General features: G+C 38.8%; 46 protein-coding genes, 1 rRNA gene and 1 pseudogene. 26 read left to right on the top strand and 22 right to left on the bottom strand.

Going from position 1 to position 46313, the window contains the following annotated elements:
• Window positions 1–77 precede the first annotated feature (77 nt).
• The 4 genes from CDG59_RS12580 (at window position 78) to CDG59_RS12565 (ending at window position 3439) form a co-directional block, all read left to right on the top strand.
• Window positions 78–1307, top strand: coding sequence for a COG3014 family protein (locus CDG59_RS12580; RefSeq protein ID WP_227519126.1), 1230 nt, complete (start codon window positions 78–80; stop codon window positions 1305–1307).
• 18 nt (window positions 1308–1325) lie between these two features.
• Complete coding sequence (locus CDG59_RS12575; RefSeq protein WP_005164336.1) at window positions 1326–1733, top strand: DUF1425 domain-containing protein; 408 nt, start codon at window positions 1326–1328, stop codon at window positions 1731–1733.
• A 28-nt stretch (window positions 1734–1761) separates the two neighbouring features.
• Window positions 1762–2364 carry a penicillin-binding protein activator LpoB gene (gene lpoB, locus CDG59_RS12570; RefSeq protein ID WP_005164332.1) on the top strand — a complete coding sequence of 201 codons (603 nt, stop codon included), beginning with the start codon at window positions 1762–1764 and terminating at the stop codon, window positions 2362–2364.
• A gap of 73 nt (window positions 2365–2437) precedes the next feature.
• On the top strand, window positions 2438–3439 hold the full coding sequence (locus tag CDG59_RS12565; protein WP_171295040.1) for a CsgG/HfaB family protein: 1002 nt from the start codon (window positions 2438–2440) through the stop codon (window positions 3437–3439).
• Between the two features lie 101 nt (window positions 3440–3540).
• On the opposite strand, the gene CDG59_RS12560 is transcribed toward CDG59_RS12565, so the two are convergent.
• The 4 genes from CDG59_RS12560 to cysM form a co-directional block, all read right to left on the bottom strand.
• Window positions 3541–5847, bottom strand: a complete 2307-nt coding sequence (locus CDG59_RS12560) for a RelA/SpoT family protein (protein ID WP_004664174.1) — start codon at window positions 5845–5847, stop codon at window positions 3541–3543.
• A gap of 31 nt (window positions 5848–5878) precedes the next feature.
• Window positions 5879–7288: a 23S rRNA (uracil(1939)-C(5))-methyltransferase RlmD gene (gene rlmD / locus CDG59_RS12555; RefSeq protein ID WP_087545603.1), complete on the bottom strand. Its 1410-nt coding sequence runs from the start codon at window positions 7286–7288 to the stop codon at window positions 5879–5881.
• Between the two features lie 9 nt (window positions 7289–7297).
• Window positions 7298–8119, bottom strand: coding sequence for a 3'-5' exonuclease (locus CDG59_RS12550; protein WP_087545602.1), 822 nt, complete (start codon window positions 8117–8119; stop codon window positions 7298–7300).
• An 89-nt stretch (window positions 8120–8208) separates the two neighbouring features.
• The gene (gene cysM / locus CDG59_RS12545) at window positions 8209–9132 is read right to left on the bottom strand and encodes a cysteine synthase CysM (protein WP_087545601.1); all 924 of its coding nucleotides are present in this window, start codon (window positions 9130–9132) and stop codon (window positions 8209–8211) included.
• 149 nt (window positions 9133–9281) lie between these two features.
• On the opposite strand from cysM, the gene CDG59_RS12540 reads away from it, so the two are divergent.
• From CDG59_RS12540 to rsfS, 5 genes are all read left to right on the top strand, one after another.
• The gene (locus tag CDG59_RS12540; protein WP_087545599.1) at window positions 9282–12092 is read left to right on the top strand and encodes an ATP-binding protein; all 2811 of its coding nucleotides are present in this window, start codon (window positions 9282–9284) and stop codon (window positions 12090–12092) included.
• Between the two features lie 76 nt (window positions 12093–12168).
• Window positions 12169–12957: a crotonase/enoyl-CoA hydratase family protein gene (locus tag CDG59_RS12535; protein ID WP_087545598.1), complete on the top strand. Its 789-nt coding sequence runs from the start codon at window positions 12169–12171 to the stop codon at window positions 12955–12957.
• A gap of 18 nt (window positions 12958–12975) precedes the next feature.
• Window positions 12976–13842, top strand: a complete 867-nt coding sequence (locus CDG59_RS12530; protein ID WP_087545596.1) for an NAD(P)-dependent oxidoreductase — start codon at window positions 12976–12978, stop codon at window positions 13840–13842.
• 23 nt (window positions 13843–13865) lie between these two features.
• Window positions 13866–14660 (top strand): hydroxypyruvate isomerase family protein, encoded by a 795-nt coding sequence (locus CDG59_RS12525; protein ID WP_087545595.1) that lies wholly within the window; start codon window positions 13866–13868, stop codon window positions 14658–14660.
• Window positions 14661–14741: 81 nt separating this feature from the next.
• Window positions 14742–15140: a ribosome silencing factor gene (gene rsfS / locus CDG59_RS12520; RefSeq protein ID WP_004664160.1), complete on the top strand. Its 399-nt coding sequence runs from the start codon at window positions 14742–14744 to the stop codon at window positions 15138–15140.
• 40 nt (window positions 15141–15180) lie between these two features.
• Here the strand turns inward: rsfS and CDG59_RS12515 are convergent, their stop codons facing one another.
• Window positions 15181–15795, bottom strand: coding sequence for a hypothetical protein (locus CDG59_RS12515; RefSeq protein WP_087545593.1), 615 nt, complete (start codon window positions 15793–15795; stop codon window positions 15181–15183).
• Window positions 15796–15807: 12 nt separating this feature from the next.
• A complete protein-coding gene (locus CDG59_RS12510; protein ID WP_087545592.1) occupies window positions 15808–17130 on the bottom strand; it encodes an ammonium transporter in 1323 nt (440 codons plus the stop codon).
• 261 nt (window positions 17131–17391) lie between these two features.
• Between CDG59_RS12510 and CDG59_RS12505 the strand changes: the two genes are divergently transcribed.
• Window positions 17392–18213, top strand: a complete 822-nt coding sequence (locus CDG59_RS12505; RefSeq protein WP_087545590.1) for an SDR family NAD(P)-dependent oxidoreductase — start codon at window positions 17392–17394, stop codon at window positions 18211–18213.
• A 60-nt stretch (window positions 18214–18273) separates the two neighbouring features.
• Here the strand turns inward: CDG59_RS12505 and CDG59_RS12500 are convergent, their stop codons facing one another.
• The 4 genes and pseudogenes from CDG59_RS12500 to soxR form a co-directional block, all read right to left on the bottom strand.
• Window positions 18274–19728 (bottom strand): NAD(P)(+) transhydrogenase (Re/Si-specific) subunit beta, encoded by a 1455-nt coding sequence (locus CDG59_RS12500; protein WP_087545589.1) that lies wholly within the window; start codon window positions 19726–19728, stop codon window positions 18274–18276.
• A gap of 3 nt (window positions 19729–19731) precedes the next feature.
• Complete coding sequence (locus CDG59_RS12495; protein ID WP_004881735.1) at window positions 19732–20055, bottom strand: proton-translocating transhydrogenase family protein; 324 nt, start codon at window positions 20053–20055, stop codon at window positions 19732–19734.
• An 11-nt stretch (window positions 20056–20066) separates the two neighbouring features.
• Window positions 20067–21194, bottom strand: a complete 1128-nt coding sequence (locus CDG59_RS12490) for a Re/Si-specific NAD(P)(+) transhydrogenase subunit alpha (protein WP_087536582.1) — start codon at window positions 21192–21194, stop codon at window positions 20067–20069.
• Between the two features lie 697 nt (window positions 21195–21891).
• A pseudogene (gene soxR / locus CDG59_RS12485) lies at window positions 21892–22366 on the bottom strand (redox-sensitive transcriptional activator SoxR).
• 71 nt (window positions 22367–22437) lie between these two features.
• Between soxR and CDG59_RS12480 the strand changes: the two are divergent.
• Both CDG59_RS12480 and CDG59_RS12475 read left to right on the top strand, forming a co-directional pair.
• On the top strand, window positions 22438–22857 hold the full coding sequence (locus CDG59_RS12480; protein WP_087545588.1) for a RidA family protein: 420 nt from the start codon (window positions 22438–22440) through the stop codon (window positions 22855–22857).
• Between the two features lie 20 nt (window positions 22858–22877).
• Window positions 22878–24077 (top strand): MFS transporter, encoded by a 1200-nt coding sequence (locus tag CDG59_RS12475; protein ID WP_087545586.1) that lies wholly within the window; start codon window positions 22878–22880, stop codon window positions 24075–24077.
• A gap of 139 nt (window positions 24078–24216) precedes the next feature.
• Here CDG59_RS12475 and orn read toward each other — a convergent pair whose 3' ends face one another.
• The gene (gene orn, locus CDG59_RS12470; protein WP_034601948.1) at window positions 24217–24771 is read right to left on the bottom strand and encodes an oligoribonuclease; all 555 of its coding nucleotides are present in this window, start codon (window positions 24769–24771) and stop codon (window positions 24217–24219) included.
• Window positions 24772–24895: 124 nt separating this feature from the next.
• Between orn and rsgA the strand changes: the two genes are divergently transcribed.
• From rsgA to secB, 4 genes are all read left to right on the top strand, one after another.
• Window positions 24896–25954, top strand: coding sequence for a ribosome small subunit-dependent GTPase A (gene rsgA / locus CDG59_RS12465; protein WP_087545585.1), 1059 nt, complete (start codon window positions 24896–24898; stop codon window positions 25952–25954).
• 94 nt (window positions 25955–26048) lie between these two features.
• Entirely contained in the window at window positions 26049–26465 is a 417-nt protein-coding gene (locus CDG59_RS12460; RefSeq protein ID WP_087536578.1) for a rhodanese-like domain-containing protein, read from the top strand.
• Between the two features lie 11 nt (window positions 26466–26476).
• Window positions 26477–26737, top strand: coding sequence for a glutaredoxin 3 (gene grxC / locus CDG59_RS12455; RefSeq protein WP_087545584.1), 261 nt, complete (start codon window positions 26477–26479; stop codon window positions 26735–26737).
• Window positions 26738–26766: 29 nt separating this feature from the next.
• Window positions 26767–27225: a protein-export chaperone SecB gene (secB, locus tag CDG59_RS12450; protein ID WP_087545582.1), complete on the top strand. Its 459-nt coding sequence runs from the start codon at window positions 26767–26769 to the stop codon at window positions 27223–27225.
• Window positions 27226–27285: 60 nt separating this feature from the next.
• On the opposite strand, the gene CDG59_RS12445 is transcribed toward secB, so the two are convergent.
• From CDG59_RS12445 to CDG59_RS12435, 3 genes are all read right to left on the bottom strand, one after another.
• Window positions 27286–27894, bottom strand: a complete 609-nt coding sequence (locus CDG59_RS12445; RefSeq protein ID WP_087545581.1) for an alpha-ketoglutarate-dependent dioxygenase AlkB family protein — start codon at window positions 27892–27894, stop codon at window positions 27286–27288.
• Window positions 27881–28723 carry a bifunctional transcriptional activator/DNA repair enzyme AdaA gene (locus CDG59_RS12440; RefSeq protein WP_087545580.1) on the bottom strand — a complete coding sequence of 281 codons (843 nt, stop codon included), beginning with the start codon at window positions 28721–28723 and terminating at the stop codon, window positions 27881–27883. Before CDG59_RS12440 ends, CDG59_RS12445 begins: the two co-directional genes overlap by 14 nt.
• Window positions 28724–28926: 203 nt before the next feature.
• Complete coding sequence (locus CDG59_RS12435) at window positions 28927–29304, bottom strand: cytochrome b562 (RefSeq protein ID WP_087545579.1); 378 nt, start codon at window positions 29302–29304, stop codon at window positions 28927–28929.
• 279 nt (window positions 29305–29583) lie between these two features.
• Between CDG59_RS12435 and CDG59_RS12430 the strand changes: the two genes are divergently transcribed.
• Window positions 29584–30072, top strand: a complete 489-nt coding sequence (locus tag CDG59_RS12430) for a DUF4184 family protein (RefSeq protein ID WP_087545577.1) — start codon at window positions 29584–29586, stop codon at window positions 30070–30072.
• A 19-nt stretch (window positions 30073–30091) separates the two neighbouring features.
• On the opposite strand, the gene coaBC is transcribed toward CDG59_RS12430, so the two are convergent.
• Window positions 30092–31348, bottom strand: coding sequence for a bifunctional phosphopantothenoylcysteine decarboxylase/phosphopantothenate--cysteine ligase CoaBC (gene coaBC / locus CDG59_RS12425; RefSeq protein WP_087545576.1), 1257 nt, complete (start codon window positions 31346–31348; stop codon window positions 30092–30094).
• A 110-nt stretch (window positions 31349–31458) separates the two neighbouring features.
• Between coaBC and radC the strand changes: the two genes are divergently transcribed.
• Window positions 31459–32172, top strand: coding sequence for a RadC family protein (gene radC / locus CDG59_RS12420; protein ID WP_087545575.1), 714 nt, complete (start codon window positions 31459–31461; stop codon window positions 32170–32172).
• 65 nt (window positions 32173–32237) lie between these two features.
• A complete protein-coding gene (locus CDG59_RS12415; RefSeq protein ID WP_087536571.1) occupies window positions 32238–33149 on the top strand; it encodes a bestrophin family protein in 912 nt (303 codons plus the stop codon).
• 212 nt (window positions 33150–33361) lie between these two features.
• On the opposite strand, the gene CDG59_RS12410 is transcribed toward CDG59_RS12415, so the two are convergent.
• Window positions 33362–34213, bottom strand: a complete 852-nt coding sequence (locus CDG59_RS12410; RefSeq protein WP_087545573.1) for a PHP domain-containing protein — start codon at window positions 34211–34213, stop codon at window positions 33362–33364.
• 45 nt (window positions 34214–34258) lie between these two features.
• On the opposite strand from CDG59_RS12410, the gene CDG59_RS12405 reads away from it, so the two are divergent.
• From CDG59_RS12405 to mnmC, 4 genes are read left to right on the top strand one after another with little or no spacing between them, the layout of a single operon-like run.
• Complete coding sequence (locus CDG59_RS12405; protein WP_087545572.1) at window positions 34259–34870, top strand: septation protein IspZ; 612 nt, start codon at window positions 34259–34261, stop codon at window positions 34868–34870.
• A 24-nt stretch (window positions 34871–34894) separates the two neighbouring features.
• Window positions 34895–35197 (top strand): YciI family protein, encoded by a 303-nt coding sequence (locus tag CDG59_RS12400; protein WP_005164260.1) that lies wholly within the window; start codon window positions 34895–34897, stop codon window positions 35195–35197.
• A 3-nt stretch (window positions 35198–35200) separates the two neighbouring features.
• A complete protein-coding gene (locus tag CDG59_RS12395) occupies window positions 35201–35653 on the top strand; it encodes a hypothetical protein (protein WP_087545571.1) in 453 nt (150 codons plus the stop codon).
• A gap of 17 nt (window positions 35654–35670) precedes the next feature.
• A complete protein-coding gene (gene mnmC, locus CDG59_RS12390; RefSeq protein WP_087545570.1) occupies window positions 35671–37581 on the top strand; it encodes an FAD-dependent 5-carboxymethylaminomethyl-2-thiouridine(34) oxidoreductase MnmC in 1911 nt (636 codons plus the stop codon).
• Window positions 37582–37650: 69 nt separating this feature from the next.
• Here the strand turns inward: mnmC and CDG59_RS12385 are convergent, their stop codons facing one another.
• On the bottom strand, window positions 37651–37965 hold the full coding sequence (locus tag CDG59_RS12385; RefSeq protein WP_087545569.1) for a rhodanese-like domain-containing protein: 315 nt from the start codon (window positions 37963–37965) through the stop codon (window positions 37651–37653).
• 90 nt (window positions 37966–38055) lie between these two features.
• Between CDG59_RS12385 and CDG59_RS12380 the strand changes: the two genes are divergently transcribed.
• Entirely contained in the window at window positions 38056–38544 is a 489-nt protein-coding gene (locus CDG59_RS12380) for a YajQ family cyclic di-GMP-binding protein (protein WP_087545567.1), read from the top strand.
• A 14-nt stretch (window positions 38545–38558) separates the two neighbouring features.
• Window positions 38559–39053, top strand: a complete 495-nt coding sequence (locus CDG59_RS12375; protein WP_087545566.1) for a DUF4442 domain-containing protein — start codon at window positions 38559–38561, stop codon at window positions 39051–39053.
• Window positions 39054–39101: 48 nt separating this feature from the next.
• On the opposite strand, the gene CDG59_RS12370 is transcribed toward CDG59_RS12375, so the two are convergent.
• From CDG59_RS12370 to CDG59_RS12360, 3 genes are read right to left on the bottom strand one after another with little or no spacing between them, the layout of a single operon-like run.
• Window positions 39102–39515: an acyl-CoA thioesterase gene (locus CDG59_RS12370; RefSeq protein ID WP_005164249.1), complete on the bottom strand. Its 414-nt coding sequence runs from the start codon at window positions 39513–39515 to the stop codon at window positions 39102–39104.
• A 1-nt stretch (window position 39516) separates the two neighbouring features.
• A complete protein-coding gene (gene trxC / locus CDG59_RS12365) occupies window positions 39517–39954 on the bottom strand; it encodes a thioredoxin TrxC (protein ID WP_087545564.1) in 438 nt (145 codons plus the stop codon).
• Window positions 39955–40851 carry an alpha/beta hydrolase gene (locus CDG59_RS12360; RefSeq protein WP_087545563.1) on the bottom strand — a complete coding sequence of 299 codons (897 nt, stop codon included), beginning with the start codon at window positions 40849–40851 and terminating at the stop codon, window positions 39955–39957.
• Between the two features lie 123 nt (window positions 40852–40974).
• Between CDG59_RS12360 and CDG59_RS12355 the strand changes: the two genes are divergently transcribed.
• The gene (locus CDG59_RS12355; protein WP_004664941.1) at window positions 40975–41310 is read left to right on the top strand and encodes a TIGR01244 family sulfur transferase; all 336 of its coding nucleotides are present in this window, start codon (window positions 40975–40977) and stop codon (window positions 41308–41310) included.
• Window positions 41311–41371: 61 nt separating this feature from the next.
• Here CDG59_RS12355 and CDG59_RS12350 read toward each other — a convergent pair whose 3' ends face one another.
• Window positions 41372–45781 carry a hypothetical protein gene (locus CDG59_RS12350; RefSeq protein WP_087545561.1) on the bottom strand — a complete coding sequence of 1470 codons (4410 nt, stop codon included), beginning with the start codon at window positions 45779–45781 and terminating at the stop codon, window positions 41372–41374.
• 403 nt (window positions 45782–46184) lie between these two features.
• A 5S ribosomal RNA gene (gene rrf, locus CDG59_RS12345) occupies window positions 46185–46299 on the bottom strand.
• Window positions 46300–46313 lie beyond the last annotated feature (14 nt).

The raw sequence follows: 46313 nt of genomic DNA, 5'->3' as shown, positions 1-46313 counted from the left end.
CTCTTGAATTAAATAATTTTGCTGATTAATTTAAGATCAAATAAATTGTACGTTTTTTGATTTATGACGGAAGTCTATTGACTCAACCGATATCGGCACCAACGCAAGAATTATTTGAAAAAAAAGCTAAAAGTAATGATGCAGCGTTGTATCTATTAGAAAAGGCGCGTTTAGAACAAGCAAACAAACAATATGAAGCCAGTAAGCAAACTTTTGAAAAAGCATTTGAACTATTAGATGCTCAAAATAATAAAGCAACAATTAGCGCCTCGAAATTAGGTTTTAAGGCACTTTCCCTCGTGAGTAATGATAGTGTAGCACCTTATAAGATTCCTGAATATGAACAGGTATTAGCACATGTTTACCAATCGATAAACTATCTAGCTTTAAATAATACTGAGGGCGCGGCTGTTGAAATGCGTGTAGCGCAACGTATTCAACGCGAAATTGAATTAGCTCATAGCAAAGAAGCAGAAAAAGCAGCAGCTAAAGGTCAAAATGTTAATTCTGCTCCAGCTGAATACGATGAAGCTTTAGCTGGACTAAATACAATTGCAGGTAAAGTAAAAAATACCTATCAAAATGCGTATGCATTTTATATGGCGGCAACATTATGGGAAGCCTTGGGTGAAAAAAATGATGCTTTAGTTGATTATAAAAAAGCATATGAACTACAGCCAAATGATTTTATTAAAAATGATGTAAAACGACTCGATAACGCCGCAAAGAAAGCAAATGGTCAATATCCAGTTGTTATTTTTCTGGAGCAAGGATTAGTTCCTCAAAAAATTTCTTCGACCTTAGCAATTCCAACACTAAATGGATTAGTGAATATCTCATTTGCAAGCTATGACCCTTCAACCTATGTTGCACCAAGTCAGGTTGATGTGGCTGTAAATGGGAAAACCGTTGCAAATACAGCATTACTTACTGATATTGGTGCGTTGGCTGTAAAAACACTAAAAGAAAAGATTGCCGCTAATCTCACAACTCAAATTGCACGTTCTACAGCGAAATACGCTGTACAAAAAGAACTGGGCAATCGTTTAGGCGTATTTGGACAACTTGCAGGCAATATCTATAACACTGCCACAGAAAAAGCAGATGTTCGTGCATGGAATACCCTCCCAAGCAATGCACAAGTCACTCGCCTTTTACTCCCTGTTGGTAGTCATACCATCCAACTTAAAAACAACTATGCAAATCAATCGATCAATATTGAAGTGAAAGCTAATCAGACGACCTTCATTCATGGTATCGAAACCAACCAACAAATTGTCGCTGATAGCTTCAGTATCGCTAAATAACAACTTGAGTAAAACATAATGAAACAACGCCTTTTACCCATAATTCTGTGTAGCTTTAGCCTTGGCTTAACTGCATGTACAGCACCAAATGCGATGCGTACACAAACAGACCCAAATACTGGTGCAAGCAATGTCAGAACCATGACAGGTAATCCTATTCTCGCAACCCGTATTGGTGTCAATCGAATCAATATGGTCAGTCTTGGAGATATTAAAAAAGCATCACTCGCCTTAAAAAATGGTTGGTTCTACGAACAATCTTTTGAATACAAAGTTGTTTGGTTTGATGCCAATGGAACAGAAATCAATCCAGAAGGTGCAACTTGGAAACCAATCACATTACAAGGGCGTGAAGTAAAAACCGTTCAGTCTGTCGCACCCAATCCAAGTGGTGTTGATGTACTTATTTACATGAAGAAAGACTAATCAACAGCTTATTTATAAGGGGTAAAACATGAAATTCCGTACTTTGGCTTTAGCAACCACAATTGGCAGCATGGCATTGTTCAGTGGCTGTGCCTCCCAGGCTGTATCTTATGGCGATGCACAGGCAACTGAAACCTTAACCAAAGATTTTGGCTCAACCGACCTTCAACAAATCGCAGCCAAGATGGTTGATGACATGCTGGCGTTTCCACCCGTGATTGAAATGACTCAGGCTCGCCGTCCAGTACTGTTTGTTGACCGTATCAAAAACAAGACCCAAGAGCATATTGATACTGAATCCATCACTGACACCATCCAGAACAAACTGATTAATTCTGGAAAATTCCGTTTCGTTGACATGACTTCTGTCGGTGCAATGGCAGACCAGTTGGCTTATCAACAGCAAAGTGGCATGGTAGACAAACGTACAGCAGTGAAAACAGGATCTCAAATTGCCGCTGAATACATGCTGAATGGTAACTTATCCAGCATCGTCAAAAATTCAGGCGGTAAGAGTGATGTGTACTACAAGTTCACTTTCAAATTACAAAACCTGAAAACAGGTATTGTTGAATGGACAGGTGAAAAAGAAATTCGTAAATCGGCTAAACGTGCTACTTTTGGTCTATAAACCATTCACAACAACAATAAACCCGATGCTCAGCACCTGCTGAACATCGGGTCATATAGAATGATAGAAAATGATGAAATCCTTACTTTGTGCAGCCCTGTTCTGTTTAACAACAATTCACTCAGCTAACGCCGCCCTACAAGAAGTCATGAAAGAAGCCACAGGTAGCGGCCCAACCCAACAACAGGCTATTGCAGAAGCCTTGCTGATTGCAGCCCAGTCTGTAAATGGCACCAGTGTTAGTTCACGCACTGACTTAGCGGAAGAAGTGAACATGGTGGTCAGCAACAACCATTGGAGCTACCAAGGAAAAACCTCGCCTGTATTCAGTGTTGAAACGCAGGGCACTAATGCGATTAATCGTTTTCAGGTGTTAAGTGTTTCGGGTTCGGGCAAGAACTACCGCGCCAAAGTGCGTGCTTATGTCAGCAAGTTTCAATCAAGTGTAGCGGATCAACACTTACGCCGTATTGCGGTTATGCCATTTCAATATAACTATTCAAAAACTCAACTCACAGATGGCAGTGATGCTGATGACTTTGTGACAGAAGTTGCTGATTTGGTCGGCACTCAACTGGCAAACTCACGTCAGTTAAGTTTGGTGAGTCGTGACTATATTGAGGAAATGGCAAGTGAAAATGCCTTTCTTCGTTGGGATGGTGCACCAGCAGAAATGGCAAGACTTGGGCAAAAAGTGGGTGCTGACTATATTTTAGTTGGACGTATCAATGAAGCAAAAACGACTCAAGGACGTTCATTTTATGGCGCTGTTCCAGCTGGGCAACAAGCAATCCGTCTAAATTGGCGAGTGATTGAAGTGAATACAGGAAAAGTTGCTGCTGCAGGAACTGTAAATCAACAGCAACGCCAATCTCTAGGAGAGCTTATTCATAATTCACAATCTACAACCTCATCAGACTTACTCGCACAACAAATAAGTAATGATGTCTTAAATGGCTTGTCTTTAATGCCGATCAGTAACTCTCGACAAAACTCGACACAAGTAGAGAGTTCAGAACCACTGTCGGATGCTGAACTCACACCAGGTTCGAGTGAAAAACCGATTCGTTGGTGATCGAATAATCTGTGTATATTCAATTTATGATTTTTTGTTGATGCAAAAAAAGAACACTTTAAATTCATTTAAAGTGTTCTTTTTTATAAATATAATGTCAATCAACTACCCTGAACTAAACGTCTTGCACTAATAATGCCTGGTTGCTGCTCTAAACGAGCTAAAAGACGAGACAGTTGTGCCAAACCTTTCACTTCAATCAGTAACTTCATATTGGCAATCCCATCTGCCTCAGAAATCGTATTGACCTGACGAATATTGATTTGGTCTGAGAAAATCACTTGCGTGAGGTCTTTAAGTAGACCACGGCGATCATAAGCCTCAACCACGATTTGCACACTCTGACCACGGGTCGGTTGCATTTCCCAATCGGCTTCAACAGCACGTTCAGGCTCTTGAGTCGTCATACGCAAATAATCTGGACAAGCAACCTTATGGATACTGACACCACGATTTAAAGTGATATAGCCCCCAATCGACTCACCATGTACAGGTTGACAACACTGTGCAATATGCAATTCCACATTATCCAAACCATCGATCAAAATCCCGTGTGCTGAGAGCGTATGGCTGGCACGTGGATTTAAGGCAGGCTTTAAGACCAGTTCAGGCTCATCTTGATCCAAGTGCATCTGACGATTGACTTGATTCATCAAGGCATGGAGGCTGATATCACCACTGACCAAAGCAACTAAAATATCATCGCCAGATTTCAGATTAAAGTGAGATGAATAGTCTTTAAGATCGATGCTTTTCGGGTGAATTGCTAAGCGTGCTAACTCTTTATTAAGTAATTCACGCCCCACCTCAACATTCTTACTACGATCTTGCTGTCTAAACCAATGCCGCAACTTGTCACGCGCACGAGCAGTTTTGATATAACCTAAAGAGTTCACCAACCAATCACGGTTCGGTTCACGATCTTTTTTGGTTAAAATTTCAACCTGTTCACCCGTTTTCAGCGTATAAGTTAATGGCACATAACGTTGATTGACACGTGCTGCATAACACTTATTACCTACCTCAGTATGTACATGGTAAGCAAAATCTAAAACCGTTGAACCTCGAGGCAATTCTTTAATATCACCATCACGACTAAACACATAGATTTTTTCAAAATTTTCAAAATCTTGAATTTGATCTATACCATTTGACTCTTCATCTTCACCATGTGGTGTGGTTTCGGTACGTTCTTGATAATGTTCCAATACCGCACGTAAAGAATGTAGACGATGATTAAATGAATGATCGGTATTTTTTGCACCTTCTTTATAATTAAAATGCGAACAAACGCCCAGTTCGGCTTCGTTGTGCATCTCGAAGGTACGAATTTGTACTTCTAAAGATTTATTTTCAGCAATCACTGCCGTGTGTAATGAGCGATAACCATTGGCTTTTGGATTGGTGACATAGTCATCAAATTGGTTCGGGATATGACGCCACAGCTGATGCACAATACCTAAAGCGTGATAACAGTCTGGTACACTTTTGACCAATACACGCACTGCACGAATATCATAAAGCTGATCAAAACTCAGATTTTTACTTTTCATTTTTCGATAAATCGAATAAATGTGCTTCACTCGTCCAGTGATTTCAGCCTGAATATGATGCATACCCAGTTCAGTCTTTAGCTTATCAATCACAAACTGAATATATTGCTCTCGCTCTAAACGTTTTTCATTCAGCAACGATGCAATTTCTTTATAACGCTCAGGCGCCAAATAACGGAAAGCGAGATCTTCTAATTCCCATTTTAGTTGTGCAATACCTAAGCGATGTGCAAGTGGTGAATAGATCGTTAAAATCTCACGTGCAACGCGTTCTTGGCGTTCTTTACTTGCAGTGGCTAATTCACGTAAAGCATAAGTACGTTCAGCCAATTTGATCAAAACAACGCGTACATCTTCTGTCACTGAAATCAGCATTTTATAAATGCCGTTTAAATGCTCACGCTGATTGTTATTAAAATGATCTTCTAAACGTTTATTTTTTTCAATCAATTCAGAGAGCTTACCCATCGCAAGCGTGCCTTGCACAAGACCAAGCACCTGTTCGCCGAATTGTTGTTGAATATCCTCTAAAGTAATTAAACCTTCGCGCACACTTCGATACAACACTGCCGCTGACAATGTGTCTTCATCAACATGTAAATGCGCCAAAATATCAGCCATGCCAATACCTGTACTAAAGGTATTGCTACGATGATGAACCGTGGTTTCTAATTCTTTTGCCAAGGTCAGCTCTGCAACTTTTTGAAGTTGCTTTAGCTCCGCCCCATCCAAAATATCACGCACTCGATCTAGCCAAGAGACCAGACCACTTTGCGCTTCAGCGGCATGTTCTACAGTCGTTTCCTCTGACAACTCATGGAGTCGCCCAGGTAACTGCTCACGTACTGTGACCATACCATTCTCCTCTGGATACGTAACTCATTCTCTAATCGTTTATCTCTTGGGTCTTTTCAAATTGCTCAATTTTTTCAAATAAGGCAATTGATTCAACATGCTCAGTATGGGTAAACATGTCCATGACTGCCGCTTTTTTAAGTTGATAACCATATTGTGCCAGTACACCCGCATCCCTTGCTAGCGTTGATGGATTACATGAAACATAAACGATTCTTTTTGCTCCAAAATTAGGTACATATTGCATAACCTCAAACGCACCTGATCGAGGAGGATCAATTAATAATGCATCAAATCCCTGTTTTGCCCAAGAATGATGCGAAAAGTCTTTTGTTAAATCTTGTGAAAAGAACAATGCCTGAGACAATTGATTTGCTTTCGCATTTTCAGTTGCCCGTTGTACCATCTCATCACTTGCTTCAACACCAATGACCTGACCTGTCTCACCAACACAACGTGCTAAAGGTAAGGAAAAATTACCTAGTCCACAAAATAGGTCGAGCACTCTCTCCCCTTTCTGTAAATCTAGCAATTCACATGCCAAGTGAATCATCTTTGCATTTACACCACTATTCACCTGAGTAAAGTCTAAAGGTGAAAATGCAAATTTAACCGCAAACTCATCCAGACTGTAGTGCAAACGCATCGGTGCTTGAGCATCATCAACACGATGTAAACTATCTGCGCCTTTAGGTTGTAAATACAACTGCCAATCCTTTAGTAACGCAAATTGACGTAATTGGTTGACATCCGACACATTTAATTCATCCAAGTGGCGAATCAATAATGCTGTCTCGGTATCACCTATTGCTAATTCTATATGACCAATGTGGGCTTTGCCTGTTAGACTTTCGAGTAGTTTTCTCAACTCTACTAAACTTTCGGACAAACGCTGATCAAGTACGTGACACTGCTGAATCGGTGTTAAATGATTACTGTGATGCTCACGAAAGCCCATCACCAAACGATTTTGTTTCGCAATATAGCGAACGCCGATTCGAGCACGACGACGATAATCTATTTTTTCAGAGCGGATTGGATCTAACCATTGCTCTGGTTGTAAACCAGCAAAATGTTGTAAATGTGACTTTAATACATTCTGTTTTAATAAAATCTGTTCATCTGGATGAATATGTTGCAAGCTACAGCCACCACACACCCCAAAATGCGGACAAATTGGATCGACTCGTCCCACAGCCGCATCACTTTCTAGCTTAACCATATCCGCTTCTTCTAAACGAGAAGTTTGATTACTAATCTTGGCTTGTACTGTTTCACCCACGAGCGCATAACGAATGAAAACCTTCTTGCCATGCTTTTCTTTTGGATGATCAGGATGCGTTCCATAATGCGCAATCCCTCGCCCCTCATGAGAAAAAGCTTCGATTTGAAAGGTATATGTCGGATATTGAGCTGGGCGCTGTTTCGCTTTATGTTTCAAAAGATCAACCTAATTTTTTGGCGCAAACGTATTTGCGGTAAATACAGTATATTGCGATGTTTGTTGCCATACCTGTAAGAATTCTGTTTGTTGCGTTTGAGTTTGTAAATAATCGATCGTGGTTTGAAGCCAATGCTGATGATCATGTTGATTAAGCTGCCCTTTGAGCAACAACCAACGTAAATAGATCAACCATGTATTTAAAACATCACCTTCACAATAACTGGTCAGTTTTAACCATTGTTCAGTACTCACATACTCTGGCACATAATAACCAGTCTCACCACGTTTCCCAGGGAATCCTAAAAGGCAAGCAACATCATCAAGTTTTTGAAAATTTCGACCATTAAACATTGCCATCACATCCATCAAATCGACATGACGATGGTGATAACGGTTTTGATAGTTATTGAAACGCTTTTGGTTATCAATTTCACCCTGATCGAATAAACTTGACGCAGACAAACCATGATACATGGCGCGGAATAAAATCACAGGCAGATCAAATTGCGAGCCATTCCAACTGATTAGTGTCGGTTGCTTCTTATCAAAAATAGATAAAAATTTAGTCAACATTTCAGCTTCTGTATTTTGCTCCTGACTAAATGAAAAAAGTCGAATCCCTTTTTCATCAATCCACAAACCTGAAATACACACAATTTCATGCAAAGGTAGGCGTTGAAAATCCATACCAGATTCTTGACGGCGAATCTTCGTTAATGCCTGTTCAACATCGGCTTCAGGTAAATCAAGATGATAAAGATGAGCACCCGCCTTTAAATCGGTGAGTGTCTCAATATCAAAAACTAAAATTGGAAAACGTAAATTCATCTTGAAATCTCTTCAAATCCCTCCCAACCCACCTTTTATAAAGGAAGGTGTTCTCCCTCTTTTTAACAGAGAGGGATTAGGGGGAGATTTTAATCTTGAACTGAAAACAGCCCTGTTGACAAATAACGATCACCTCGGTCACAGATAATGCAGACAATCACAGCATCTGGGTGTTCTTCAGCAATTTTAATTGATGCCCAAACTGCACCGCCTGAAGAAGTACCTGCACTAATACCTTCTGTGCGCGCCAACTTACGCATGGTTTTTTCTGCTTCGATTTGTGGAATATCAATAATTCGATCCACACGACGACGATCAAAAATAGTTGGAAGATATTCTTCCGGCCAACGACGAATCCCTGCAATGCTCGAACCATCAGAGGGTTGTAAGCCCACAATTTGAATATCAGGGTTCTGTTCTTTTAAATACTTAGAGACCCCCATAATGGTTCCTGTCGTCCCCATCGAACTCACAAAGTGAGTAATTTTTCCGCCCGTTTGCTTCCAGATCTCAGGTCCAGTTGTGAGGTAATGCGCCTCAACATTATCTGGGTTACCAAACTGGTTCAGCACAAACCCCTTGCCATCAGCCTGCATTTGTAAAGCTAAATCGCGTGCGCCTTCCATACCTTGCTGTTTAGTCATTTCGATTAACTCAGCACCATAAGCCGACATTGCATCTTTACGTTCTTGGCTCATGTTATTCGGCATGATCAGCTTCATTTTATAACCACGCATGGCTGCAACCATGGCTAAAGCAATGCCAGTGTTACCGCTAGTGGCTTCAATTAAAGTATCACCAGGTTGAATTTGTCCACGTTTCTCTGCTTGAACAATCATGTTATAAGCAGGGCGATCTTTGACTGAGCCAGCAGGATTATTACCTTCTAATTTCGCTAATACGGTAGCTTGAGTATGACTTGCTAAACGTTGCAAACGCACTAAAGGGCTTTTACCGACATAATAATCTAGTAAAAATTCATCTGCTAAAAAATCAGTTTGCGTATTCGTCATGATCGACACCGATATTAAGGTGGCGACTATTGTATGAAAAAATAAGAAATACTGCACCTTTTCACTATGCTTTTTATTGGCTAGCCCGTACCTCTGTTTGCCACAAAGCATGCTAAAATGTTGCACAGAATGATAAATCTGACCGCACTATGTCAAATTTCAATAAAATCCTGTCAAAACGCTTACGGCTCAATCATGCTTATGGACAATTGATTGCACTTATTTTAGTGCCGATCGCCGTACTGACAGGTGTTGGAATTTTATGGGTTTTATCTGAAACCACCAGTGCAGCCAAACAACAACAGCATTCCGATGCTTCAGCGATCTTAGCTCGTTATCATCAAACCGCAGAAAAATTACTGCAACTGGTACAACAACACCCCGATCAATATGATCGCGCTCAAAACATTATGCAAAAAATGTTTGATGAGAAAAACTTACAACGCGCTGTCATTATTGATAATCAAGGGCAAACCTATCTCAGTATTGGTTATCAAAATAATCGTTTTTGGCCAACTTTTCCAAATAACAGTAATTTTTTTGGTCCAATCGCACATAACCACAACAGCATCTATGGTGCAAAATTGGCTGGTGGTCATAACGAATCAATTTGGCTCATGATTGAATTAGACAATCAGCCACTTGAGTTAGCTCGTTATAAAATTCTATTAGCCTTGGTAGCGACAGGGCTGATTACCCTGATGATTTTACTATTTTGCCTGAATGTTTTTTCACGGCGCTGGCTGGCGCCACTCTATGAAATTCGCATGCAGATGCAACGCTTAAATGCAGATACACTTGATCAGCATATCGTGGTGAACAGTACAGGTGAGTTACGTTTACTCCAGCGTGATATTGCCAATGTAGTCAAACGTTTACATTTTAGCTTCTTGGAGTTGAAAGAGCATACTGAACAAACCGAAGAGGATTTACGTCGTACTTTAGATACACTCGAAGTCCAAAATATTACTTATCGTCAAGCACGTGACCAAGCGATTTCATCAAATCAATCTAAATCAGTCTTTTTAGCCAATATCAGTCATGAACTTAGAACGCCTCTCAACAGTATTGACGGTTTTATTCACCTCTTACTGCGTCAGCAGAACTTAAGTAATGAACAGAACCTGTATCTTCAAACTATTCGTAAATCTTCAGCTCACCTTTTAGCACTCATTAATGATGTCCTCGATTTTTCTAAAATTGATGCAGGTAAATTAGAGCTCGAAACAGCACCATTTGATTTGGAAGAAGCTATTTTTGATGTGATGGATATGCTTTCTCCGCTTGCAGCGCAAAAACATATCAATATGGCATTTTACTACGCTGAGAATATTCCACAGCATGTGGTTGGCGATGCCTTACGTTTTAAACAAATTCTGACCAACCTCATTTCCAATGCCATTAAGTTCACTCCAGACGGTGAAATCATTGTTCGTGTACGTATGGAAGATGATGATATTGGACAATGCCTATTACATTTCAGCGTTCAAGATAGTGGTATTGGTCTCAGTGGTACCGACCGTAAAAAATTATTTGAATCATTTTCTCAAGGTGATGCTTCCGTTACTCGTCAATTTGGAGGTACAGGATTAGGCTTAGCGATTTCCAAACAACTTGTTCATTTGATGCATGGTCAAATTGGCTTTGAAGACAACCAAGAACGTGCACCGACAGAAAAAGGTTCAACTTTTTGGTTTACGGCTTCATTTAAAGTAGATGAACAAGATGAATTTGTTGAGCATCCACATTTCGATCATTTAAAAGTAGTCTCTTACCTTGCCCATTCTGCCACAGCGAGTGTGCTTCGTTCATATTTAGAAAACTACCGTGTCTCACATATCGAAACACAATCAATTTTGGATTTATTTAGTCGTCTGAATCATTTAAATCAGCAAGAAAATACATGGCTCATCGTTGACCATAGTGGTGATACAGAAGCACTACTCAAAGAAATTCGTCAGCGTTACCAAGGAAATTTAGCCGTTTACGGTTATCAAATGAGCCTTGAGCCAAACATGCTGAATGAATATCGTGCGCGGCCGCTCTACCAACCGTTGAGTCGTCGTGAACTAGTTCAGTTATTGGGAAATCAACCTATCTTTGAGCCAGAACCAGAAAACTTTAATGGTCAAGGATTACATATACTTGCTGTGGACGATCATTTACCTAACTTGATTGTATTGGAAGCATTACTTGGTGAATTGAACGTCACCACTACAAAAGCGCTCAGTGGGCAGAAAGCGATTGATATCATTCAAGCACGTATACAACAAAAATTACCGCCATTTGACTTAGTCTTTATGGACATCCAAATGCCAGTGATGTCTGGAATTGATACAACACGAGCAATTCGTTCCTTAGAGTCAACTTTAGATATAGGCATGCAACTTCCGATTATTGCACTCACGGCACATGCTCTAGCAGACGAAAAGCAAAAATTACTCAAAGTGGGTATGAATGATTACGTAACCAAACCGATTCAAATGGAACAAATCATTCAAATCTTAACGCACTGGACGAAAAACAATTTCTCTTCCCAACCAGCAAATACGGAACAAAAACGTTCGATTGAAACGATTGATCCTCAAATTTTGAATTGGCAACAAAGTGTTCAATTAGCAGCGAACAAAGAAGATCTAGCACAAGATCTATTGAATATGTTGGTAGACAGTTTCGATACTGAACTTGCTGAAATGCAACAATTGATTGAAATGGAAGACTTCCCTCAACTGGAACATGTATTACACCGTCTATATGGTGCTACTCGATACGTAGGAACACCGAATTTACAACAGGTTTCGGGCGAGTTTGAACAATTCGTTTCAACCCTACGTAAAGAACGACGTAAAGCAGATGACGGCTTTATTCGGGAAACAAATTATCGCTTTAATGAATTAAACACAGCCATTGAACAGGTGCGACAAGCCGCAAATCTCATCTTACACGCTCATGACATTTAATGTGACTGCGGTGTCATGTTTCAGGTTAAAGACTCATGCTATGCTGCCCCAATCAAACACAATAAGAGTATGGTAAATGGCACTTTTACGCGTTGAAAAGAACAATGGGATTGCAACTGTTTCCTTAAATCGACCAGATAAACGCAATGCAATGAGTTTTGCATTATTAAAAGAATTGGTTGCAACAGCTAAAAAAATTGAGAAAGATCGTTCAATTCGTTGTGTCATCCTCACGGGTGAAGCACAGGTATTTAGTGCTGGTATCGACTTATCAGATCTAAATAATCCAAAAAATACAGCATTTGCTGCATGGGAACTGATCAAACCAGGACAAAGCTTATTTCAAAAAGCTTTTTTAATTTGGCAAAATTTGCCTATTCCTGTTATTGCAGCGATCGAAGGTTTTTGCTTTGGTGCGGGAATGCAGCTTGCACTCGCAGCGGATATTCGTATTGCGACTCCCACTACTAAAATGTCGATTATGGAAAGCCGTTGGGGCCTAGTACCCGACATGGGTTTAACCCGCTCATTAAAAGGATTGATCGGCGTTGATTTAGCCAAAGAATTAACGCTGACTGCGCGTATCTTTGATGCAGAATACGCTAAAGAAATTGGTCTAGTAACACATTTAGATCATGATCCATTAGCCAAAGCAAACGTGATCGCCCAAGAAATCTTACAGCGCTCGCCAGATGCAATTATGGCAGCGAAACGAGTATTGGATGCAATGGAACATCAACCTGAAAAGGCTTTACGTTTAGAAAAACTGTGGCAGCTTAAATTACTTTTAGGTAAAAACAGTAGCCTTGCACGTAAAAAAGATAAGAATCCAGAAATTCAATTCTTGCCGCGCCAATATAAATAAGCACGAGGATAAATTCACATGCATGCGAATCAACAAACACCTATCGCATTCTTAGGTATGGGTTTAATGGGTACACGTATGGCTTCTCGACTTGTTCAAGCTGGTTATACTGTAGCGGTATGGAATCGAAGCCAACATGCATGTGAAGCACTTATTCAACAAGGTGCAACTCAGTTAGAATTAGACAAGATTGCGCAATACCCTATTATTCTAATATGTTTAGCGGATGATCAAGCTGTTCAAAGCGTTTTCGATCAAATCCAGCCCTATTTGAAAGCAGAGCAAGTGATTGTTGATTTTTCTAGCTTGTCGGTAACCGCGACAAAACAATTGGCACAATCTGCCCAACAACAACAAGTGACTTGGATTGACTCGCCTGTTTCAGGTGGGACTATCGGGGCAGAACAAGGTACATTGGTCATTTTTGCTGGTGGCGATGAACACACCATCCAAGCACTCGAGCCTATTTATACAGTCTTATCACAACGTGTCACCCGTATGGGTGAAACCGGGACTGGACAAGCCACCAAAATTTGTAATCAATTAATTGTTGCAGCAAATAGCACGTTGATCGCAGAAGCTGTTGCATTAGCGAGCCAAGCAGGCGTAGATACCAGCTTACTTGCCCCTGCTCTCGCGGGCGGTTTTGCAGATTCTAAACCATTTCAAATTTTAGCTCCTCGTATGGCAACCCATACTTTCGAGCCTGTGCAATGGAAAGTGCAGACCTTATCTAAAGACCTTAATAATGCATTAAAACTTGCACATAGTTTTAACCTAAATATACCTGTTGCACAAAAAGCCCTACTACAGTTACAAGCTCACCAAGAAAACGGTTTTGCTGATAATGATTTAGCGACTATTATTCAATATATAGAGCAATAATAATTGATTGAAGGAGATTGAATATGAGCCATCTTGCAGTCAATTTGTCGATGATTTTTACGGAAGTCCCTTTGATTGAGCGTTTTGCTTTAGCCCATGCACATGGCTTCCAACATATCGAAATTCAGTTCCCATATGAATTAGAAATTTTTGATATACAAACTCAGCTTGAACAATACGATCTTTCTCTTTGCCTCATTAATGTGCCTGCTGGCGATTTAATGCAGGGCGGTAATGGCCTAGCAGGTATTCCTGGAAAAGAAATTGAATTCCATCATGCCCTTATGCTTGCAATTCGTTATGCAAAGGCTCTGAATGTTCCTCGAGTCAATATTTTAGCGGGTAAACAGCCTCAAGATGCTGACCTCTTACCCTGTTTAAATACCTTAGCAAGCAATTTGAAACTTGCTTGCCACATGCTCAGTGAACAAGGTATTGAACCCGTTTTTGAAATGATTAATGGCACAGATATGCCACGTTTTCTAGTTCAGAATATCGCTCAAGCCCAAGAAATGCTGGAAGTCGTCAAACATCCTGCTTTAAAAATGCAGTACGATTGTTACCATATGGCAATGATGGGTGAAGAGATTTTGGCTGGATTACAGGAAAATTTACATCAAATTGGACATATCCAATTTGCCGATTATCCAAATCGACATGAACCTGACACAGGAAATATTCCCTATAAGCAAATTTTTGACTGGTTACGTCAAAGTGACTATCAAGGTTATATTGGTGCAGAATACCGACCAAAAATTCAATCAGATCAATCTTTTGCATGGAAAGAAAAGTACTTTTCCAATGACGTGAATACATAAACTGTTACTGCTGAAATTTGAATTTTATAGAGAAAAACGGTATATTTGACGATGAGCAATTGTCAGGAAAATATACCCTCTATGAATTTAGAACCATCGCCCAGCGCTTCTAATTCTCACGACCTAAAAATCAAAACAGCAAACAAAGATGTGCATGCTTGTTTAAAAGTTGTACATGAAGCCCTTACTGATGTAAAAGCCAAAGATATTCTAGAACTTGATGTAAGTTCTATTAGCAATGTTGCCGATGCAATTGTAATTGCAAGCGGAACATCTACTCGTCACGTCAAAGCACTTGCTGACAATGTTGCTGATGAAGCACGTAAAGCAGGTTTTCGCCCGATTGGTGTTGAGGGTGAACGAGACGCTGAATGGATCCTAATTGATCTAGGGTTCGTTGTTGTACACGTTATGCTACCTACCGCCCGTAAGTTCTATGACTTAGAAAGTTTATGGCGTGCACCAGAATCAGTAGCGTAATGCTCAAAAAAGCGACCCAAATTGGTCGCTTTTTTTATATTCATAGTAACTGTTTTAAATCAATTTCAGGATATTGTTGCTTCACTGTATTCTTAATCTGCGCATAAAGCTGATCAGCTTTATTTGGTCCATAAAAATCACAATAAATGGCATAAAAAATTGTAATCAGTTCAGCATAGAGTGTTTGAGGTATTTGCTTAAGACAATTTTTTTCTGAACCATCAATAAATCGATAAGCAGCCAATAAGCGATGCTTTTTCATTTTTATCCCCAATTCATCTACGAACTCTAAATAATCATTCCGATGAACTGACTCTAAAATTGTGATTATAAAATCATAAAAAGCTTGAAATAGATCTACAGGCTGCTCTTCTTCCGCAATCACCACCTCTAGATCCTCTTTAACCTCAAGATGTTGCTGCTTTTCAACAATCGATATTTCATGCAAGATCTGACGCAACATGTCTTTGCGGAGCAACTGCAACCCATGTGTTGTACAAATTTCACTTAAAAAACGGTTTAATACAAAAGAAGGCTGATGACCATATTCACTTTCCCAATAGTGTAAAACACGTTGCAACACGGTATCTGGCAAAAATTGGGATAATCCTTTTGTGACTGCCTGCTTCTTTTGTTCAATTGTCAGTTCCACCATAGCAATCACCCCTTAATGCAGATGAGTGATGTTTTCAGTCTCAAAAGTCACATCTCTTTGAAACTCAGGATAAGATAACTCCGCATGTTCAGTGTAGTCCAAACCACGTTGTTCATGTTGTTGTGAAACTCGCAAACCACCCAAGAGCTTATCGAGTAATTTAAACATAATAAAAGATGCACCAAATCCCCAAATCAATGCAGACCCCACACCTAAGGCCTGAACAAGAATAATATCTAAATTAAATAGTGCTTTTTCAAAGAAAATACCTGCGGCTAATGTCCCCCATGCACCACAAACACCATGAACAGTGACAGCATCCACCACATCATCTAATTGCATCTTTTCTATAAATTGTGGAACAAAGGTAATTAAAAATCCAGCGATTGCCCCTGTGATAATGGCAAACGGCGGTGACATTGTGGCACATCCTGCCGTAATTGCGACTAGGCCCGCTAATGAAGCATTAATCGTATGACGCATCAAGACTGCTTTTGATTGAAGCAGTGCAAGAATCATATAAGTTGAAGCTGCCGCACACGCAGCAAGATGTGTATTCAATGCAATACGCCCAATACTAACACTGGCTGCAACGGTTGAAGCGGCATTAAAACCAAACCAAGCAAACCACAAAATAAAGCCTCCTAATGCAACGAGAGGTAAGTTATGCCCTGCTAAAAAATGGCTTTGCCCTTTGCGACCAAATCGACCTAAACGTGGTCCTAACACGATAATGCCTGCCAGTGCCACCCAACCACCAATTGAATGCACGACTGTTGAACCTGCAAAATCAATGAAACCCAGAGCTTTTAACCAACCATCTCCACCAAACAATCCTCCCCAAGCCCAACTTCCAAATATCGGATAAATCACACCACTGACAAAGATGGCACTCACCACGTAGGCCACAAAATGTATTCGCTCTGCCATCGCACCACTTGCAATGGTGGTTGCTGTTGCTGCAAACATCATTTGGAAAAATAATAAATTCCAATGCCAGTCATCTAGTTGGTCTGGCATGAAATGGCTGAGGCCAATCCATCCTGTCTGGTTTAAACCAAACATCAAACCAAAACCAAATAGCCAGAAAATGATGCCGCCTATACAGGTGTCCATATAATTTTTCATAAGAACATTAACGGTATTCTTACTACGAACAGATCCACTTTCAATTAAAGCAAATCCTGCTTGCATAAAGAAAACTAAAATTCCACCAACAACCACCCACACGCTATCCAAGGAAAGGCGAATTTCTTGAATATTAGGTGCAGTTTCGGCAAAAGTAGCGGAAGAGAAAAATAACAGAAATGGCAAAATCAATACGACATTTTTCATATAATTCCCCTAAAAAGAACAAGAAATTAAATGCAAAGAGAATGCCAAAACAGACTTCATTTATTCAAAAAATTTATTGGTTTATATTTATCTATCATAAAAAAGCGATTTAACATTCTTATTGATGATTAAAGTTTTTTACTCAAAGTACAAAGATGAGCTATTGGTAATTTTAAAAATTGACATGACAAATTGTCAAATTTAACGCACTATAACACCACCTTAGAACTCGGTTAATAAAAAGTATCACAGGAGTAACACATGAAGGTCTTGATTACAGGTGCAAATACAGGAATTGGCTTTGCTACAGCGGAGCAATTGGTCAAACAAGGACAGCATGTCATTCTTGCCTGCCGCAATCCTCAAAAAGCACAAGTTGCACAAGAAAAATTACGTAAACTTGATCAAGCACAAGTAGACTTAGTTTCACTTGATTTAAATAGTCTTGAACAAACCCGAAAAGCGGCAGATCAAATCGCTAATCAATATGGCAATCTAGATGTTTTAATCAACAATGCTGGCCTTTTTGCCAAAACCAAGCAACTCACTGCTGATGGATTTGAACAACAATTTGGGGTGAATTATCTCGGTCACTTTCTTTTGACGCAAAAACTACTCCCAGTATTAGAAAAAGCACCTAAAGCCCGAATCGTACATCTTGCTTCGATTGCACATTGGGCAGGTTCAATCAAACCTAATAAGTTCCGTGCAGAAGGTTTTTACAATCCGCTGTTTTATTATGGTCAATCTAAATTAGCGAATCTTTTATTCAGCAATGCACTGGCTGAACAAATGGCAAACAGCACAATTACCAATAATGCTTTACATCCAGGCGGTGTTGCATCAGATATCTATAGAGAACTCCCTAAACCAGTATATGAAGTCATGAAAATTGGTTTAGTACCCACCTCGGTTCCTGCAAAGTTAATTACAGATATGGCTATTGCAGATCATTGGGCAAATCGTAATGGTGAATATGTCAGTGCACATATGCCAGATTGGAAATCACCACATGCTAAAAACCAACAGCTTGCGCGCGACCTTTATACTCAATCTATGGATCTTGTAGAAAAATATCTTTAATTAAATCGAAAATAAAAAAGCCACCCAAAGGTGGCTTTTACAGTCCTGATTGAGGTCAGATTAGTGACCACCACCATTGATTGCTTTCGTCATATCTTCAACAACTTTCTTCGCATCGCCGAAGATCATCATTGTTTTTTCGTTATAGAACAAGTCATTGTCTAAGCCAGCATAACCTGTTGCCATAGAACGTTTGATCACCATGATGGTACGTGCTTTATGCGCTTCAAGAATCGGCATACCATAGATTGGTGAGCTTGGATCATCTTTTGCCGCTGGGTTAACAACGTCATTCGCACCAATCACAAGTACTACGTCTGTTGCAGGGAAGTCTGAGTTGATCTCATCCATCTCTAAGATGTCTTCATACGCAACATCAGCTTCAGCAAGTAATACGTTCATGTGACCAGGCATACGACCAGCAACTGGGTGAATCGCAAAACGTACTGTTACGCCTTGTTCTTTTAAGATTTCACATAATTCTTTAACTGCATTCTGTGCACGACCTTGTGCCATACCATAACCAGGTACAATCACAACGCTGTCAGCATTTGACATCAAGAAACCTGCGTCATCTGCTGAACCAGAACGATAGTTACGTTGAACTTGTTCGCCTTTGTCCGCTGTAGCAACTGCTGCACCACCCATCGCACCACCAAACAAGACGTTGATGATTGAACGGTTCATCGCCTTACACATGATGTAAGAAAGAATTGCACCAGAAGAACCTACAAGTGAGCCCGCAACGATCAACATATTGTTTTCAAGTGTGAAACCAATACCTGCTGCAGCCCAACCAGAGAATGAGTTCAAAAGTGATACCACAACTGGCATATCACCACCACCGACTGGCGCAATCCACACCCAGCCAAATGCAAGTGCAAGTGCTGTCATTGCCCAGAATGCAGTCATATTACCCGTAGTGAAGAAGTAGAAACCACATGCAAGCATCGCAATAAAGATGATTGCTTGAACTGGTTTAACCCATGCACCAGAAATTGTTTTTGCCCATTTTTTCGCAGCTAATTTACCGTAAGCAAATACAGACGCAGTAAATGTAATCGCACCAACGAAACAACCAACAAACAATTCAAATAAATGAACTGGACTCATATGTGCGTGCTGAACACCAGCAGCAGTTAAAGCAGCTTCATTTTGTTCAAATAATACATTGAGTTGGTTGTTGTGTAGAATCGCAGCAATCGCAATTAATACCGCAGCCAAACCGACGAGAGAGTGCATCAATGCAACCGTCTCAGGCATTTGCGTCATTGGAACTGTTCTCGCACGTGCGATACCAACAACAGCACCCAACACCATTGCACCGCCAATCATCCAAACTACTGGATGCTCAGCAACAAAGAAGGTTGTGACTACAGCAATCGCCATTGCGATCATACCGTAGCGGTTACCTGCAATTGCAGTCTTAGGGCCAGACAAGCCACGTAAAGTTAAGATAAAGAGGACAGCACCAATCAGGTAGAACCAATCCGCATAGTCTCGAATAAATTCCATTGCTTAGCCCTCTTTTTTCTTTTGCTTCGGCTTGAACATTTCAAGCATACGAGCAGTTACAGCAAAGCCACCAAAAATGTTGATACTTGCCAAGAACACAGCAACAGCACCTAAGATGCTTACAACATTTACACTTTGGAATGCTACATTGGCATCAACACCAATTGCAGGCATACCTACAGTCTGGATCATTGCCCCAACGATAATGATTGAAGACAATGCGTTCGTTACCGCCATAAGTGGTGTATGTAACGCAGGTGTTACTCCCCAAACTACGTAGTAACCTACGAAGATGGCAAGGACGAAAATTGTAATCGTTTCAACCATGAGAACTCTCCTTAACCGCGCTTGAGCAGTACTTGACCGCCATGAGTCACGAGTAACGCTTTTTGGATTTCATCTTCTTGATTGATCGCAAAGTTTTTGTCTTTGTCGAATAATGTTTCAAGGAAGTTGAAAACGTTACGTGCATACAATGCAGATGCTTCAGTTGCAACTGTGCCTGGAATGTTTGGAATACCCAAAATTTTCACACCATTTTCAGTAACAACAGTTTCGCCTTCTTTAGAACCTTCAACATTACCACCCGTTTCAACTGCCATATCTAAAATGACAGAACCCGGTTTCATCTTGGCAACAGTTTCAGCCTTGATCAGGCGCGGAGCATTACGACCCGGAATCAATGCAGTCGTGATTACGATGTCAGCATTTGATACAGCTTTATCTACAATCGCAGCTTGATCTTTGATGTATTGCTCACCCGGCTGCCAACCATAACCGCTTTTCGCAGCTTCAGCAGCACGTTGTTTTTCTTCGTCTGACATTGGTACGTCTAACCATTTACCACCTAAAGACTCAACTTGTTCTTTAGCCGTTGGACGTAAGTCAGTTGCTTCTACAACCGCACCTAAACGTTTTGCAGTCGCAATCGCTTGAAGACCAGCAACACCAACACCCATGATCACAACACGCGCAGGTTTTACGGTACCCGCAGCAGTCATTAACATTGGGAACATACGTTGATATTCAGCCGCAGCTAACAATACAGATTTATAACCCGCTAAGTTTGCTTGAGAAGAAAGTACATCCATATTTTGTGCACGTGAAAGCGTACGAGGAAGTAACTCTAAAGCAAAAGCAGACACTTGCTGAGTAGCAAACTGGTCTAATTCTGGATTGCGGTAAGGGTCAAACATAGCTATTACAGTTGTATTTGCCGCAAGTTTTTGAATTTCGTCACCTTTAGGGGCACGTACCTTCAAAATAATTTGGCTGCCTGTATAAGCATCGTCCGTAATAGTTGCGCCAACTTGTTCATAAGCACTGTCAATATAGGCTGCTTTAACACCAGCGCCACGTTGAATGACAATGCTATGACCTGCGTTAATCAACTTCTTAACTGTTTCTGGTGTTGCCGCTACACGACTTTCACCTGCAACAGTTTCGGTTGGGATTCCGATCTGCATGAGCGTTCCTCAAGCTAGTTTTTCTTAAGTAAACATCGCGAGTAGCAATGTTTCCCCCAGGAGTATTCTTTGTTGAATTTTGGATTCTAATGGAACTTTTTTAAAATTCCACCCAATATTTATTTAATAAATACCTATATTTTGAACTGATGATTCAGATTAATGTTTACAACTTATATAATCAGCATGTTTGCCTACTTATAAGTAAAAAAACTTTATCTTTATATACCATATAAGTAAATCTGATTATTTAAACAAACTCACCAGCTCACTATCTTTTTCAGTCATCAACAACAGATAAAAAAGTAAGGTATAAATAATAAATCAGGGCTTTGTTGCATCAATGACTTATAATCAATACAAATTACTTATCTGGTTTAGATATTGAACGTATTGTGATTTATAAATCATCCGAATCTGCATCATAATCATGCAATTAATCGGTGGGATTGGCTTCTTAGAACATTTATAGCGTTTTTAGAGCGACTTCGATCAAATTTTTACAGATAAAATCATCGATTAGTAAAGACTAAGCAAATCATTCAAAATGATTCAAAGATGCGAATAGAGATCAATCAAGATAATTATCAAAAATAAATGTAAAAATTTTAAATGGCATTTTTTCAAGTGATATTTGTATGATTTTGTCTAGTAAAACCTCAAAAAACGCACAAAATTAGTGCAATAAAATCATCTTTTAAAATTCTGACTCATTTTTTTGATTCATTAAAAATAAAATTTCTTGAAAATGTGCACCTATTGCCCCCTCTCCCAGACAATCTTCAGGATTTCGCAAAAGATATTGCTCCAAAGACAAACAACCACAACCGATACATTGATCCAATTGTTGGCCTAACTGCAACAACATCATGATTTGCTGATCCAATTGCCCTTGCCACGCTTGTGACATAATTTGCCAATCTTTTTCGTAGCCACTTGTTGCTTTGGTAAGATACTCAGCGTTTGTTTTATTTGTTTTAAACTGATCCCAACCTGTTGAGCTGCTTTTATAATTGCAATTCACCTAAGCATCGCACGCTGATCCCCCTCCGTTCTAGTACCCCAAATCAGAATTTTTTTTCTTCATAAAAACGAATCGTTGGAACACTTACGCCGCTACGTTTTGCAAGTTCTCCGATGCTAAGCCATGTTTCTGGGGAATATTGTTTCAAAATTTCCTTGATCTCTAGTTAACTTGAACTTTGATACTAGCAGGTATCATATTTTATAAAGATGTACCGTAATGAATAAAATAAATACTCAAGCCTTTCAAATAATTAATCCTGAAGCGCCCTATCATCCTAAAAGCAATGGATATAGTCATATTGCTGTTGTGAAACCGAATATGCGAATTATTCATCTCGCGGGGCAAGGTGGCGAAAATAAAAATGGTGAACTTTCACCTTTTTTTGACCAACAGGTACAACAAGTCTTTTATAATATTCAACAGGCTTTAGCCTCAATTCAAGCAACACTTTCAGATATTGCCGTGTTACGTGTTCTGATTGTTGATCATGACACTCAAAAACATCAGCTGGCGATTAAAACAATAGTGGATCTTTGGAAAACTTATGAATTCCCTGTTTGTACACTTATTCCAGTCACAGGCTTGGCATTACCAGAAATGCAAATTGAAATCGAAGCGACTGCGTATACTGCCTAAGAACCAGAGAAGAGAATATTATGTCAAACACCCAAAATATGAGTCAAAATAAAGCCTTACTCTGGTTTATGGCAGCAGCATGTGGTTTATGTGCAGGTGCAAACTATTATAGTCAACCCTTAATTCACTCCATTCAGCAATTTTTTGCAGTGACAGAGGGGCAAGCAGCTCTGACTGTAACTTTTGCTCAGGTTTCTTACGCGCTCGGCTTGCTCTTTATTGTTCCAATGGGCGATGTCGTTAATAAGACCAAATTTATTCCGCTCTTAATGGCATTATGTGCGGTAGGCCTATTTATTTGTGCTTTCTCTGTGAATCTACCAATGCTTTGGATTGGCACAATTCTAGTTGGACTATTTTCTGTCGCTGCTCAAGTGTTAATTCCACTCGCAACCATGACTGTTGAACCAGAAAAAACAGGTGAAGTGGTTGGCTTTCTCATGAGTGGTTTATTGGTTGGTATTTTACTTTCCACAAGTCTTGCAGGGCTGTTTTCAAATTTGTTTCATTGGAAAGTCATTTATGTCGTGAGTGGTATTTTAATATTGATTTTGGCTTATGCACTCAAAAGTCGACTTCCATATGTTATGCGAATCAAAATGGATTACAGACAAATTTTTGTCTCTATGGCTGAATTATTAAAACAAGAAAAACGTTTGCTATTACGTGCATTGACAGGTGCTTTTGCATTTGCGGCAGTCAGTATTTTGTACTCAACGATTGCTTTATTGCTCACAGCAGCACATCATCTTCCTGACCTTGTGATTGGAATGGTTAGCCTTGTCGGTATTTTCGGCGCATTATCAACTCAATATATAGGTCGTTACGCTGACCAAGGTTATACCAAACAATTAACTTGGATCGGTTGTGGCTTGTTCATCCTCAGTTGGATTTGTTTCTATTTTGGACAAACTTTTCTATTCAGCTACATTCTTGGATTTGCCGTTATCCAATTGGCTTTAGCGCTTGTCCATACTAGTAATCAAAGTATTATTTTCCGTTTAAGACCTGATGCAAAATCTCGAATTAATGCCATCTATATGACGGCATATTTTACAGGCGGTGCTTGTGGCTCTGCACTTGGGATTTTTTCATGGAATCATGGTGGTTGGACAATGACGTGCATCGCTGGAATAAGTCTTGTTTTTGCCTGTATACTTTTTAGTTTATTGGATAATTACTTAATTTATAAAAATGAAAATACTGCACATAATTGCTAGGCTTCAAACTAAAATCACTTATCAATCAATGTATACATCAAAAATTCACCCCAAAATAATCAGTTTAATGCTCATTATTTTGGGGTTACCATTTTATTAGCCAATATCTCAGCTAACTACTTTTGAGAATCAATCACTTTTAATGATTCATAATAAAAAAGTATTCACGGTAATATTTTAATTCAGCAATCGAATCACGAATATCGTCCATCGCCAAATGTGAGGCATTTTTCTTTAAACCACTCATAATTTCAGGTCTCCAGCGTTTCGCTAACTCTTTGACAGAAGACACATCTAAATTACGATAATGGAAAAATTGTTCCAACTCTGGCATTAAACGATGTAAGAAACGGCGATCTTGGCAAATCGAATTACCACACATCGGTGAAGATTTTGGATTGACCCATTTCTTTAAGAACTCAAGTGTTTGCTGCTCTACATCTTGTGCATTCAACTTGCTGCGACGTACGCGTTCGATCAAACCAGATTGACCATGTTGCTTGGTATTCCACTCATCCATTGCATTCAAAATGAGATCTGATTGATGGACAGCTAAAACAGGTCCTTCAGCTAAAATATTAAGGTTGTCATCTGTAATAATTGTTGCAATTTCAATAATCTTGTCGTTATCAGTATCAAGACCTGTCATTTCAAGGTCAATCCAAATTAATCGTGTATCTGGGGTGCTGCTCATAAATAGCGATTCTAAAGGGCTTAAAAACATCAATAGTAGCAAATTAATTACATCTTGGCTGTAATTCTATAGTGGCTTCATGCTATTTTTGCGGTCTTCAAAGTGTGGATTTTTTGGGACATGAATGGCTTTAATTCGTAAGCGTCGTTTAACTGAACAACAACAGCGTCGTATTGAGAAACAACACAAATCCCGTCAAGACGACATTGATACATCGCAAGATTTAGATGGGCTGGTTGTTCAGCATTATGGTCGTCAACTCGAAGTGCAAGCCTTATCGGTTCCAGAACAGCATCCTGAAAAACCACAAATTGCCGAAGGTGAACCAGAACCATTCTGGAAACCAATCGAGTTAGACAGTATCTGGCGCTGTCATACTCGTACTAATTTAGAACTCTTGGTTACAGGTGATCGAGTCAAGTGGCAAGCAGATCCGAATACGGGCTTAGGTATTATTACTGCGATTTATCCAAGACAATCATTGCTCACGCGACCAGATCGTTATCATAAAGTTAAACCGGTTGCGGCAAATATTAGTCTGATTGTGATTGTATTTGCACCATTGCCAGAACCTGCACCAACATTGATTGATCGTTATTTGGTTGCCTGTGCTGATGCAAATATTCCTGCATTATTGGTACTCAACAAATCAGACTTACTCACTGAAAATGATCCTATTCTAAATTTACTCAGTGAATATGAAGCATTGGGTTATGAAACCATGATCTGCCAATCACAAGGTGATTTGACTGAACTTGCTCAACGCTTGGACAAGGAAACTGTGGCTTTTGTAGGGCAATCAGGTGTGGGTAAAAGCTCATTGATCAATACCATCGTCCCAAATGCAGCACAGAAAACCAATGTGATTTCCGAAAATTCAGCACTTGGTCAGCACACCACCACCTCAACGCGTTTGATTAAATTTGGAACAAACGGTGCGCTCATTGATTCTCCTGGAATTCGCGAATTTGGGCTATGGCATCTCAGTTTAGAAAAGGTACGTACAGGTTTTCCCGACATCGAAGCCCATTTAGGGCTGTGTCAGTTCCGTAACTGCACCCATACACATGAGAAAAATTGTGCCCTAAAACAAGCGGTTGATGCAGGCGAAATTTTGCCGCGTCGTTTAGACAGTTACCTACGCCTCATTGATGAGATTCAAGAAGCGCAGCAAAAAAGTTAGTTTTCTTCAAGTTTTGCCCTTGAACTAACATTTTTGATCACCATAGAGATAAGTTATACTCAGGGTCAATTTTGATTTTAACTTTAGGTGACTTGTGGAACGCTGGTTAGAGTTTATGGGGAATCACCCCTTCTTGTTTGGTGCGCTCGGCGTGTTAATTGTGTTGTTCTTTATCTTAGAAGGACAACGCAATGGCCGTAAAATTTCACCACAATCACTCGGTATTTTGGTCAAGGCAAAAAATGCCATGTTGATCGACTTACGTGATGCGAAAGATTTCCGTGATGGTCACATCAGCGGTAGCCGTAACATTCCATATAGCCAAATCACAAGTCATGTAGATGAATTAAAAGCAAGTGATCGTCCATTGGTATTTATATGTAACTTAGGTCAAGTTGCGGGTACAGCATTACAAAAAGTTGCGCATGCAGATAGCTATCGTCTAGATGGTGGTATCAGCAACTGGAAAGCTCAAGGCTTACCCTTAGTTAAAAGTAAAACCAAAGCTTAAGGAGCAATAAGATGACAACTCCAAACGTCACAATTTATTCAACGCTGTCTTGCCCATACTGTGTACGTGCAAAACAATTACTTGAGCGTAAAGGCGTTGCTTATAAAGAAATTAATCTTTCCAACGAAGCCCCTGAAGTTCGTATTGAGTTAATGCAACGTACCAATCATCGTACTGTGCCTCAAATTTTTATTAAAGATCAATTTATCGGTGGTTTTGATCAACTTTATGCCTTAGAGCGTGAAGGTAAACTCGACCAATTATTAGCTTAACAACACACTCCAAGATTTAAGGAAAAACCATGAGCGAAGAACAAGTTCAACCACAACTCGCGTTAGAACGTATTTATACAAAAGACATTTCTTTTGAGGTTCCTGGTGCGCAAGTATTTACTAAACAATGGCAGCCAGAACTCAATATCAATTTATCTTCTACAGCAGAAAAAATTGATCCAACACACTATGAAGTGTCTTTAAAAGTTGTGGTTCAAGCAAATAATGAAAATGAAACTGCGTTCATCGTTGATGTAACTCAATCAGGTATTTTCCTTATTGATGGTGTAGAAGAAGATCGCCTTCCTTACATTTTAGGTGCATACTGCCCAAATATTCTATTCCCATTCTTACGTGAGTCTGTAAATGACTTAGTTACTAAGGGTAGCTTCCCACAATTGTTACTTACACCAATTAACTTTGATGCTGAGTTCGAAGCAAACATGCAACGTTTACAAGCGGATGCTGATGCACAAGGTCAAGCATAATTACGCTGATCATAGTATTAAAAAAGGACTGATTTTCAGTCCTTTTTTATTGTCAAATAATCAATCAACAATTGTTCTGAAAGTCAAACTAACTCTAGGTGTGGTCACTTTCTTAGTTGGTGGTAAACGATGTAGCCAGTAGCTTTGTGTTGTATCTTTCATCACCAATAAACTGCCATGCTCTAAGTACAACTCGATTTTTTCCTTGCTATGTTTATGTTTAAATGCAAATTTTCTTTCTGCCCCAAAACTGAGTGAAGCGATTGCACCATCTCTTTTAAGATCTGTTTCATCATCACTATGCCAAGCCATGCCTTCTTCACCTGTGTGATAAAGATTGAGTAGGCATGAGTTAAATAATTCACCTGTTAAGCTTTCGACAAGTACCTTTAATTCAAGTAATTCTTTTGTCCAAGGCAACGCATATTTATTGATATTTGAATAAGTATATTCAAATGCCTGATCACCATACCAAGCCACTTTTCTTTTGGTAATGATTTTTCGCCCAAAAATGATTGCTTGATCATTTTCCCATGCAATGTTTTGCAGCAATTTATCAAGATAATCATCGGCAGACAAATGGGGAACGACTTTACCGTAGTACTGTACCGTACCATCATAAGGCAGCCAGTTATATTCTGAGTCAGCTTCAATATCAAATAGTTGCATGACTATGAATACCCTCCCAAGCAATTATTGCCGTTTTTCTCACTTGCCCCCATTCATATCCGCCGAATGCACCTGTCGATTGAATCACACGATGGCATGGAATCAGAAAAGCAATCGGATTACTACCAATTGCAGTACCCACCGCACGTGCGGCTTTAGGATGATCAATCGATTTTGCAAGCTCTCCATAAGTCGTGAGTTGACCCATTGGAATTTTGAGTAAAGATTGCCAAACCTTCAACTGAAACGCAGTCCCTTTTAAATGTAATTTAATTTTGGCCAATTGATTGTGATCTGTCTGAAATAGGGCTAGAGCACTTTGTTGAAGTGAATCTGATTGAGCAATAAACATTGCTTTAGGAAATTGTTCTTTTAAATGCTGTAAAGCTTCTGTTGGGTTTTTTACAAATGTTAAAGCACAAATCCCCTTGGATGTTGAAGCAACTAAAACCTCACCGAATAATGTGTCTGCAAATTGATAAGAAATTGTTAAAGCTTCACCACCATTTTTATATTCAGCAGGCGTCATTCCTTCAATCTGAAGGAAAAGATCATGTAATCGACTGGTACTCGATAAACCTGTGGCAAAAGTCGCATCAAAGATACTGCCCTGTTGCTGCTTCAGAATCTGTTTTGCATATTCAATACTGGTATATTGTAAAAACTTCTTAGGGCTCGTCCCTACCCATTCCGTAAATAGACGCTGAAAATGTGCTGAGCTCAAATGAATATGAGCTGCCACCTCATCAAGTTGTGGCTGCTGCTGAAAATTTTGTTGAATATAAGCAATTGCTTGAGCAACTTTTTGATAATGTTGTTGTGAGGACATAGACCACCTCTCATCATTCACATTTTCACTGTATCAATTTTAAAATGCAGTGAAAATCTGAATCATGCTAAGTTTAAGTTTTTGTTTATCCTTCTCTCTGTACAAATAAAAAACTGTGCTCATTCAAGCACAGCTTTTAAAAGATAGAACATAAAATACTTTAGCTGATTACAAGGGATGACTCACCAATCATCTCGATGAGATTAGTGTGTATAGTATTTATGTCCCTGATCACGTAACTCGGCAATTTTTTTGCCCTGTTTTTTTGCTTCATCTAATTTACCTGCTTGAACAAGTACTTTAGCCTTATCAATCTCAACAATAATTTGATCAAATAAAGCTGTTGAGGTCGGTACTTTGTCCGTTGTATTTACCGCTAATTTATATTGTTTTGAATGCGTTGCTGCATTACGCATATTATTTAAAGCAGTTGTTGCTGCTTGTGGATTTTTAGCTTGGTTAAACGCTTTATAGTTTTTACCTAAAGCTTCCATATCATCATGTAAACCCGCAGCCATAACGGTGCTGCTAAGAGCAAGAGAAGAAAACATAATCACGGTGGCTAAAGTTTTTTTAATCATCAAGATATCCTATCGAAAACTGTGGCTGTAGATGGCTGATCAGAAGCAAAACTTATTGAACTCTGATTTGGCCGCATATATTGCGGCGCTGTTTTAGCATACATAAAAAATGCAACGATTTCGTTGCATTTTAATAAAAGGATATGTGTGCAGTTATAGGATGTAGACATTTTAATCACACACGCCATGATCTGTTCTATAGAAGATGTTATTCATAACGTTACTAGCCTGCTTTATGATGGCAGATCCAGATAAAGAACCATAATAAGAGAGAATAAAATGCCGATCACACCTTTACACTTAGGAATTGGCTGTTGTTGTAAAGCAATTGGTCAACAACGATTTAGCATGATAATTTTTGCAGGTACACAGGTTTTAATGGATATTGAACCTTTATTGGGTTTGATCTATGGCTGGCAATATTTACACCTATATACACATAATTTAATAGGTGCGACTCTCATAGGTAGTATTGCTATCTTGATCGGTAAACCCATCAGTGAATGGGGGTTATCAATTATAAGTCATAGAAAAAGGAGTATCTCATGGAAAACTACTGCGATCAGTGCCTATATCGGTAGTTTTAGTCATATTCTCTTAGATGCCTTCATGCATCATGATGTTTATTTGTTTTATCCGTGGATATTGCAAAATCCATTATTAGGCTTAATTCGTTATTCAATTATTTTTTATGGCTGTGTATTCAGTGCCATTTTAGGCGGTTTATGCTGGTTGATTATTTTGAAACTTAAAAAGAAGGGAGTGTAAAACACTCCCTTGATCCATTCTATAAACGGCGCCGTAATGCATCCGCAATTGACTCCACCAATTGTTGTGAAATCTCTTGTTTTGATGCTTTCTCTAATTCGCGTTTTTGCATATGGTAAGACTGGGCAAAGAAAACCGTCATGGCATTTTCGTCTGAGGCAAAACCAATATCAGGGCGTGATACATCATTACACGCAATCATATCGAGTTTTTTAGCAACCAATTTTCCTGCTGCATATTGCTCAACATTTTGGGTTTCAGCTGCAAAACCAACCATAAATGGACGTTGTTGTTGCTCTGCAATCGTCGCCACGATATCTGGGTTCTTCACCAAAGCGACTGCAAGTTCATCACCTGCTTTTTTAATTTTATGTTCTGCAACTTGAGCCACACGATAATCAGCAACTGCCGCCGTCGCAATAAAAATATCACAACCTTCTTTAAGCTGATTCATACTAACATCAAGCATTTGAATGGCAGAACTTACATTAATTCGTTGCACACCATTTGGTGTATCTAAACTCACTGGACCTGCAACTAAAGTGACTTTTGCACCAGCTGCGTAACAAGCGGCTGCTAGTGAAAAACCCATTTTACCCGTACTGTGATTGGAAATATAACGAACAGGATCAATTGCTTCTCGTGTCGGACCAGCTGTAATCGTGACACGTTTGCCAGCCAATAAGCCAAATTTTTCAGCAATCGCACGCTGAGCTTTATGAAAATAAGCGGCAACTTGACGTGCTAAATCTTCAGGCTCAGGCATACGCCCTAAGCCAACATCTCCACAAGCTTGTTCACCAGCATCAGGCATAATGACATGCACACCATCTTCAACCAAAGTTTGTAGATTGCGTTGCGTTGCTTTTGCTGCCCACATTTGCTGGTTCATAGCAGGTGCAACCCAAACAGGTGCTTTGGTTGCTAAATATAGGGTGCTCAGTAAATCATCTGCCAAACCATTGGCAAATTTTGCAATGCTGTCACAACTTGCAGGTGCAACCAGAATCAGATCAGCCCAACGTGCCAATTCGATATGTCCCATGCCTGCTTCTGCTTCAGGATTAAGCAATTCGGTATGTACAGGGTTTCCTGAAAGTGCTTGGAAAGTGAGCGGTGTAATAAATGCTTGTGCGCCTTGTGTCATTACGACACGAACATCGAAACCAAAATCTTTTAAACGGCGGACTAAAATCGCACTTTTATAGGCAGCAATGCCGCCAGTAACCGCTAATATAATGTTTTTATGTGGAATAACACTGAGATCAAAGCTCACAAACAGGATACCTTACTGTTGCAGTGGCGCTCACAATAACATTAAATACGGTCATACCCAAGTGATGTACTTGGAAAAATCATCATCATAAAAAAATTGTGTGAATAAAAATGAATCAATCAATAAGACAATCTATCAAAGCATGGCCTGAACAAGAACGCCCACGTGAACGCTTATTACTACAAGGTGCACAAAGCCTATCTGATGCAGAACTATTGGCTATTTTTCTACGCTCAGGCTCAAAACAACATTCGGCGGTGGAACTTTCTCGAATTCTGATTCAACATTTTGGTGGCTTGAATCCGATTTTTGATGCATCACTTGAAGACTTATCCCAATTTAATGGAATTGCTTCTACCAAATATGCCCAACTCATGGCAGTTAAAGAACTTGGACGGCGTTATCTACACAACTATTTTCATCAACAACGTTTATGTCTAGATACATCAACACTGGTATTGGATTATTTGCGCTACGAACTGCAAGGTGAAAAGCAGGAAGTTTTTGCTGTACTTTGTTTAGATGCTGAACTCAGAAAGCTCCATTTCAAAAAACTATTCTATGGTTCACATCATTCATGTAGCGTTTCGCTGAATCAAACCTTACGTTATGCCTTACAACAACAGGCTTGCCAAATCGTGGTTGCACATAATCATCCTTATGGTATTGCTCAACCTTCACCAGAAGATATTTATCTGACTCAGCAACTCAAACAAGCCTGTAAACTATTGGAAATTAATCTGATTGATCATTTTATTATTTCAGCAGAAGATCATTTTTCATTTTCTGAACAACAACTCCTCAACCCCACTAAAATCAAGTAATCTCATCTTGACAAAGCCCAAATCTAACCCGAACATCAACACATAAAATTAATGATTCAAATAACATGATTGTCCGTGATCAACCGAGTATTTTTAAAGTTTTATTCTCATGGCGCGGGACGATTTTGCCTAAAATTTTACCCTCGCTAGGATTTGTCATGCTTATCTCTGCCATTATTGGTGGTGTTGAGTATGTAGATCTGTATCGATTTCCAGAAATTCCTTTGGTAGGTTTTACACTGATTGGGGTTGTCCTTTCGATTTTTTTGGGTTTTAAGAATACAGCTTGTTATGATCGCTGGTGGGAAGCACGTAAACTTTGGGGTGTTTTAATTGCAACTTCTCGTCATTTTGACCGTGACTGTCGTGTATTAACTCAGGCTCGCCGCGAACGTATTATTCAAAATGTAATTGTATTTGCGAATGTGTTACGCGACCGCTTACGTCACCAAACAGCAAATCCCACTGAACTTATAGAAACCAGTGGTCTAAGCCAGCAAGCACTAACTCAACTCTATCAACAACATAATGCACCGCAATACACACTTAGCCTGATTCAATGGGAACTATTACAAGCCATGAAAGAAGGTGAAATATCAGATATTATTTATACTCAAATGAACCGCCATGTCGCGGCTTTAAGTGAAATGCAAACGGGCTGTGATCGTATTGCGAATACCCCAATTCCATTTGCCTACTCTGTTTTACTGAATCGCACCGTATATTTTTTCTGTTTTATGCTGCCATTTAGTTTGGGATCTTTATTAGGTCTAGTGACCCCACTTTTAGTCGGAATTTTGGCTTATACATTTTTGGGGTTAGATGCTTTAAGTACAGAAATTGAAGAGCCATTTGGAACACAAAGCAATGACTTGCCTTTAGATGCGATGGTGCGTTCAATTGAAATTGAGTTACTGGGAACATTAGGTCGCCCAACCCCTCCACCGATTCAAGCGCATGATCATAATTTATTGTAAATTATAAATTTAGATAAACCGATGACGTTTCGTTCAGTTGTAATCAAACTCAGTATTTGATGATTTATCAAATACTGACAGCGGCAAAGATTGATTTTTAGATTAAAGAAATCATTAGATTGCAAAACCGTGAAACATCCATTGTATGCCCCATAAAATAATGATCAAAAAGATAATGATTAAATATAATTCTATTTTTTTCATGTGCAGATTTATCTAAAACTTTCCCAAATCCCTATCTGCTCTTCTTTCACTCTAGGCGTATTTCCCAGTTTAATCCACGGCATATTTTCACCATGAAAATCACTACCAATCGAAACAGCCAAATCAAACTGCTGAATCATTCGATCCACCATTTGACGTGTTGATGCCGGTTCTACACTCGGAGGAAGTTCAACAGCATCTCCACCCGATTCAGCAAATAATTCAATTAAATAACGAATATTGGTCGCTGATAAATCATATCTGGTTGGATGCGCTAAAACTGCGAAGCCTTGGCTGGCATGGATCACGTCAATCGTTTCTTTAAGCCCTAAACCTTCAAATTTCACAAATGCCTTTTTTCCTTCTTTAAGAAAACGGTCAAATGCTTGTTGTGGGCGACTGACAATATTTTTCTCTACCAATGTTTTGGCAATATGGGTACGGGTCACTCGGTCTGGATGTCCATCAACTTTGGCAATCACATCTGGGTAAATATCAAAATCAATACATTTCTCTAATAAGCTACAAATCACTTTCGCACGTTCAGCACGGACTTTTTTCTGATTTTCAAGCATTGCTTTTATAGGCGTCTCATCTTGCATATTCAAAGCAACAATATGAACACCATAACTCTTTTTAATATTTGGTCTTGACCATTGGCTTGATATCTCCACACCAGAAATAATTTTAATATCATATTCTTGAGCATGTTTCTTGGCACGACTTAAAGCATCCATCGTGTCATGATCTGTCACGGCAAGCATCTTTATTTTTAAGTCAACAGCCGCCTCTACCAGTTGTTCTGGAGAGTACGTACCATCTGAAATGTGGGTATGTGTATGTAAATCGACACCGAACATGGTTTGTATTATGCTATCTGACCTATTTCATCATCGTACTGTAACATGAAAGCGTTGCTCGACTATCTGCCGATTATTATCTTCTTTTATTTTTATAAAACCACTAATCCCAAAGATAGTCATCACCCTTTATTACAGTTGGTTGGTAGCGCAGGAAATACCGATCAAAATCATATTCTTGTTGCAACCTGTGCACTTTTAATTTCAACGCTTGTTGTTTACGGTTGTTTGTTCTTTTTCCAGAAATTTAAACTGGAAAAAATGCAATGGTTTATTGTTGTCATGTCGGTGATTTTTGGTGGAATCACACTCGTATTCAGTGATGTGACCTACATTAAAATGAAAGCAATCATCATCAATATCGGTATTGGAATAGGTTTTTTAGTTACCCCATTATTCAATAAAGAACGTACCCCGATTATTAAAAAGCTTCTTGGTTCATTACTGGAGTTAAGTCATCAAGGCTGGATGAGATTGAACTTAGCGTGGTGTGGACAATTCTTTTTGCTTGCCGCTTTACATTTTTTCTTTGGATTCGTCTATATGCAAGGCAAATATTGGGGCGAATTCACGGCTTTCGGCGATATTATCGTTTCTATCAGTTACCTTGCTGCTATACTATTTTTCTTAAGAAAGCATTTTAAAACCACCGACTGAATTTTGAATCATTGAGCGACTGCCATGCCTTATTTTGTCCTAACCTGTACTGATCATGAAGGTACCTTAGAAAAACGTTTAGCAACTCGTCCACAACATATTGAACGATTGCAAAAGCTAGATGATGAAGGACGTTTAATTGCTGCTGGCGCTCATCCTAAAGATCCAAATAATCCACAAGCAGGTTTTTTAGGCAGTACGATTATTGTTGAATTTGACACGCGTGAAGCGCTAGATAGCTGGATTCAGGAAGAGCCTTTTTTAAAAGAAGGAATTTACTCAAATATTGAGGTAAAGCCTTTCAACAAAGCTTTTCCAAAAGGGTAAATCATGCACTTTGCAGCCAAAAGCTTTTTCGCCTTATGCTTAATGAGTTCATCAGTCTGGGCTGTTGAACCAACACCAGCTATTGCACCGACAACAACTGTTCAAGCTAAACCAAACTCAACAACAGCTTCCCCCCCTGTTACTACGGCAACTGCTAAGCCCTTAACTGCTGAACAAATTGCAAAGGCTAAACAGCAACAAGAAGCAAAAGTCAAAGCATTGGTTCAAGATCAAGCCAATCGCTTAAAACAACTTGAAAATGCCAATCTTGCAGCGCTCTCGCAAAATCAAGAATTACAACTCAAAAATGACAATCTTACTGTTCAGATTCAAGTTTTACAAAGTGAGCGCAGTGCTCAAATGTTCTTGTATGGTGCTATGACCATTGCAGTTGGTGTCATTCTAGGTTTCTTTATTGCGAGCTATGTCTACACCAAACGTCGTCGCCAGTGGTAACAATATAATTTTTATTTATGTCTCATTCATCAAAATTACAAACTGCTGAATTAGATTGGGAAATAGTCGATGGCATCGAAATTCCTATTTCTAAACAATTCGGTGATGTCTACTTTTCTAAAGACAATGGTTTGCTTGAAACCCGACATGTATTTTTAAATGGCAATGATTTAACCGAACGCCTCTCTCAACTACACGATTATCAATATTTCTGTGTAGGTGAAACTGGTTTTGGTACAGGACTCAATATTTTGACCCTGTGGCAACTCTGGCAACAAGTTCGCTTAGATAATCACAGCCATTTACATGTTGTCAGCGTTGAAAAATTTCCATTAAATAAAGCAGATTTGATCCGCGCACTCAATGTTTGGACAGAGCTCAAACCTTTAGCAGAAAAATTGATTCAGCAATATCCCTTGCCAATCGCAGGTTGTCATCGCTTAAGTTTTCCTGAAGAACGTTTTAGTATTGATTTATGGCTAGGGGATGCTCAGGATATTTTTCCAACGATCCCTAAAACCCAAGCAGTGAATGCATGGTTTTTGGACGGTTTTGCTCCATCTTGTAACCCAGATATGTGGCAAGCAAATGTCTTAGATCATATGGTGCGTTTATCTGATTTTAGAACAACTTTCGCATCCTTTAGTGTCGCAGGCATATTAAAACGTGGGCTTAAACAACACGGTATCCAAATCAGCCGTCCACGAGGTTTTGGCCATAAACGAGAAATGCTCAAAGCGATTTGGCTAAATGCTTCACAAGAAGAAAAAGACACCGCCGATTCGAAGCAAGACATAACGATTCAAAATGAATCTGAAATAACAAGCTCAGCATCTGTACAGCGACATATTGCGATTATTGGCGCAGGAATCGCAGGTTTAAGCTCAGCATGGGCATTTGCTCAACGAGGACATCAAGTTACGATCTACGAGCAAAATGAGCCGCTTTCAGGAGCATCTGGCAATCCCTTGGCATTGCTCAATCCAAAACTATGCCCAATTGAACAGGCGCATGAACACTTAATGACCTTGAGTTGGCAACATGCGTTGAATTTTTATCCTCGTTTTAAGGCATTTAGACCGATTCAAGTAGAGCAAATTGCATTAAAAAATGCAGATGAACTGCTGGGACTGGTTGAGCAATATCCTGAAAACGTTTTAACTGCAAATACAACACTTGAATGCCTTCCTGAAACAGAGCTTCCAAGTCTGACCTTACATCAAGCTGGCGCAGTTTCACCACATCAATTACGTGATGAGATTTTACAACATGCTAATATTCGAATAGAAAAAGCAAAAATTTCTCGATTAGAGTCGACTGATAGCCAAGTTACACTCTGGCAAGACCAACAAAAAATTGCCATAACGGATCATGCGATTGTCTGTTGTGCTAAACAAAGTGCTGAACTCATCGAAAACTATCCTGTCTTAAAGCCAATTCGAGGACAAGTCAGCTGGGTTGAGAATAGCCAGCGGCCTTTAGCACTGGATCAAGCTTATAGTTATGGTGGCTATTGCATACAACTGGATGCTTCACAGTTAATTCTGGGTGCATCTTTTTATCCCAATCGGGATGATGCAGAAGTGCTAACTGAAGATCATGTGCATAACTACGAACTTATCCACAGTGTCTTCCCTCAATATGCAGAACAACTTCCAAAACTGGAGACTTGGCAAGGAAGAGCATCCGTTCGTGCACAAAGTTTAGATTATTTCCCCTTAGTTGGGAAAATACAAAATCTTGATCAAATCTATACTTTTGCTGGTTTAGGATCAAAAGGTTTCTTATTTGCGCCATTATGTAGTGAAATCTTAGCATCACTAATGTTAGGTGAACTTTGCCCAGTTCCTCAAAATTTATTGGATAAATTAAATCCTCAAAGATTTCAAAAGAAATTAAAAGCTAAAAAACCTTATTATTCTGGGTAAATTATTATCTTAGTTGTTCATTCTTTAAATTTGCCAAAATACCTAAGTATTTTGGCAAATTTAACTGATCTATGCGCCTTGTTCTAAAGCTAAGCCAGCATCACGTGCTGCACGTGTACCGCCCATCAATACAACATATTCACGAGAATCATCTAAACCTTCTAAAAGCTCTGCTGCGCGTGGTGCTTTACTACCACCTCCACATAAAATATAAATCGGCTGATCCGCTGCAACCTGAGTCAAACTATCCGCATTAATTTCAGCAATTGGACGATTCAACGCCCCTTTGACGTGTGCCTCTGCATAAGCTTTGGCATCTCGGACATCCCAAATGACTGCGCCTTCTGGGAACTCAAATGTTGTAATTTCTTGTTTACGGATCATTGTGCACTCCTTTGATGTAAACAACACTTGGCAAATGAAGAAAACACCCTTAGCATCTCAAATATTCTTTCCCTTTGTAAAGGTCTAACCATGCCTTCTTTTGATATTGTTTCTGAATTAGAGTTATTTGAAGTCAATCATGCTGTACAAAATACAGAAAAAGAGATTGCAACACGTTTTGACTTCCGTGGACAAGACGTTTCAATTGAGTTAAATGAAAAAAATAAAGAAATCAAAATCTCAACTGAAAGTGACTTCCAATGTGAACAAGTCTATACTATGCTTGAAAATCACTTCTATAAACGTAAGCTTGATGTACAAGCTTTAGATCCACAAAAAGCCACTGCTTCTGGTAAAAATGTAGTCCAAGTGATCAAGCTGAAAGATGGACTTGACTCAGATACCGCAAAAAAAATTAATAAAGCCATTAAAGAAAGTGGTATCAAAGCGCAATCTTCTATCCAAGGAGACAAAATCCGTGTCACAGATAAAAAGCGCGATACATTGCAACAGGTCATGAACTTTTTACGTGAACAACAATTTGGTCTACCACTTCAATTTAATAATTTCAAAGACTAAGCATTAGGTTCATTATGGCAAAAGATAACCGTCTTTATACGCTGGTTAAAACCACTTCTAAATTTCCCAAAAGTATCCGTAGTACGCTATGGAGTAAAGCTTTTGGTCGTGTTGTTCCTATGGTTGGAACAGCAAATATTCGTTATTTAGAAGTTGATAAAGACCATGTCACTGTGCGTATTGAAAACCAACGAAATATGCAAAATCATATTAAAGGGGTTCACGCAGCAGCAATGGCATTATTAGCAGAAACTGCAACGGGCTTTTTAACGGGCTTACATATCCCAGATGATCGTATCTTGTTAATTAAATCATTGCATGTTGACTATTTAAAAGTTGCTCAAGGCGGTTTAACAGCAACTGCAACATTATCAGCAGAGCAACAAAAGTTTATTGCGGATAATGATAAAGGCGAGTTATTAATTCCTGTGACCGTCATTGACGATTCTGGTAACGAACCAATTCAATGTCAGATGCTTTGGGCTTGGCTACCAAAACGTAAAAAATAGTCTTAGATTGAAGATAAAGCCCAATTCAATTTGGGCTTTATTGTTTTATCAGCTTGCTAAAAAATCTTGCTTAATTTGTTCTGAGATTTGTCGTTTATTACCATTCACGTCAACAGCAACAAATGTAAAAACACCTTGAGTAACTCGAATCGGATCACGCGAATTGTCGTGACTATTCCATACCTCGATTTGCACCTGTACGGAAGTATTTCCGACTTTCAAAATTTTAGTATAGCAACTAATCACATTTCCAACCTTAACAGGCACAAGGAAGGTCATTTCATTAATTGCAATTGTTGCACATCGTCCCTTGCTCAAACGCTCAACATGAATCGCTCCTGCGAGATCCATCTGTGAAACAATCCATCCTCCAAATACATCACCACTCCAGTTTGTATCTGCTGGCATAGCAATATTCTGTAAGGATAAAACCCCTTCTGGATGATTTGAACGTTCAGTCATGTTAATGTCCTTGATGTTGCTGTAATTGCTGATTTAACCATTGCTGTAGCTCTGGTGTACGTAATGCACCACTTATTCTGGCCAATTCAGTCGTCTTATTCATTAAGACCAAAGTCGGAATACTGCGGACATTAAATGCAGCACTTAAACGTGGGTTTGCTTCAGTATCAATTTTAGCAAACACGACGTGAGGATTATGTTTGGCAACCTCAGCAAAATGAGGTGCCATCATTTTACAAGGATTACACCATTCTGCCCAAAGATCGATGAGTACAGGTAAATCTGAATGACTAATGAAATGGCTAAAATTTTGCTCATTTAATTCAATTGGCGCTAACCTTAATAATGGTTGATGGCATTGCCCACAGTTGGGATGAACTGCTAATTTTTCTTCAGGTACACGATTTTTTGCACCACAGGATGCACAGACAATGATCATTTACATCACTCCGATATGTTGATGTAAAAATTCTAATTGGGTTGTGACTGCTTTTTCAAACCAAGAACCGTGATAAATATCAAAATGCTTCATTTCCCACTCATGATAGCTTACAAATGGTGCAATATTTGTAGCAGCTTCACGACTAGATTCAATTGGAATCAAAGAATCATGTTTCGCAGCAATAAATAAAACAGGGATATTAATTTTGCGTACAAATTGAATCGGACGATAGCGCATTAAATTAAAAAATACACGTGCAGGAACTTCACCACTCCAATAATAGTCAGGATTTACAATCGAATGATAACCATAATAACTATCAGAGGTCGGTAAAAAGCATAGTTTATGCTGATCTACAACTGGCAAAGTTTTAGGTACTAAGCCCATCTTAGACCCCATGTAATCCTGACTAGAACGCTTTAAAGCTTCTGGATAACGTTGTAATGGGTATAATTTTGCTGTTTCAACCCCATCTACATAAGGCACTTGTACCATCACGGCCTGAATATTTTTAAGGTCAGTAGCTAAACTAAGCGCATATCCACCACTTAGTGAGGTTCCCCATAAAATAATACGTCGACTATCAATTAATTTACAATTCGAAGCATATTGAACAATGGTTTTCCAATCATCTAATTGAGCACCGAGTGAAACCAATTCACGCGGTTTTCCTGTGCTTCCGCCCCAATAGCGATAATCAAATAAAATGACAGCATAGCCAGCTTTAGCGAAACGTTGTGCATACTGAACTAATTTAAATTGGCGTAATCCAGCAAATCCATGTGCCATAAGAATTACAGCAGGTTTAATATTGGTCTTTGGTAGGTAGAAATCTGCTGCTATGGTTTCTTCGCCACTAGGAACATACAACGGCTCAACTGTGTAGGTGTGCATGCGCGCTCCAATGCTTTATCTTATTACTTATCATCATTTATTTGCTACAGACATTTAAACTCAAGATCGAGCTTAATGCTATGATAGAGCATAAAATGTTTTGTTTATTTTTGGAGTGACAAGATGTCAGAAAATGTTGGTTTTGCAGGTCAAATCGGCCCTGAGCATGTAGATCAAGTTGTCGAAAAAGGCTTCAAATCTATTATTAATAATCGTCCAGACATGGAAGGTGGTTCTGAACAACCTACAAGCGCACAGATTGAAGAGTCAGCTCGTAATGCTGGCCTAGATTACGTTTACCAACCAGTTGTTGCAGGTCAGATCACAGAGTTAGATGTTCGCACATTTGCTAATCACTATAACGAATTGCCAAAACCTATTTTAATGTTTTGTCGTACAGGTAATCGCTCTAATAACCTATACCAATTAGCGAAGCAGATGGACTTGTTGGATGATTAATTCAATTCATCAAAAATAAAATAGGAAGCCATTGAGCTTCCTATTTTATTCGCATTAGAAATTATTTACAGGTATGTAAAGTTCCATATGGGCTAGTATTATTTAATGAAGGCGTAAATGCCCAATTCGTTTTGTCAAAATCTTCTGCAAGCGCTGGCAATGAAACTGTACGATAACCATGTATTGGAGTACTTGATAAGGTTGTTGTTGCACCAACCTGAACAGATAACCATGTTGCATAAGCTTTTGGATAACGTAGTTGGAAATCAAACTTACCCTCTTTATCCGTTGTATAAGTTGCTGTATATGGATTCGCCTCACTTGCACCAATAAAACGTACAGCATTGAGTGTTTCTAATACTTGATTACCATTGCGATCCAAAGTCAAGATATCGCGATACGTATTCAATACCTGATCAAATTTGTTCAAGCCATGAATAGTCACATTACGATCATCGTATGGAGTTGTTGGGTCATCATTTGCAGGAACAGTACATGATAATGGTGCAACTAATGAAGGTGCTGGTGATAAATATTGCACCCAAGATTTTTCTTTTGTTACAGAATCCTCGACTACTGTCCAAGCACCTCGCTTAAACTCCACAGCTCTTACATCCATTGTAACATTTTGATTTGCTACAGGGCGACCATCTAAGTCAACAACTTGAGCAGAAGCACTCCAATTATAATAAACGCCATTCGGATCATCGATACCTACTTTATTCGGATTCATGACCACTGTAATCGAACCTTGACTAGCAGGAACATCAGCAGCAATGATATCCGCCAAATAGCTTTGACGTCGTTCAGTTCCATTATTATCTTTAACTAGTGCTTCTACACGAAGGTCATCTATCACAAATTGAGCTGCGCTATAACCTTGTCCACGAAGATTTTCATCAACAACAACTGTGAATGTAGCCCAACCATTTGCATCACTATCGACTGTTGATGCCCCGCGAATGTATGCCCCATTTTTTTGGTATTCTGGAATAGTTAAAGTTACTGCCTTACCAGATTGACTCGAACCATTAATATCAGTAACAAGTACAGAAATATCTACAGCATCACCACGAACATGCAACTTATCTTTAGATGCTTTCAATTTCAAATCTAACTGAGGCGCTAACGCAGTTGGTGAGTTTACTGATATTTGTGATACTTGTTGTACTAAAGCACCTTGTTCATTAACGTGCGATGCTATGAGTAAAATAGGTGCTGTATTGGTATCGACACTAGCCTTCATATCTAGGGTAAAAACAGCCTCACCATATTGATTAGTAACAACTTGTGAAGCACCTTTGATTGAAGTAACATTTCGAGGATCAACAATCGTTAAAGTTACTGGCTGATTTGCCACTCCGCCTTGATTAACATCTAATAGCTTAACGGTAGTTAATGCTGTATCGCCTGCCGTACTTAATGAGACTTTATTACTATCAATTGTTAAATGATTTACATTGATAGGCGCAACTAAAGTGAAGTTTAAGGTTGTTTTTAATTCTTCACCTTTTGGATTTTTAATTGTACCAAAGACTTTTATACCAGAAGTTAATAAAGCAGACTTAACGGAATCTGACATATCTTTTGGAATAGTCATTGAAATTGGGACTGAGCCATTTGCAGTTGTCATTACGGAATCAGCGCTCAACTTTATTCCTGCATTTATTGCTTCTTGATTTAAAGATAAATTAACAGGATAAGCAGTATTTGCGCCAAGCTCATCTTTTACAGCAACTTGAACTTGATATGTTTGACCTATTTCCACGTCATTCTTATCAGAAGTTAAACGTAAATTAACTGAATCTTTAGGAATAGCAACTTGGATAGTACCTGTTTGCTGGATACGATCACCATTGTTAAGATTCGTTCCAACAACAGCGAATGTAATTCCATTTTTGATTAGACTAGCATCATAAACACCCTCAGATACCTTAACCGTAAACTCAGCCTCACCTTTACTATTTGTAGTCAGCGAAACATTGGATAAAGAAACTCTAGAACTTACCAAGTTAGATAAAGCAATAGTCAATGGAGTATTCGCAATCATATTGCCTGCATTATCTTTAGCCGTAACTTTTATTCGTACTTCTCCGCCCAAAACAGATACTGTTTGCACATCATAAGATAAATCTAATCCTGCAAGATTTGGCAAAATTACTGGTGGCTGACTAATATCAATTTTACGTGCTATCGTATAGGCTGAACCATCTTTACGCTTACTATTGACAGCAACCGTTATTCCATTCGCAATTAAATTTGCAAGTTCTGTTGGACTATTCGCCTTAATTTTAAGACTAAAAATAGCTTTACCGTTAGCGTCAGTTGAAATTGCTGATGCAGTAGCAAGACTTACTCCATTAGTTATTGCAGCTTCATTTAAACCAATACCAACTTTTTGACCCACTAAAAATTTACCATCAGTACCCGTTGCATTCACTGCTACTTGTATTGTTTGCTCAACACCTTGAGTTATTACTAAATTGCCAGGCATGTCTACAGTTAAATAGTCTAGATCTAAATCAGTTTGATCTGTAGGAGCTTTAAAATTAACTGTTGTTGTTTGTTGTGCACTATTCGAACTAGCCTGTGCTGTAATACGAATACCGTTTGAAACTAGTTGCTTTTGTTCACTTAAACCACTTGCCTTATAATCATAAACAAAAGTTGCGTATCCAGTTTCATCTGTATTTTTAGAAGATGGACCTGTTAGGCTTAAGCCTAAATTTTGTAAATCTGTTGTAGATAATGTTGGCAATGAAACAGAAACTGTTTCACCTTTTAGAGCACTTCCTTTAACACCAATTGCTTTAACTTTTACAGTAATAGTCTGGTCTTTTGTATAATCAAAAGCAGTGTTAATCGGATCAATTAATAAATAACTTACTGCCTCTTCAGATTTAGCTTCATCCGTCACAGCAATTTTTATTTCATTTGTTAAGCTATTATCAGTCTTAAATGTAGCAGTAATACCCGCCTGTACTAAAGCAGCAACTGCATCTGCAGTATTCGCATTAGTATGTAAAGTATATGTAATATAACCACCTGCAGCTGTACTAAAATCTCGCTCAGCACTTCCATCAAAAGTTACACCATTAGAAGTAGCGATATTATTTAGTGCTAATGTAACTTTTCCTTTTGTAGCAGCCTCACCTTTATTATTAATGCCTTTAACGGTAATCGTTATCTGATCATTTTTTGCATTGATTTTATAAGAAGATGCAACTTCTAAACGTTGTAACGCTAACTGATCTGCTGCATTACTATCAACCGTAATAACACTAATCGTATCTTGAGCAAAAACTTCTGTATTATCAGAGTATACCGCTTTTAAGTTAATACCCTGTTGTGACAAAGCGATCGGATAGTTAGAATTAGCTTTTAACGTAAAGGTTGCATAACCATTAGAGTCAGTCATTATTTCAGTTTGATCAATACTAACACCGTAAGCATCACTTTTATCTGTGAAAATTAACTTCACTTTTTTATTAGCTAGAGCAATATCACTACTATTTTTTGCACGCACTTTAACGAGTGTCATACCGTTTTGTGCAGTAATTGGTGCATCAGCTTTAATAATTTCAAGCTTTTGCACAATTTGTGAAATATCTTTAAAAGTAATCGCAGCTTTTACCGTTTTTTGAGCTTTATATTCATCTATCAATTTAAAATCTAAGCTTTGAGAAGTCGCAACAAACTTCTGAACATCTTCAGTCGTTAAATCAGCATTTGCAACAATTGTAAATGTAGCAATACCATTGCTGTTGGTAGTAAGAGAAGATCCAGAAGAAATAGAAAATTTACCTTGCATCTCAACAGGTAGAGCTAAACTGACATTTTGGCCAGCTTTAACGCCACCATTTTGATCTGTCACTTGTGCATTAATCGTTGCAGAACCTTTAGGTAAATTAAGAATAACTCCTTGCTGAATATTTAAGTTAAAGTTACTTTGAACAGTACTAGTTTTAGTAATGTTTAGTGTATAAACCTGTTTAATTGATGTGCCATTCACGGTTGCTGTTAATAATACTTTACCCGTTCCTGCAGATATAGACGGTACATTTAGTTCAAACTCAGCAATACCGCCATCAACTGTTTTCACTAATGAAACTTTACTGGTTACACCTAATTTATCACTATCAGTGATAGATAAAGTCACATCTTTATCAGCAATTCCACCACTATCTTTATTTAGTACTTGTATTGAGAATTTAACAGTAGAATTATCATTAGCATTAACAATTACATTATTTGAAGTATCTTTTAAGTCTAATACTTTAATACTTTCAGCAACTTTTGAGCTATCAGTAGAAGAGTTATTTCCTGAATCAGAACCACTACCACTGGTATTATTAGAACTATTATTTCCATAATACCCCCCACCCCCACCCCCACAAGCAACTAATGCAACTGAAGTAGCTAAGAGTGTAGAGTTAACCCCTAATTTTTTTAAATTAATTAAATACGTCATGGCAGTGTCCATCTTATGTAATAATTTAGCCCTAAATTACTATTATGGCTTTAGGACAAAAATTTACTAGAAATAACATTTTTTATCAATCAACAACTGTCTCTTTATCCATATATATAGAGAACTAATTGGCAAAAAAGTAAATTAAAAATTTTATTGGATCTTTCCAATTCTTTTTACAAATGTAATATTAAGGATTCTAAATCTAATAAATCTTTGATTGCAAAATATGAGTCTATAAGATTTTCGCACTTCTGTAATCGAAATAGTGCCTCATTTACTTTATCAGTATAAATTTTTTGTAAATCTTTCATTGCAATATCTGTTTAAAATTCAAACGATACATTAATCATATAATAAAAAACACCCCTGCTCTTTTGAGTAGGGGTGTTTAGTATTTAAAAGCTGGCGATGACTTACTCTCACATGGCAAGTGCCACACTACCATCAGCGCTAAGAGGTTTCACTTCTGAGTTCGGGAAGGGATCAGGTGGTTCACTCTTGCTATTGTCGCCAGCAAACTGTTGTGGTG

Origin of the sequence: Acinetobacter sp. WCHA29 (genome assembly GCF_002165335.1) — a bacterium.
Lineage (GTDB): Bacteria > Pseudomonadota > Gammaproteobacteria > Pseudomonadales > Moraxellaceae > Acinetobacter.
This window is presented reverse-complemented; position numbering and strand designations above follow the sequence as displayed.

Bases quoted from the DNA above. Each gene is read 5' to 3' on its own strand.
- CDG59_RS12490 (WP_087536582.1), bottom strand. From the start codon at position 21,194: ATGCAGATCGGAATCCCAACCGAAACTGTTGCAGGTGAAAGTCGTGTA.
- trxC (WP_087545564.1), bottom strand. From the start codon at position 39,954: ATGATCATTGTCTGTGCATCCTGTGGTGCAAAAAATCGTGTACCTGAA.
- lpoB (WP_005164332.1), top strand. From the start codon at position 1,762: ATGAAATTCCGTACTTTGGCTTTAGCAACCACAATTGGCAGCATGGCA.
- secB (WP_087545582.1), top strand. From the start codon at position 26,767: ATGAGCGAAGAACAAGTTCAACCACAACTCGCGTTAGAACGTATTTAT.
- CDG59_RS12530 (WP_087545596.1), top strand. From the start codon at position 12,976: ATGCATGCGAATCAACAAACACCTATCGCATTCTTAGGTATGGGTTTA.
- CDG59_RS12515 (WP_087545593.1), bottom strand. From the start codon at position 15,795: ATGGTGGAACTGACAATTGAACAAAAGAAGCAGGCAGTCACAAAAGGA.
- CDG59_RS12505 (WP_087545590.1), top strand. From the start codon at position 17,392: ATGAAGGTCTTGATTACAGGTGCAAATACAGGAATTGGCTTTGCTACA.
- CDG59_RS12440 (WP_087545580.1), bottom strand. From the start codon at position 28,723: ATGTCCTCACAACAACATTATCAAAAAGTTGCTCAAGCAATTGCTTAT.
- rsfS (WP_004664160.1), top strand. From the start codon at position 14,742: ATGAATTTAGAACCATCGCCCAGCGCTTCTAATTCTCACGACCTAAAA.
- CDG59_RS12445 (WP_087545581.1), bottom strand. From the start codon at position 27,894: ATGCAACTATTTGATATTGAAGCTGACTCAGAATATAACTGGCTGCCT.
- CDG59_RS12360 (WP_087545563.1), bottom strand. From the start codon at position 40,851: ATGCACACCTACACAGTTGAGCCGTTGTATGTTCCTAGTGGCGAAGAA.
- radC (WP_087545575.1), top strand. From the start codon at position 31,459: ATGAATCAATCAATAAGACAATCTATCAAAGCATGGCCTGAACAAGAA.
- CDG59_RS12560 (WP_004664174.1), bottom strand. From the start codon at position 5,847: ATGGTCACAGTACGTGAGCAGTTACCTGGGCGACTCCATGAGTTGTCA.
- CDG59_RS12535 (WP_087545598.1), top strand. From the start codon at position 12,169: ATGGCACTTTTACGCGTTGAAAAGAACAATGGGATTGCAACTGTTTCC.
- CDG59_RS12395 (WP_087545571.1), top strand. From the start codon at position 35,201: ATGCACTTTGCAGCCAAAAGCTTTTTCGCCTTATGCTTAATGAGTTCA.
- mnmC (WP_087545570.1), top strand. From the start codon at position 35,671: ATGTCTCATTCATCAAAATTACAAACTGCTGAATTAGATTGGGAAATA.
- CDG59_RS12370 (WP_005164249.1), bottom strand. From the start codon at position 39,515: ATGACTGAACGTTCAAATCATCCAGAAGGGGTTTTATCCTTACAGAAT.
- CDG59_RS12510 (WP_087545592.1), bottom strand. From the start codon at position 17,130: ATGAAAAATGTCGTATTGATTTTGCCATTTCTGTTATTTTTCTCTTCC.
- CDG59_RS12410 (WP_087545573.1), bottom strand. From the start codon at position 34,213: ATGTTCGGTGTCGATTTACATACACATACCCACATTTCAGATGGTACG.
- CDG59_RS12540 (WP_087545599.1), top strand. From the start codon at position 9,282: ATGTCAAATTTCAATAAAATCCTGTCAAAACGCTTACGGCTCAATCAT.
- CDG59_RS12430 (WP_087545577.1), top strand. From the start codon at position 29,584: ATGCCGATCACACCTTTACACTTAGGAATTGGCTGTTGTTGTAAAGCA.
- CDG59_RS12350 (WP_087545561.1), bottom strand. From the start codon at position 45,781: ATGACGTATTTAATTAATTTAAAAAAATTAGGGGTTAACTCTACACTC.
- CDG59_RS12525 (WP_087545595.1), top strand. From the start codon at position 13,866: ATGAGCCATCTTGCAGTCAATTTGTCGATGATTTTTACGGAAGTCCCT.
- orn (WP_034601948.1), bottom strand. From the start codon at position 24,771: ATGAGCAGCACCCCAGATACACGATTAATTTGGATTGACCTTGAAATG.
- CDG59_RS12380 (WP_087545567.1), top strand. From the start codon at position 38,056: ATGCCTTCTTTTGATATTGTTTCTGAATTAGAGTTATTTGAAGTCAAT.
- rsgA (WP_087545585.1), top strand. From the start codon at position 24,896: ATGGCTTTAATTCGTAAGCGTCGTTTAACTGAACAACAACAGCGTCGT.
- CDG59_RS12400 (WP_005164260.1), top strand. From the start codon at position 34,895: ATGCCTTATTTTGTCCTAACCTGTACTGATCATGAAGGTACCTTAGAA.
- CDG59_RS12355 (WP_004664941.1), top strand. From the start codon at position 40,975: ATGTCAGAAAATGTTGGTTTTGCAGGTCAAATCGGCCCTGAGCATGTA.
- CDG59_RS12385 (WP_087545569.1), bottom strand. From the start codon at position 37,965: ATGATCCGTAAACAAGAAATTACAACATTTGAGTTCCCAGAAGGCGCA.
- CDG59_RS12475 (WP_087545586.1), top strand. From the start codon at position 22,878: ATGTCAAACACCCAAAATATGAGTCAAAATAAAGCCTTACTCTGGTTT.
- CDG59_RS12480 (WP_087545588.1), top strand. From the start codon at position 22,438: ATGAATAAAATAAATACTCAAGCCTTTCAAATAATTAATCCTGAAGCG.
- CDG59_RS12550 (WP_087545602.1), bottom strand. From the start codon at position 8,119: ATGAATTTACGTTTTCCAATTTTAGTTTTTGATATTGAGACACTCACC.
- CDG59_RS12500 (WP_087545589.1), bottom strand. From the start codon at position 19,728: ATGGAATTTATTCGAGACTATGCGGATTGGTTCTACCTGATTGGTGCT.
- cysM (WP_087545601.1), bottom strand. From the start codon at position 9,132: ATGACGAATACGCAAACTGATTTTTTAGCAGATGAATTTTTACTAGAT.
- CDG59_RS12375 (WP_087545566.1), top strand. From the start codon at position 38,559: ATGGCAAAAGATAACCGTCTTTATACGCTGGTTAAAACCACTTCTAAA.
- CDG59_RS12575 (WP_005164336.1), top strand. From the start codon at position 1,326: ATGAAACAACGCCTTTTACCCATAATTCTGTGTAGCTTTAGCCTTGGC.
- CDG59_RS12495 (WP_004881735.1), bottom strand. From the start codon at position 20,055: ATGGTTGAAACGATTACAATTTTCGTCCTTGCCATCTTCGTAGGTTAC.
- CDG59_RS12565 (WP_171295040.1), top strand. From the start codon at position 2,438: ATGAAATCCTTACTTTGTGCAGCCCTGTTCTGTTTAACAACAATTCAC.
- CDG59_RS12405 (WP_087545572.1), top strand. From the start codon at position 34,259: ATGAAAGCGTTGCTCGACTATCTGCCGATTATTATCTTCTTTTATTTT.
- grxC (WP_087545584.1), top strand. From the start codon at position 26,477: ATGACAACTCCAAACGTCACAATTTATTCAACGCTGTCTTGCCCATAC.
- CDG59_RS12435 (WP_087545579.1), bottom strand. From the start codon at position 29,304: ATGATTAAAAAAACTTTAGCCACCGTGATTATGTTTTCTTCTCTTGCT.
- CDG59_RS12415 (WP_087536571.1), top strand. From the start codon at position 32,238: ATGATTGTCCGTGATCAACCGAGTATTTTTAAAGTTTTATTCTCATGG.